This window comes from Legionella wadsworthii DSM 21896 = ATCC 33877 (assembly GCF_000701265.1).
Classification (GTDB): Bacteria; Pseudomonadota; Gammaproteobacteria; order Legionellales; family Legionellaceae; genus Legionella; species Legionella wadsworthii.
In genome coordinates, this window is sequence record NZ_KL370759.1 from 828,645 (window position 1) to 886,315 (window position 57,671).

Here is a 57,671-nt window from a genome sequence, read left to right on the forward strand (position 1 = left end):
CATAGTCTACGAAGAGATTCATCTTTCTCAGGAATAAAATTGTTGCAGAAAATATTGCACAAAATGCTGATTGACTTCATCAATTTGTATTGCAGGAACATAATGGGCTATTTGGGTCATTTCCATTTTTGCAAATCCACAAGGATTTATTCCTGAAAAAGGTTTCAAGTCCATATCAACATTAAGGGCAATTCCATGATAAGTACAACCGTTTTTTACTCTTAAACCGATGGAAGCAATTTTTCTTTCATTCACGTAAACACCTGGCGCACCACAACGAATAGATGATTCTATCTGATATTCTTCTAGAACATACATTAGTACTCGTTCAAGTTTACTCACAAGAGATCTTATTCCTAAATTACGTCTGCGAATGTCCATTAAAACATAAGCTACCAACTGTCCAGGTCCATGATAAGTCACTTGTCCCCCGCGATCGGATTGTACCACGGGTATCGACGAAGGATTTAAGATATGCTCTGGCTTTCCCGCTTGACCTTGAGTATAGACAGGAAAGTGTTCTAAAAGCCACAGCTCATCTTGAGTATTATCCTGACGTTCAAGTGTAAAATCTTTCATTTTAAGCCAAACATCAGTGTAAGTTTGAGTACCTAGCTGCCGAATATTCATTATTATAGAACCATTTTTACTTCAGGATGTTGGGTTATTTCTCTATAAAATGCATCAAGTATGTCTTGGTTTTCAGCAAATACAGTGACAGTAATTGCTAAATAATTGGAGTCTTTACTCAATTTATGTGTCAATGCGTCCTCATTCATATTAGGAAAGTGAGTAATGGTAGTCTGCCTGATTTCTTCAATAAAAACTGAATTATTATTCCCTATTATTTTTATTGGAAAATAACAGGGAAATTCAATAAGGGTTTGTTTTGTCATCTTATGAGCCAAACCAACGTCTAAACGCCAAACGAATTGAATCTTTCGTTCGTGTATAAAAGCCACCCGCCTCAATATCTTGAAGTGTATAAAGCGGTCGCGTTGAAACGACATTATTATCAAATTGTACAACCAAATCGCCTATTTTATCCCCCTTTTTAATAGGCGCTTCTAGATATGAGGGGATTTTTGTGGAAATATTAAGACGTTGATATTGCCCTGTAGGAATTGTGATATATTGATCCTCATTCAAACCTATACTTATTTTATCAGTTTGACCTTTGTAAAGAGGGAGATCTGAAATTGCTTGTCCAGATTTATAAAGTTGGTGCGTTTCAAAAAATCTAAATCCATAATTCAATAGTTTTTCACTATCATCTGCACGAGAAGAATCACTTGGTTCACCAAGAACTACTGCAAGTAAACGCATGTTGTCTCTTTTTGCAGAAGATACCAGGCAAAATCCTGCTTCATTTGTATGGCCAGTCTTTATGCCGTCTACTTGGTTATCACGCCAGAGTAAACGATTTCTATTGGGTTGCCGAATTCCATTATAAGTAAACCATTTTTGTTTATACCAATCGTAATATTGTGGAAAATCGTTGACTAATGCTCTCCCTAAAATGGCCAGATCTTTCGCAGTTGTGTATAAATTTGGGTCAGGTAATCCGGTGCTATCAGTGAAGTGACTGTTTTTCATACCTAGATTCTGAGCTTGTTGATTCATAAGATCAGTGAATGAATTTTCAGTACCGCCCAGATGCTCTGCCATGGCAACACAAGCATCATTTCCGGAATCAACAATAATTCCTTTTAGTAAATCTTCTACAGGAACTTGTTGGCCTTCCTTGATGAACATGCGTGAGCCCCCCGTTTTCCATGCATCGCGGCTCACTCTAACGGTATCAGTCAGATGAATTTGTTCATGATGTAACGCATTTGAAATGACATATAATGTCATCATTTTGGTTAAACTGGCAGGAGGTAGGCGCTCTTCACTGTTTTTTTCCGCTATAATTTTGCCGCTGTTTACATCAATTAATATGTATGCTTTTGCATTAAGGACAGGAGGTGCAGGAGTAACTAATGGTTTGTTATTAATTGTTGGTGAGGGCCTATCAAGTTCTGCTGTGGGTTTTGTAGGTAACGTACCTTCCTCGGCTAAAGAGTTGGTTGATTGTACAAATAAAGTAATTATAAATAATGTTGTTAATAAGATAGACGTTGTTCTTGTCATGTTGTTACCTAGTCCTATTGCAAAAATGTGAATATAGTACCACAGGCTTATGCAGGCAACAAAATAGCAGATGAAAAATAATGAAATTTTTTTCTAAGCAAAAAAATCTTCGAAATTAAAAGATATTTCTGTATATTAACCAGAAAACAATTATTTATTTTGGATACTATGCGAAAGATACTTATTGTTGTGACTATTCTATTAACAGGGTGCCAAACGACAAATCAGTCTCTTGATTCTGCATCATCAGGAACTAAAAAAACGATGCGGCAAGTAACTCAGAATAAGAAAGATACAATATACAATCGGTATAAATATAAAAAGAATCGATATACTCAAGCTCAAGATGGCGCGCCTTCCAAATTGAAGTCAATTAGTTTTAAAGAACCTGTACCTTCTAAAGAACCATTAAGCAGATATGGAAATCCCAGTGAGTATTCTGTTGACGGACGTTCCTATCAAGTGATGAGAAGCTCTAAAAGTTATAAAGCACGAGGCATCGCTTCATGGTATGGAACAAAATTCCACAAACAAAGGACATCCAGTGGGGAACCTTATAATATGTATGTGATGTCTGCAGCTCATAAAACTTTACCTTTACCTACTTATGTAAAAATCAAAAATTTAAATAATGGAAAAGAAGCTATTGTTAAAGTAAATGATCGGGGTCCTTTTCATTCAAACCGAATTATTGATGTGTCCTATGCAGCAGCCTTAAAACTTGGAATTTTTCCAAAAGGGACAGCTCCGGTTGAAATAGAAACCCTGGTCGGACCTGAAGCGAAAGGACAATACTATCTCCAAGCGGGTGCGTTCAATACTGAAGCCATGGCAAAAATTTTAAAAACAAAATTATCAAAAATAACCCAATCTCCTGTATTCATTGAGCATTATAAACAACATTATATTGTAAGACTGGGGCCATTTGGTTCAAAAAATATTGCGGACAGTTTGAAGCGTAAATTGGCACTTAATGGTGTAAAGGGATCTTTTTCTGTTTTAATTTAGCTTTGAAAAGAATAATTAATAGCTAATTAATGGATTAATAGTTAAAATTGCTGGACTAAATATTCAGAATAAATGAATACAATGGCAAAAAACCGTAGCCTTGTATAGTGCATCATAGATCCATTTTGTAATACTTAATTTCATTCTTGCGCTATATCAAAGCTAATTTTCATGATGAAAGTTGATTAATTAATTCGAGGTGCTCAATCAATGCATGATGGCTCTGTATTTTATACCATATTTTTAATTTTCGCAGGCGCTGCATTTTTATCAACTTTGGTTTTATATACCAAGCAATCCTTACTGGTTGCTTATATCCTTCTTGGTGCAGTATTTGGACCTTTTGGTTTAAAATTAGTTTCCGATGTGACTATCGTGAAACAAATTGGTGATGTAGGAATTGTTTTCCTACTTTTTTTGCTGGGCTTGCACTTACAACCGCAAAATCTGGTTCATATGTTGAGGAAAGTGACTTGGGTTGCTTTAATTAGTTCTGCTCTTTTTGCTGCAATAGCATATTGGATTGGTAGATTATTTGGATTGAGCGTCGTTGAGTCATTGATTCTGGGCGGTTCAATGATGTTTTCCAGTACCATCATTGGTTTAAAATTATTGCCCACTACAATTTTACATCACCAGCATACTGGAGAAGTCATGATAAGCGTCTTACTCATGCAAGACGTGATTGCAATTATTGTATTAATCCTAATTAATGGCGCCCAACAAACTGGTGGATTTTCAATTGATGACATTATTCTAATTGGCATTGATTTACCTGCCTTATGTCTATTTGCCTTTGCTGTAGAGAAATATGTTTTAATCAAGTTATTGGCACGATTTGATAGAACTCAGGAATATGTTTTTTTATTATCTATAGGATGGTGTTTGGGATTATCGGTTCTTGCACAAAAAATTGGTCTTTCAGAAGACATTGGTGCATTTATTGCAGGTGTTGCTCTGGCTGCAAGCCCCATTTCTCTTTTTATAGCCGAGAGTCTAAAGCCCTTGAGAGATTTTTTTCTTGTCATGTTCTTCTTTTCAATAGGAGCTACTTTTAATTTTGGTTTAGCACAACAAATTATGATACCCGCGGTGATTCTTTCGGCTTTAGTTTTGCTCTTTAAACCGATTGTGTTTTATTTGCTTCTTGGTAAATCCGGGGAAAAAAAGCATGTTGCAAAAGAGGTAGGTATTCGCCTGGGCCAAGCCAGTGAATTTTCATTACTTGTTGCCAGTATTGCTTTAACTACGGAGCTTATTTCGGATAAAGCATCTAATTTAATTCAAGCTACTACCATTTTGACCTTTATTGTTTCATCATATTTAGTTGTCTTAAAATACCCAACACCCATAGCATTATCTGATAAAATGCGTAAGGATTAAATAATGAAATTATTAGTAATATTATTGAGTTTATTGAGCGAGCGTTTCTTAATTCACTCAATTTCTTATCAACGTTTTTATTGGTTTTCAGATTACTGTCAGAAAATAAGAATCAATGCGACAAAGCACAATTCTTTCTCTAATCCTTGGGTACTTCTGGCCTTGATCATACTGCCTATTTTGCTTCTAATATCCTTAATTTATATCTTGTTATATCCATTCCTATTTGGGTTCATGGGATTTTTATTAAGTTTATTTATATTCTTTTATTGCCTTGGCCCCCAAAATCTTTTTTATCCAATAATACAGTCCGATGTGAAGACTAATGAGGATCTCGTGGGCGACTACTTTATATTGGTAAATACCCAGCTATTTTCTTTAGTATTTTGGTTTGTAATTGCCGGGCCTATAGGCGCGCTGCTTTACCGTTTGATAACATTAAGTCGCGATATTAATTTTGTCAGTGAACAGGCAAAGGAAGTGACTGATTTACTTGAATGGATTCCTTCTCGTTTAACTGTATTGCTTTTCTTAATAGTAGGAAATTTTCAACGAAGCTTTTCTTTATTTAATGGTTACATTTTTGCAAAACCAGACGTAAATGGGATGATGCTGCGCGAATGTGGCTTATTAGCTCTTAGAACGAGTGATACTCAAGAAGTCAGCATGCGAGAAGCAGAAAGTTTGGTTGAGCATGCAATCATTGTCATGTTGGTATTCATTGCCTTATTTACATTAATAACTTGGCTGTAATTTTGATTGATGCCTTAGATTATATGTATTTAATCTTTCTAAACCTGTTTTTACGGATATTAAGGATATGAATATTTTTTTGCGTTGCTTAGGTTGCGCTATAATATTAAGTCTTTGTGGCTGTCAGATGCTAAAGCCGAACACAATAAAATCTCCAGCGGCTCACTGTAACATGGTATGTGTCCAGCATTTTGAACTATGTCAACAAAGGTGCATTAATAATTGTCCCAATTGCACTTATATTGCCCATAAAATGGCGGAGGTCCATTTTGCCAAATATGTGCATGAGCAAAAAGTAGAAGGTAAAAAAGTGATGCGTGAGTTGAATTCTTACCGCGATCCACTACAATGCCGCAAAGTTACATGTGATTGCTTAGCTGATTTAGCAATTTGTAAGAAAGGTTGCACTGGCGTAATTCCAACAAAATTACAAGCTGTACCTTATTGTGTTTAATGATTTTCGGGGAACACTTTCATGGCAAATGAAACTAATTTAGATTTGGATCCTATAGAAACACGTGAATGGCTGGACGCCCTGCAAGCTGTATTTATTAATGATGGTCCTGAGCGAGGCGCTTTTATTCTTAAACAGCTTCTTAATAAAGCAAATGCGGAAGGGGTGAACTTAACCAGTTCAATTAATACACCCTACAGAAATACAATTAAAACGCATGAAGAAAAACAAATGCCACCTGATGAAGGCCTTGGCAAACGAATTGGCGCGCTGATCCGGTGGAATGCTGTAGCTATGGTGCTTCGTGCGGGAAAATATGCTCCAGAACTAGGCGGTCATATTGCGTCCTATGCATCTTCATCTACTCTATATGAAACTGGATTTAATTACTTTTTTAAAGGGCCTCAAGGGGAAAATGGTGGGGATTTAGTTTATATTCAAGGCCATTCATCACCTGGCATCTATGCGCGTGCATACTTAGAAGGCCGACTCACAGAAGAACAATTAAGCAATTTCAGACAAGAAGTAGAAGTAGATGGTTTATCTTCCTACCCACATCCTTGGCTGATGAGTGAATTCTGGCAATTTCCTACCGTTTCCATGGGATTAGGTCCTTTACAAGCAATCTATCAAGCTCGCTTTTTAAAGTATTTGGAAAATAGGGGTCTTATAAAATCTGATGATAGAAAAGTTTGGGCATTTCTTGGAGATGGTGAAATGGATGAGCCCGAGTCAGTAGGTGCCTTAAGCATTGCTGCTCGTGAAAAGCTTGATAACTTAATTTTTGTTGTGAATTGTAACCTACAAAGACTCGATGGACCGGTTCGTGGTAATGGGAAAATTATACAGGAACTTGAAGGTTTGTTTCGTGGTGCGGGTTGGAATGTAATCAAAGTAATCTGGGGTGGCCGCTGGGATCCTTTACTTGCTCAAGATAAAGAGGGCTGGCTACAAAAACGGATGGAAGAGTGCGTTGATGGAGATTACCAAGCTTATAAAGCCAATAATGGTGCCTATGTAAGACAACATTTCTTTAATGAATATCCTGAATTAAAGAAAATGGTAGAAAATTATTCCGATGAGGATATCTGGAGATTAAATCGGGGTGGCCATGATCCACAAAAAGTTTTTGCTGCTTACGCCAAAGCAGTAGAGCATAAGGGATCTCCAACTGTTATCCTGGCGAAAACAATTAAAGGTTATGGAATGGGTGCAGCTGGTGAAGGACAAAATATTACTCACCAGCAAAAGAAAATGAGCATCGAGCAATTAAAAGCATTTAGAGACCGTTTTAGTATTCCTATTAGTGACGAACAAATTGCTGACATTCCTTTTTATAAACCTGCAGAAGACAGTCCAGAGATTAAATTCATTAAGAAAAACAGAGAAATGCTAGGAGGTTATCTTCCCTCACGCTCTACAGAAGCAGAGCCTCTGAAAGCTCCTGGCCTATCAGAATTTTCTTCGGTCACCAAAGGACTCGGAGATCGGGAGATTTCTACAACAATGGCTTTTGTAAGAATTCTTTCGGCGTTGTTAAAAAATAAAGAAATTAGTTCGAGAATCGTTCCCATTGTTCCTGATGAGTGTAGAACATTTGGAATGGAAGGATTATTTCGCCAAATTGGGATTTATTCCCCCGTTGGTCAGCTTTATACCCCCGTAGATCATGAACAACTAATGTTTTACCGGGAAGCGAAAGATGGACAAATCCTGGAAGAGGGAATTAATGAAGCAGGCGCTTTTTGTTCCTGGATTGCTGCTGCCACTTCCTACAGTTCTAATAAATTAGCCATGATCCCATTTTATATCTATTATTCAATGTTTGGATTCCAAAGAATAGGGGATTTGGCGTGGGCTGCGGGAGACATGCGGGCTAGAGGGTTCCTTTTAGGCGGAACTGCTGGTCGTACGACACTGGCAGGAGAAGGATTGCAACATCAGGATGGACAGAGCCTTATCCATGCTTCCATGATACCGAATTGCATATCTTACGATCCTACCTATGCTTATGAGCTTGCAGTAATCATTCAAAATGGCCTGTATCGCATGTATGAAAAGCAAGAAAACGTTTTTTATTATATTACTGTGATGAATGAAAACTATATGCATCCTGATATGCCAGAAGGTGTTGAAGAGGGCATTATAAAAGGAATGTATTTACTTCAAGAAAGTAATAAAAAATCTAAATCACATGTTCAATTGATGGGTAGTGGAACCATACTTCGAGAAGTAATCAAAGCAGCAGAAATGTTAAAAGAAGATTATTCCGTAACTGCAGACATTTGGAGTGTCACAAGCTTTAACGAGCTGAGAAGAGATGGTTTGGCTGTTGAACGGTACAATCGTATGCATCCTAAAGATAAAGAACAAAAAAGTTATGTGACAACATTATTAGAAAAAATGCCTGGTCCTGTGATTGCTGCTACAGATTATATGCGGATTTATGCGGATCAAATTAGACCATTTGTACCCAATAACTATGTTGCTTTGGGAACTGACGGTTATGGTCGAAGCGATACACGCGAGCGTTTACGCCATTTCTTTGAGGTAGATGCAAAACATATTGTTCTGGCTGCATTAAATGCTTTAGTAGCAGAAGGGACTATGGACAAATCCAAGGTTGTGGATGCAATAAAGCGTTATAACATTAATCCTGATAAATTAAATCCGGCAAACCATTAAAAATAATATTGGAGCTGATTCATTTCAGTAAATAGTTGTGATGAAATCATTGTAAAAATTTTTTCATCACAATGAGCAATTGAATGTACCGGATAATCTTTTGAGGAAAAACATGTCAAATGAAATAGAAGTTAAGATTCCTGATATTGGTGGAGCGACTCAGGTTGATGTGATTGAAATATTGGTCCAAGTAGGCGATCAAATCGAAGTGGATACACCGCTCATTACTTTAGAATCAGATAAAGCAAGTATGGAGATTCCTTCTCCGATGGCTGGGAAAATCACAAAAGTGAAGGTTAAAGTAGGAGATAAAGTATCTGAAGGCGATGTAATCCTTTATGTCTCAGCTGAGTCAAGTGGGAACACTGAGAAAGAAGCGGAACCTCAAAAAACGCAACAAACACCCGCTCCTGAAGAAATAAAAGAGGCTCCTGTTCCACAAGAAAAAAAATCTGAAGTTGAAAAAGAAGTAAAAGTTCCTGATATAGGTGGCGCAACTCAAGTCGATGTTATCGAAGTTTTAGTTAAAGAAGGAGATTATATCGAAGAAAATTCACCTCTTATTACTTTAGAGTCAGATAAAGCCAGCATGGAAATTCCTTCACCCCTATCGGGAAAAGTGACCCAACTGAAGGTTAAGGTAGGTGATAAAGTATCAGAGGGAGATTTAATCCTTTCGGTTATTACCGAACAAAACAAAGAAGAAACTGCAAAAAATGAAACTCTTTCTGTGACAGAGTCCGTGCAGCCTAAAGAATCTAAACCCGTAGAACACACGCAAATAAATGAAGAGCGGTCAACTCAATCCGCTAATTCTGTTGATGAAGAATCATTAAAGGCAATTGCTGCTGGTCCAGCTGTAAGGCGCATGGCTCGAGAGCTTGGAGTCAACTTATCTGAAGTAAATGGTACTGGTCGAAAAGATCGCATTACGAAAGAAGACATTCAATCTTTTGTAAAAGCACGCCTAAATGGACAAGCAAGCCAGGTAACCTTTAGTGTTCCTCAAAACCCAGTCATTGATTTTTCTCAATTTGGGGAAATTGAAACAAAACCGCTTAATAAAATTAAAAAGCTTACTGGTGCCAATGTACATCGTTCATGGATAACTATTCCTCATGTGACCCAATTTGACGCAGCGGATATAACCGAAATCGAGGCATTTAGAAAATCTGAATCTGAACAGGCTAAAGAGAAGGGATACAAACTCACATTACTTGCATTTGTTTGTGCTGTTGTAAGCAAAGCTTTAAAGGTATACCCTCAGTTCAATGCTTCCTTGGATGCTACAGGGGCTCATCTCATCTATAAAAAATATTGCAATATAGGTATTGCGGTAGAAACACCTAACGGTTTGGTGGTTCCTGTAATTAAAAATGTAGATAAATTGAATGTATCCGAAATTGCAGCTGAAATGGCTCGTTTAAGCTCTAAAGCTCGGGACAAGGGCTTAATGCCAGCTGATATGTCTGGAGGGTGTTTTACAATTTCCAGTCTGGGTGGTATAGGCGGTACATCATTTACGCCTATAGTGAACAGTCCGGAGGTAGCAATTCTTGGATTATCACGTTCAGAAATAAAACCTGTCTATGAACAGGGAACATTTCAACCTAGATTAATGCTGCCTTTGTCTCTATCTTATGATCATCGGGTGATAGATGGTGCCGAAGCAGCACGTTTTACTCGTATTATCTGCGATTGCTTAAGTGATATAAGACGAATTTTACTCTAATATTTTTTTATAATTGTTAATGAAAGAGGCTTGTAATGGCTAATAAAATAAAGACGGATGTCGTTGTGTTAGGAAGTGGCCCTGGAGGATACACCGCGGCATTTAGAGCAGCAGACCTGGGAAAAAAAGTAGTCTTGGTGGAGCGTTATGACTCACTCGGAGGAGTTTGCCTTAATGTAGGTTGTATTCCTTCAAAAGCATTATTGCATATTGCTAAAGTTGTTGAAGAAGCTCATGAGGTGTCTGAGCAGGGAGTTAGCTTTGGTCCACCAAAATTAGATAATAAGAAGATCGTAGGTTGGAAAAATTCAGTAGTATCCAAACTTACGGGTGGTTTGAAAGCTTTAGCGAAACAGCGCAAGGTTGAGGTAATTACGGGATTAGGTAAATTTTCTGGTACGCACCAAGTATCCGTAGCCACTCAAGATGGTTCAGTGGAAGTGGAATTTGAGAATGCCATTATTGCAGTAGGATCTGAATCCATAAATTTACCCTTTATTCCCGAAGACAAACGTATATTCAGTTCGACTGGAGCATTGGAACTCGCAGATATTAAGGGAAGTTTATTGGTTTTGGGTGGAGGGATTATCGGTCTTGAAATGGCTACTGTTTATTCCTCATTAGGTGTTGATGTAACTGTTGTGGAATTTATGGATCAGCTCATCCCTGGTGCAGATTTTGATTTGGTCAATGTTTTGCAAAAACGGATGCAGAAAAAAGGTGTCAAGTTCCTTTTAAAAACAAAAGTAACTGCCGTAGAAGCAAAGAAAGAGGGTATCTATGTGTCCATGGAAGGGGAGCATGCAACTGACAAACCGCTTTGCTTTCAACAAGTTCTTGTTTCTGTGGGAAGAAAGCCCAACGGAGGTGCAATTGATGCGGAAAAGGCAGGAATAAAGGTAGATGAAAGAGGCTTTATCAAAGTAGATAACCAGCAAAGAACAAATGTAAATCATATCTTTGCTATAGGTGACGTAGTAGGACAACCGATGCTTGCGCATAAAGCCATTCCAGAAGGTAAAGTTGCCGCAGAAGTTATTGCGGGCAAAAAGCACTACTTTGATCCTAAGTGCATTGCTAGTGTTGCTTATACCGATCCGGAAATTGCATGGACAGGTTTAACTGAAAAAGAAGCAAAAGAAAAAAATATTCGATATGAAAAGGCAACTTTTCCTTGGGCAGCCAGTGGCCGTGCACTCAGTATGGGCCGAGAAGAAGGTGTTACCAAGCTATTATTCTGTCCTGATACGAAGAGAATTTTAGGGGCTGGAATAGTGGGGATTAATGCGGGCGATTTAATTACTGAAGCAGCATTAGCGATTGAAATGTGTTGTGATGTTGAAGATATTGCGCTGACAATACATCCTCATCCCACGCTTTCAGAAACTATCGGTCAAGCAGCAGAAGCCTTTGAAGGCACAATAACTGACTTATATTTGCCAAAGAAGAAAAAAAATACTGAATAATATAGAATGTAATTCTTATGCAACAAAAGCCGGACCTGATAATTTGTAAAAGAAAAATTAGGATTGCGGCTTTTGCCGCTAGTTAAGAGATGCATCATCGAATTGAATCTGAATTGGGTTCGATAAAGAAATCAAATCAGAAGCGTAGGAAAAGATAAAGATGTGATACTTTATCTTCAGAAAGGTTTACAATTTGTTCAGGAGCAACAGGGATGGTACGTAACATTCGAAAGATGACAGAATCCGATATTGATGCTGTTTATGCTATTGAAAAAAGCGTTCATATTGCTCCATGGGATAGAGATATATTAAGGGACTGTGTGCGTGTGGGATATGATTGCCGTGTGTTTGAATCAGGTCCAAAAGAGAATACTTCAATCTGTGGCTATATTATCTCTAGACATGCCGGTAATTGTTGCCATATTTTAAATTTTTGTATTGCCAAGCCTTTTCAATCTCAAGGGAATGGACGTCTCTTTTTACAAGAAGTCTTGTCGTCTTTGGATGAAATTAAAAGTTTAGATTATGTAATACTCGAAGTAAGACCGAGTAATAAAACTGCTTTACATCTTTATACAAGCATGGGATTTGAACAGATTGAAATCAAACCCGCTTATTATGTGGAAGAAAATAATATAGAAGATGCGATAGTGTTAAGAAAATTATGCCAGAAGCGCAACAGTTAAAATTTTCATAAAAAGTTATCTCAATACTGTTTTTATAAATTTTATCTGATATTATATACGACCATTTCAGTTAATCCCCCATCCACTTTCCTGTGGATAACTATTTTTAAAATTAAATCTTTTTCCACCCTTTTATTATTGAAATTCGCTATAACCCATAATACATAAGGGTTTTTGATATTTTCTAAAAATCGAGTACTTTAAATGTTATCCACAAAATCTGTGGATAACATTGTGAATAGGGCGATGAATTACTTGATAAATAAGCTCATTTTACATTTGACTTAATATTATCCAAAAACGCACTCCGTGTTGGATAATATTTTTTCAGAAAAGTTTCATTAGTTAAGAATATAAAACGACGTTTTATTGTATAATAAATGAGTGTTAATTGTGCATCGTGATTTTTGTAATATCAAATTTCCATGACAAAGATAAATTGTCTGTGTTACTCTCTAACATCTTGAAAATTGCAATTTTTCTTCTTAAATGTTGCAAATATTAATACAGATTATATCGATTTATGAGTTGAGAAAGTTTCATGAGAAGAGCAAAGTCAAAATTAGACACCACCCCTCAAAATGCTCAAATTGAAAATTTAAGTCATGATGGGAAAGGTATTGCACGGATTAACGGTAAAGCCACTTTTATTGAAGGGGCATTACCTGGTGAACATGTAGAGTTCCTATATACCAGGAGAAAAAAAGATTTCGACGAAGGCCTTTTAAACACCGTCGTTGAATCATCTGCTTTAAGAGTCGATTCAAAATGCCCTCATTATGTTATGTGTGGTGGGTGTTCTTTACAGCACATGAGTGAAGAACATCAGATTCATTTTAAACAAGATCAACTATTAGACCTATTGTCACGTTATGGACATACTCAACCTCAAACTGTGTTAAATCCTTTAACAGCAGGACATTGGAATTACAGAAATAAAGCACGTTTGAGCGTACGTTATGTTGAGAAAAAAAGTGCCACTATGGTGGGTTTCCGAGAGCGAAGAAATCCTCGTTATATCACTGAAATTACTCAATGTCCTGTCTTAAATACAAAAGTTGATGCCGATATTCTTCCTTTAAGGAAACTAATAGATTCCATGCAAGATAAAGAGTGTATTGCACAAATTGAAGTGGCAGCCGGAGATGAGGAGGTTGCTCTTATTTTCAGAAACTTAAAACCTTTAAGTGTTGTAGATGAATTAAAAATCCAACAATTTGCTGAAGAATATCAATATAAAATTTTCCTGCAGCCTGGCGGGGCTGAAAGCGTGTATTGTTTTTATCCACCAAATTCAAATGAATTTTTATCTTACCAACTACCTGATTTTGCCATCACTTTTTTATTTCATCCGACTGATTTCACTCAAGTAAACTCGTCTTTAAACCGATCTATGGTTGCTCAAGCTTTAGATCTGATGGACTTAAAAAGTACAGATATAGTGCTAGACTTATTTTGTGGATTGGGTAATTTCTCACTTCCTATGGCGAAACAGTGTGCTAAAGTAATCGGTGTTGAAGGCAGTAAAAATATGGTTGAAAGAGCCTATACGAATGCAAAATTGAATCATATTCACAATGTAGATTTCTATGCGGCTAATTTAGATGATTTGAATGAAGTCAAGAGATTGACTCAGCAACACTGTAACAAAATCTTAATTGATCCCCCTCGCTCAGGTGCGCTTGAACTTGTTAAACAAATGGATGCGTTAAATCCGGAGCGGATTGTATACGTATCCTGTAATCCTGTAACATTGGCTCGAGATACAGATATATTGGTCAATCAAAAAGGTTATGCATTGATAAAAGCTGGGGTTATGGATATGTTTCCCCACACTGCCCATGTTGAATCAATTGCTTTGTTTGAAAAAGGATAAACCTGATGGTTAGAGTAAAAGACACTATCCCCCTATGTGAAGATGGAAGCATTGATGTTGATTTATGGCTCCATCAATTAGGCGCAAAAGGTTATTTGGATAATCTTGAACTCATTCGAAGCGCATGTACCTTAAGCCAACTTGCAGGGCAGGAACATGCGACAGAAACGGGGCAATCCTGTTTACAGCAAGGGTTGTCTATGGCTGATTTGCTCGCAGATCTAGAGGTTGATCAAGAAACGCTTGCTGCAGCCATTATTTTTGAAAATGTGCACTATGCCGATTTATCTTTGGATGATGTGACTGAGCAATTAGGCCCGAACATTGCTAAGTTGGTCAGAGGAATTGAGCGCATGAGCGCGATGCATAGTTTTCAGGGGTGGAATAAATACCCCCAAAACAAGCAACAAATCGATAACATTCGAAAAATGTTATTGGCAATGGTGGATGATGTACGGGTTGTTCTCATTAAATTGGCTGAACGTTTATGTGTTTTAAGAACTGCAGCCCATTTACCCGAAGAGTTAAGGAAACAATTAGCTACGGAAGCTATGGAAATTTATGCTCCTTTGGCAAATCGGCTAGGGATAGGGGCAATAAAATGGGAAATGGAAGATCTGGCGTTCCGTCATTTACACCCTGACGATTATAAAGCGATAGCCAAAGGTTTAAAAGCAAAACGTTTGGAGCGGGATAGTTTCGTTGATGCCATAGTTGGTCAGTTGAATGAGCAGATCAAGGCTAGTGGCATTGAACATTTTGCTGTATATGGCCGTGCAAAACATATTCACAGTATTTATAAAAAAATGACACGCAAGAACGTGTCATTAGAAGAAATTTATGATGCTATTGCGGTACGGGTTCTTGTTGATTCCCAGCCCCATTGCTATGAAGTTTTAGGGATGGTGCATACTCTTTGGAAACAAATTCCAGCTGAGTTTGATGATTACATTATCAATCCTAAGGCTAATGGTTATCAATCATTACATACAGCAGTAAGAGGACCAGAAGGAAGGGTTTTCGAGGTACAAATAAGAACCTTTCACATGCATGACTTGGCTGAAATGGGTGTTGCTGCGCATTGGAAATATAAAGAAGGGGGCATCAAACAGAAACAAAGTCATGAACGCAAGATTGAATGGCTTCGTGATGTTTTGGCTTGGCACCGTGAAATGGCCAGTAATAAAGGTGTTCCTGAAAGCTCGACTTCAGAATTTCTCGAAGACAGAGTTTATGTATTTACACCTGATGGAGATGTTCTTGATTTACCACAAGGAGTCACCTCCTTAGACTTTGCTTACCATGTTCATAGTGATTTAGGACATCGATGCCGGGGTGCACGTGTCAACGGACATATTGTCCCATTAACTTATCAGTTGAAAACAGGAGATAGGGTCGAAGTACTAACAGGGAAAGAAAGTAAACCTTCACGAGATTGGATCAACCCCCATCTCAATTACCTCAAAACTTCGAGAGCTAAAGCCAAAGTATTACATTGGTTTAAAATGCAAGACTATGATAGAAACATCCAAGAGGGTCGGGAATTACTCGAAAAAGAATTAAAATCTTTAGGAATAAAATCAGAAAAACTTGCTGAAGCTGCGAGTGCATTGCATTTTAAAAAATTGGATGATTTGTACGCTAATTTGGGACGCGGTGATATCAAAATAGGACAAATTGTTAGTAAACTTGCTCCCCCGGTTACCTCGGAGCTCAATTTAGAACGCTTTGTCAAACCTCAAGCCAAACCGGAAATTACAGGAAGTGATTTACGTATAGAAGGTGTGGGGAATTTGCTAACTTTCATGGCAAGATGCTGTCAACCCGTTCCTGGCGATCCAGTAATAGGTTACATCACAATAGGTCGCGGGGTATCCGTTCATAGACAGGATTGCCCTAATATTATTCATGCCAGCGAAAGACAAAAACAGCGTTTTTTACAAGTCACCTGGGGAAGTGCTACGCGTGAAAATTATGTTGTTGATATTTTAATTAAAGCTTTTGATCGTTCCGAGCTTTTAAAAGATGTGACTTCACTTCTTGCCAATGAAAAAGCACATGTTTATGCCTTGCAAACTCAAAGTAACAAGCAAGAAAATATGGCTTATATTACTTTAACCGTTGATGTGGATGGTCTAAGTAGCCTTTCCAGATTACTCACAAAATTAGAGCAAATTCCTAATGTGCTTGAAGCCAGAAGACAGATTTAAATAGATAAGTATTGCTACCAGTATACTGACCTCAACTCTATTGCCATACAGCCTGAGGATATTGTGTCACTAGAGTAGATTTAAGAGTTGCAACGGATTTAAAATGCAACAATCGTGTAAGTTTACAATTTCTGAAGTAAACGATTACATATGTCGCTTCTATTTTAAAATAAAACCAGCAACTACAGCACGATTCTCACTCAGCAAAACGTTGTATGTACGACTTGCTGCGCCGATGGACATGCTTTCGATACCGATTCGTTGATCTCCTAGCTGCTTCATAATTGACAGAGGCAGGAGTTTTCCAGTATGTTCATGCCCAATGATGATAATCTCTGGTTTAAATTGGGTTAATAAATTCATATAGTGTTCATCAATTTCCTGAATGTCTTGAATTGATAAATCACTAATGATTTCTGTCTCGGAAACGATTAAACTGCGTTCATAAACAATAGAATTAATCTGAATTTTGTTATCACTATAAGATTGCACCGCATGTGGTTCTGCTGATTCTAAATTGATATGCATGATTTAGGGCTAATAAAGAATGATTGTGGCTGCAAGTATACTACAGGGGTCAATATTATGAGTCAATTTCCACGTATAAATCGTCTTCCGCCTTATGTTTTTAATACATTAACCCAATTAAAAACTGAAGCACGAGCACGTGGAGAAGATATTATTGATTTTGGCATGGGAAATCCAGATCAACCCACGCCACCACATATTGTGAATAAACTCATTGAAGCAGCGCAAAGACCTGGTACTCATCGGTATTCGATGTCTAAAGGTATACCAAGACTTAGACGCGCGATGTCTTCCTGGTACCAGCGCAATTATGATGTACATTTAAATAGTGAGTCACAAATATTAGCTACAATTGGTTCAAAAGAGGGACTGGCACATCTTGCATTGGCAATAAGTGGACCTGGGGATACTGTTCTGGTTCCGGATCCAGCTTATCCTATCCATACCTATGGATTTATTATTGCGGGTGCTAACGTGAAACAAATCCCTCTAATTAATGAAATACAATTTTTAAATGCAATTGAAGAAACGATTCAGAGCAGCTTGCCAAAACCTAAAGCGTTAGTGATTAATTTCCCTGCGAATCCAAGCACCCATTGCGTTGATTATTCTTTTTTTGAACAAGTAATTGATTTGGCAAAAAAACATCAAATTTGGGTCATCCATGATTTAGCTTATGCTGATATTGTATTTGACGGGTATAAAGCACCCTCCATACTTCAGGTTCCTGGGGCCACAGAGATTGCAATTGAAACATATTCCATGTCTAAATCTTACAATATGCCCGGTTGGCGTGTTGGTTTTGCTTGTGGCAATGAAGAATTGGTTGCTGCGCTTACGCGTATTAAATCTTATTTGGATTACGGGACATTTACACCAATTCAAATTGCCGCAATTGCTGCATTAGATGGTCCAGATGATTGTGTCAAAGAGATCAGGGATCTTTATGAAAAACGTCGTAATATTCTTTGTGATGGTTTAAATGACATTGGCTGGGAGGTTACTCGTCCTAAGGCGACTATGTTTGTTTGGGCACCAATACCCGCCCATTATCAACCTATGGGTTCTCTTGAATTCAGTAAGTACCTATTAAAAGAAGCTCATGTTGCCGTATCCCCAGGTATCGGTTTTGGCCAACAAGGTGATAATTATGTTCGGTTTGGCTTAATAGAAAATAAAGATCGAATGCGACAAGCATTAAGAAATTTAAAATTACTATTCCGTAAAGATGGTTTGATTAAGGCCGAACAAACATGCACGTTGTAATTGACTCAGATTGCTCCTCTATTCCTGATGGAATTAATCCATTTAATTCAGAAGGCAATGCATTATTAAATTTTTTGCTAAGTGTAGGCTACGATCCTGTCAACCCTCCGCTCGCTGAATTATTAAAACGCCATCACAATTTAGAAGGCCAATGGCTTATAATGACACCCATTCATTGGGAAGCAACACATAATGATGCCATGATTGTAGCCTGGGGTAAGGATTTGCAACTGTCACAACCTGAAGCCAAATCTTGGTTTGATTTATTCTCACAATATTTTGCAGAAGAGAACGCCTTACTTTACTTCCATGATTCGGAAACCTGGTTATTGTGCAGAGACAATCAAGTATCCATAGAGGCAAAGCCTCCCCATCATTTGTTGCATCAGTCATTAATGCCTGAATTAGCCAAATTGGACAAAACAATGTTCTGGCAAAAATTTATTACCGAAGTTCAAATGTTTTTTGCGTCCCAAGCGAATCAATCTGTTGCTAATGGTTTATGGGTATGGGGAGGAGGCAAATTAAAGGATAAAATCCCAATTAATATTTGTGTCGATGAACATTATTATCCGATCGCACAAATTGTTAGCAATCAAGTCACATTGTATCGTCCTGAAATCAAACTTAAAGATCAGCAAATTCTGTTGCTCAAGGATTTTTCTATGCTCAGTGCACGACATCAAGAAGAACTAAGTAGCATTTCGGTTCAGTGGTTTTGGAATAACGTGGCTTACTCTACCGCTCCTCATCGCTGGTACGTTCGATTATGGAGGAAATTAATCCATGCTCATTAAACAACGCCCTCAGTCAGCACATGCACTCAATTTACCTAATATGCCTGATGTATTAAAACGAATATTTGCAAATCGAGGAATCACAGAGTTGTCCCAATTAGATAAACAACTCCAAACTTTGTTACCTTTTAATAGTTTAAAAGGGATTGATAAAGCCTGTATACGACTTGAGAAAGCTCTGAGTGAACAACAAAAAATTCTGGTTATCGGAGATTTTGATGCAGATGGTGCAACCTCAACAGCACTAGCTGTAACCGCTTTGCGCGCAATGGGAGCCCACCAAGTTGAATATTTAGTACCTAATCGCTTCGAATTTGGTTATGGATTAACCCCGCAAATCGTTGAAGTAGCCAACAAATGGAGTCCTGCATTAATCATCACTGTGGATAATGGGATAGCAAGTTTTGAAGGCGTAGAAAGAGCAAATCAGTTAAATATCGATGTAATCATTACAGATCATCATTTGCCTGCAGAAGTTCTCCCTAATGCATGTGCCATTGTGAATCCAAACCAATTGGATTGCAAATTCCCCAGTAAGTCTATAGCTGGGGTTGGCGTTATATTTTATGTCATGTTGGCTTTACGTAGACATTTAATTAATAACCAATGGTTTCAAGAGAGAAACATTGCCGAACCCAATATGGCCAGTTTCCTGGATTTAGTTGCGCTAGGCACCGTAGCTGATGTGGTCGGATTGGATCAAAATAACCGCATTATGGTAAATCAAGGGCTTGCAAGGATACGCCAAGGGCTATGTCGTGTAGGGATTAAAGCTTTGATAGAAATATCCGGACGTGAATGTGCGCGCCTCAGAGAATCGGATTTAGGTTTTGCGATTGCCCCAAGGCTAAACGCTGCTGGACGCTTGGATGATATGGCTTTAGGAATTGAATGTCTCATTACTTCAGATGCGCAAAAAGCCAGAAATTTTTGCCAGCAATTGGATGAGTTAAACGAAGAAAGAAAACAAATAGAAACAGAAATGAAAGAGCAGGCCATGATTGCATTGGAAAAACTAGCAATTAATCCTGATTACAACGGTAATCATTTGCCTATTGCATTGTGTCTTTTCGATAAAACATGGCATCAAGGTGTCATTGGTATTTTGGCCGGTCGAATGAAAGAACGGTATCATCGTCCTGTTATTGCTTTTGCTGAAGTGAGTGAAGATGAGTTGAAAGGCTCGGCGCGTTCTGTCCCCAATTTAAATATTCGCGATGTGTTGGCTGCAATCGATAAGGACAATCCCGGACTGATTATAAAGTTTGGCGGACATGCTATGGCTGCAGGTTTAAGTATTCATCCCAAATCACTCAAAGCGTTTCGCGAGACTTTAATTTCTGAAGTAATGAAGCATATTGATTTATCGCAATGCGAAGGGGAGTTGCTCACGGATGGTCCATTAAGGCCTGAAGAATTTAGCCTGGAAATAGCGCAATTAATTCAGCAAGCTGGACCATGGGGGCAGCAATTTGCTGAACCGGTTTTTGATAACGTTTTTGAGATTTTAGATCAAAGATTAGTAGGCAAAAACCACTTGAAAATGACTTTAGCGACAACCCAAGGCGATCAACAAGTCGATGCAATTGCTTTCAATGTAGACTTAAAATCCTGGCCAAATCACCGAGTGAAATATATCCATGCCGCTTATAAATTAGATATCAATTTTTTCCAAGGCCGAACGCGATTACAACTTCTTATTCAAGCTATGAATGCTACAAATCAAGAGTAAACCCTCTTGTCTACGTGCCGCGGCTTGCCCGCGGCATCCATTTAAAATCTATTTTGGCAGATAGAAAAATTCGCATGAGAATCATTAAAGCGATTATTTTTTAGAGTTATATTTGGATACCGCGGACAAGCCGCGGTACGTAGGAATGGTAAAGTTGGATACCGCGGACAAGCGCGGTACGTAGGAATGGTAAAGTTGGATTCCGCGGACAAGCTGCGGTACGTAGGAATGGTAAAGTTGGATACCGCGGACAAGCGCGGTACGTAGGAATGGTAAAGTTGGATACCGCGGACAAGCACGGTACGTAGGAATGGTAAAGTGGATACCGCGGACAAGCGCGGTACGTAGGAATGGTAAAGTTGGATTCCGCGGACAAGCTGCGGTACGTAGGAATGGTAAAGTTGGATACCGCGGACAAGCGCGGTACGTAGGAATGGTAAAGTTGGATACCGCGGATAAGCTGCGGTACGTAGGGAATGGTAAAGTTGGATACCGCGGACAAGCGCGGTACGTAGGAATAGTAAAGTGGATACCGCGGACAAGCTCGGTACGTAGGGAATAGTAAAGTTGGATACCGCGGACAAGCGCGGTACGCAGGAATAGTAAAGTTGAATACCGCGGACAAGCCATAATAGAAAAAATTTAATGTATTAACAGATGTTTGGTATTTTTATACAAAATTTTGGCGTTCAGGTTATAATACCCAATTTTATTGAATAAATAATCGTGTCAAATATCCTATTTTCATCTTTGTCTATTGCCCCTATGATTGATTGGTCTTACAGTCATTTTCGGGTTTTCATGCGCATTTTAGCGCCTCATGCCTTGGTCTATACAGAAATGCAGACAACCGGAGCCGTTAAAAATAATCCAGTACGTTCTTTAAAATTCAATAAGATAGAACATCCAGTAGCAGTGCAATTAGGCGGTTCTGATCCAGATGCATTAGCGCATTGTGCGCAACGTGCAGCGCTAGAGGGTTATGACGAAGTCAATATCAATCTAGGTTGTCCCAGTGATAAAGTCCAGGCTGGAAGTTTTGGCGCCTGTTTGATGAAAGAACCTGGGAAAGTAGTTGATTGTATTCAAGCCATGAGGGATGCGGTGTCTATTCCTGTTACAGCTAAAGTGAGAATTGGCATCGATCATCAGGACAGTTATGAGTTTTTCAGTGATTTTGTGCATCATTTAATTGAAGCAGGGGCACAAAAGATTATAGTTCATGCGCGTAAAGCTTGGCTGAGTGGTTTAAATCCCAAACAAAATAGAACTATTCCACCTGTTCACTACGAATATGTTTATCGTTTAAAAAATGAAATTTCGAATACTCCAGTAGTCATTAATGGGAATATAAGAAACATTGACGAAATAAATGAGCATTTACAACATGTTGAAGGTGTCATGCTCGGGCGTTTGGCATGCGATAACCCTTTTCAAATCGCAAGTATTCATCAATCGCTTTACCCTAAAACACAAAAGAATACACGCAGCCAGGTCTTTAAATTATATTTAGAATACTTACTCAAAGAATACAGTAAGGGTGTTTCACTCAGTTTGCTTCTAAAACCTTTATTCAACTTTGCTTTTGGTTTATCAGGTGCAAGTCAATGGAAGAAAAAATTAATGCAAATAATGCAGAATAAAGATCTTTCCGTATTTCAGGAACTAAGTGAGTTTTTAGACTCTATAGAAATGAATGAGAGCAATACCGGCATCCTTTGTTATGAAGGAGCAAAATCATAGCGTCTTCATGAGTTATGTAATCCCTGAATATTATTACATGATTGAAGAGTTCCTTTTTTCAAATCAAAATGTTTGGTTTATCATGATAATTTATAAAGCTCATTTACTCTATAGAAACCCGATCTGACTTGAGAAATATCAATTATTTTTTTCTTAATATGTTGTGATTGTTACATCATTCACTATGAAATCAATGTATAATATTAGAAGGGATTGCGGAAATCATATCGGTTATTCTGATTCGTCAGAAACTTTTCTATTACTGAGCTATATCTCAAAGATTCTCTCTAAATTAAAGGTATTCATGGTATTTTTCCCCAAATTTTAGTACATTAGCAAATTTGTTATTTGAAATCTCCAGAGGATTATTTAGGCCATGCTGAATACGTTGATTAAGAAAATGTTTGGAAGCCGAAATGAGCGTACATTACGGCGTATGGAAAAGGCAGTAGTGGCGATTAATGCATTTGAGTCACAGATGCAAGCATTAACTGATGCCGAATTGGCTGCAAAAACTCAGCATTTCAAAGCGCGTTTTGCTGAAGGAGAAACTCTTGATGAAATGCTGGCGGAAGCTTTCGCTACAGTGAGAGAGGTATCCGTACGTACTTTAGGGTTACGCCATTTTGATGTGCAATTAATTGGTGGAATGGTCTTGCATGAAGGGAATATCGCTGAAATGCGTACAGGGGAAGGTAAAACATTGGTAGCAACCTTGCCAGCCTATTTAAATGCAATTTCTGGACGTGGCGTGCATGTGGTTACTGTGAATGATTATCTTGCGAAACGTGATAGTCAATGGATGAGTCCAATATTTGAATTTTTGGAATTGACGGTGGGCGTTATTTTCCCTGATATGTCCCATGCTGCAAAACAAGAAGCGTATCGTTGTGATATCGTTTATGGAACAAATAATGAATATGGCTTTGATTATTTGCGCGATAATATGGCATTTAGTCTTGAAGATAAAGTACAAAGAGAGCTGAACTTTGCCATTGTGGACGAAGTGGATTCAATTTTAATTGATGAGGCGCGGACGCCGTTAATTATATCTGGTGCTGCAGAAGATAGCTCTGAACTTTATATTAAAATAAATAAGTTAATTCCCCATTTAAAAAAACAAGAAGAAGAGGGCGGGGAAGGTGATTACACTGTTGATGAAAAGCAAAAGCAGGCACATCTAACCGATACAGGTCATCAACACATTGAAGAATTATTAGTAGATGCCAAACTCCTGGATCAGGGAGAAAGCTTGTATCATGCCAGTAACATTATGTTAATGCACCATGTTAATGCTGCATTAAAAGCCCATGCCATGTTTCATCGTGATGTAGATTATATTGTCAAGGATGGGCAAGTAGTTATCGTTGATGAGCATACTGGCCGAACAATGCCTGGTCGAAGATGGTCAGAGGGGTTACATCAGGCGGTTGAAGCAAAGGAAGGTGTTGCTATTCAAAATGAAAATCAAACACTGGCTTCGATCACTTTCCAGAATTTTTTCCGTATGTATAACAAATTGTCAGGCATGACAGGAACCGCTGATACAGAAGCATACGAGTTGCAGCAAATTTATAATCTTGATGTGGTTGTAATACCTACTAATAAACCCATGGTTCGCAAAGATGAAGCCGATCTGGTTTATTTAACTCAAAAAGATAAATTCGAAGCAGTTATAGAAGATATCCGTGCTTGTACTGCACGCAAACAACCAGTTCTGGTAGGAACTGTTTCCATTGAGGCATCTGAATTTTTAAGTCAGCTTCTGAAAAAGGAAAACATCAAACACCAGGTTCTTAATGCCAAATTCCATGAAAAAGAGGCCCAAATTATTGCTGAAGCAGGCCGCCCTGGTGCAGTCACTATTGCTACAAACATGGCTGGCCGAGGAACCGACATCGTATTAGGTGGGAGTTTGTCTGCAGATTTGGCGCAATTACCTGAAACTGCAAGTGCAGAAGAGATAGATGCTGTAAAGCAGTTATGGCAAAAAAGACATGCTGAAGTTATTGCCGCCGGCGGATTAAGAATCATTGGTTCCGAACGTCATGAATCACGGCGAATCGACAATCAGTTGCGAGGCCGTTCAGGGCGTCAGGGTGATGTGGGAAGCAGCCGATTTTACTTATCGCTTGAAGACAATTTGATGCGGATATTTGCTTCTGAGCGGGTTGCCTCTATGATGCGGCGTTTAGGTATGAAGCCTGGAGAACCTATAGAACATAGTTTAGTGACCAAAGCAATCGAAAATGCCCAGCGCAAGCTTGAAGGACATCATTTTGATGTCAGAAAACAGTTGTTAGATTATGACAATGTAGCGAATGATCAGCGCCAAGTGATTTATGCGCAACGCGCCTCAATCATGGAAACAACGGATACTGAGGAAATGGTCAAGATGATGAGAGAGGAAGTCCTTTCAAATCTTGTTGATACGTATATACCCCCTCAAAGTTTAGAGGATCAATGGGATGCAAAAACATTAAGTGATGTTTTAGCTGATGAGTTTAAGCTTAAAGTTCCTGTACTTGAATGGATTGAAGAAGATCATCATATTCAGCCAGAACAAATTAAAGAAAAAATTCTAGAACATGCAGCACGTAAATACGATGACAAAGTGAAACAAGCTGGCAGAACCACAATGTCACAGTTCGAAAAGTCAGTAATTTTACAAACGTTAGACAATCAATGGCGTGAACATCTGGCAGTAATGGATCAATTACGTCAAGGGATCCATTTGCGTGGCTATGCACAAAAAGATCCCAAGCAAGAGTACAAAAAAGAAGCGTTTACCTTGTTTACTACCATGCTTGATAATTTAAAGTATGACGTAATTCGTCTGATATCTTCGGTTGAAATACAAACTGAGGAAGATGTTAATGCAGTTGAAGAGCAGCGACGTGCTGAGCAAGTGAGCAAGATGAATCTACAGCATGGAAGTTATGCAGAGGAAAATGAAGAAGCAGCTACAGCACAAACATTTAAAAGACACGAGAAAAAAATCGGCCGAAATGATCCTTGTCCATGTGGCTCTGGTAAAAAGTATAAAGCATGTCATGGAAGTCTTGCGTGAGCATCTCTGTTGCAGTGGCAGTTATAATTGATGACAAAAACCGACTCTTAATAACCCAACGTCCTCTTCATGTTCCGCATGGAGGATATTGGGAATTCCCTGGAGGCAAGCTGGAAAAAAATGAAACTTCCAAATCTGCATTGATTCGAGAGGTTAAAGAAGAAATCGGATTAGAAGTTCATCATTGCCTACTATTGGGAGAAGTAAATCATCAATATTCTGATAAATCGGTAAAGCTGATAATTTTTTTAGTTGATCAGTTTTCTGGAACGCCTTTATGTCTAGAGGGGCAATTGGCATTAAAATGGGTCTACTTTCATGAATTAACCTCGGAACAATTCCCAGAAGCAAACCTTCAAGTTATATCCCTGGTAGAGAAGCATTTAAATACCAATCGAGCTTTAAATTAATTTTTATATTTCCTCTTCTCTTGGAATATGCTCTCGATCAATGTAAACGTGGAAATTTATGTGTTTGATCACAACGATTAATTCAATTTGTCGAACCCTTGTGTAAATACTTTGATTCTTGCAGGTACTTTTCATGAAGATTTTTCACCATATTGGTTAATTCGGAAATGTCCATATCATTTATGATGATGTCATCCGCATTTTCCTGACGAATACTATGCTCAGGCTGTGTAGATAAAATAGACTTGGCCTGTTGTTTACTACAGTGATCGCGTTCCATTAAGCGCGAGATTTTCGTTTCTTCAGAAGAACGAACAAGCAAAACTCTGTTGATATATGGGTAAGCTTTTTTGGTAATGAGCAAGGGTATTTCTATCATACAATAGGGAGCTGTACTTTTATCCACACGACTTTTTATCTCTTGGCGAATAAGGGGATGCAAAATGCCTTCAAGCCATTCTCGCTTTTTTGGATTGGAAAATATAATTTCCCTCAATTTGCTTCGGTTTAATTCCTGATCGGGTTGCAGAATTGCAGGGCCGAAAAAATCTCTTATTTGACGGTAGGCAGGTTTACTTTTTTGAGTGATTTCTTTGGATATTTTATCCGCAAGAATAATATCTACTCCCATTTTGGAAAAGAGTTCCGCAACAGTACTTTTTCCACTTCCTATATCACCTGTTAATCCAATACAATAAACCATTTTTTTATATCTCATTTTTGTTAATGCAGGTTATTAAATTTATGGAACAAGTTGCAGGTACAGGGCTTTTGTGTTTACAAAATGCCAGAGCAGCCAAGGCGGCATCTTCACGATTCGGATAAGTTGTACTTTTCCAAGCCAACGCTTCTCTATCCAAAGCGGTACATCGCCACATTGGTGTGACATTAACACCATGAATAAACCGAACACAGCTGCCTCGGCTTAGTTTGCATGTTGCAGGTGCTTTGCTGCCTTTTTTGCATGCAGCATAGGATAAATTCAATGCAATTTTTCGATACATACTTTGTGATGTCCAATTGGTTTTAGTTACGTCATGCGTGGAACATTGCCAGTAATTACCTTCCATAAGTATCACTGTATCGGCAAAACTTTGGGTTGAAGCACTAAGAACAAGCAAAAAAACACATCCAAAGTACTTATTCATTTTTTTCTCCCTGAAGCAGTTCAATTAGTTGCTCAATAGGTAATGCTTTTGAAAAATACCATCCTTGTAGTATTTGAACTTCATTTTTTAACAAATATTTAAACTGTTCTTTAGTTTCTACACCTTCTGCAATAATAGTTAATTTAATTTTTTTTGCTAAATGGATGATTGCATCATTCAGCGTTTCTGTAATTGCCTTCGTACCTATGGCCTGAATAAAGATCTTATCTATTTTAAGAAAATTAAAAGGATAGTATTGTAAATAACTAATACTAGAATGTCCTGTTCCATAATCGTCAATAGCTAATGAAATACCTGCATTCCTGAGTTCTTGCATCCTCTTTATAAACAACTCATTGTTCATATCCAAAAGATAACGCTCAGTAATTTCCAATAATATTTGATTTGGCGAAATTGCGTATCGCCTTATTAATTTATAAAATTGAGGAAAAAACTGCTTATCTGTAAAATGTAGTGCACAAATATTAAAAGATAAATGGAAAGAAGGTTTTATATTTAAAATAGGTTTCGCTTCTATAAACGTTGTTTCAATAATTTGTAGTGTTATGGGAACGATTAAACCCGTATTTTCAGCCTCATCTATAAAAAGATCAGGCATAATAATTTCATTATAATTGTCTTGCCACCTTAATAAAACTTCCGCACCCGAATAAGTACCTGTATTTGCATCAAAAAGCGGTTGATACACTGGATAAAATTGTCCACCTCTGATGGCTTGCTTCATTGCTCCATGTAATGAATAGTACTTACTGAAATGATTCATAATGATAAAATACAAAAAAATAGAGAGTACCAAAATATCTAAGCTAAGAAGGACCTGGTTATACCAAAGGTTGCTGATTAAAGTATGATCAGGCTCTGCTACTTTAATTAAAATACCATCTAGACTGTTTAATTTTGCTGTCGCATAGACTTTCTTTAATATATTAGTATCAGGAAACAATTTATTTACCCAAGAGTTTCTATTCACTTTCCCGATTTGAATTATTTCCTTTTTTTGGTTTTCATCATATAACGTGACTAGTCTGGGAATAATATTTGAAATATTCAATTCATTTTCAAGCACAGAAGCCATAATAACTATTTCGACCTGATATTCACCTATTTTCTTTTGTATTGCATAAATGGATTGATGAAACATAGGAATTTTTAAGGGGCCAGTGATTGTTTGGGGAGAATTTTGATTTAACAAAAAGGTTTGGTTGTGAGGTAATGTGGAGCATATCACTTGATTTTTATTATCGCGAATGGCTAGGCCCGAAATAAGTGGATGGTTGATAATGATGGACTGTAAATAGGGAAATAAACTGTCTTTGCATACTTGCTTTTCATTTGGGAAGGAGGGAATTCGATAAAGATCCAGAAAAATTTCATTGATAAATTTATCAAGATTAGAAGCAAGTTTATTGCTTTCTTCTGTGACCAAAATATAAGAGTTGTTTACATTGTTATACCAATTAATGTATGAGACAACTGTAAACAAAATAATGGTGAAAAATATCCAGAACAATTTGAATTGCTTATAGAAAAAATATGTTGCGTGTCTAAACGTTTTTCGCATGGTTTAAGGAATTTCATAAGCTCCCTTAATAGAGTTTAGTGTGATTTCTGCCAATTTCCCAATAACTTCAGGATCGGCATTCAGAGGAGGGAGCCAATAAAGAGTATTACCTATAGGTCTGATTAAGGCGCCATAATTTAATGACTGCTGATAAATTTTATTACCAATACGCGAATCGGCATCCTCAAGAGTGGCAGCGATCACAGCACCAATCCCTCTTACATGACTTAGTTTACCAGAAAGGCTCGCGACTTCAGTGAAATGAGTTCTCATACATGTCTCAAGTTGTTGTACCTGATCCATAATTCTTTCTTCGTGCATCACACCAATTGTAGCTAAAGCAGCACTGATAGCCAAAGGGTTTCCACTATAAGTATGCGAATGTAAAAAAGACTTTCCACTGTCATAATCTGCATAAAAAAGATCAAAAATAGAGCTGTCGATCATCACGCAACTTAAAGGAATAGAGCCAGAAGTTAATCCTTTAGATAAGCAGATAAGGTCTGCTTCTACTTCGGCGTGATCTGCGGCAAGCCATTTACCTGTTCGACCCATACCAGTCATTATTTCATCGCTGATGAGATAAATATCGTTGTCTTTAGCCCATAATGATATTCTTTTAAGAAAATCCTTGCTATAGCACAACATTCCTCCAGCTCCCTGAAGGATCGGTTCGACTATAATTGCGCATGTTTGATCCTTGATACTATCTAACTGCTGTTTAACAATGCTCCAGTATGATTCACAATTTTCCCACAAAGGATCTTCTTTGCCTGAAACATAAGGAATATTATCGATATAATGGCAATTTAAACCAAATGAAGTATATGGTGCTTTATAGAGTCCAAGATCACTCACGCTCATTGTTCCCAGGGTTTCACCATGATATGCATTCTTCAGAGAGACAAATTGATTTTTATGAGTGAAACCTTTGATTTGATTCGCATGGATTGTTAATTTCATTGCGATTTCTACTGCACTCGAGCCATCACTCGCAAAGAAAATATGCTGTTTCTTGGTAATATTGGCTAAATTTTCAGCAAGAGCGACAAGCTTTGGATGTGTGGTATTTGCCGTAATGATATGTTCAAAGCTATTTAATTGTTCCTTTATTGCTGAAATGACGGCAGGATGACCATGTCCTAAAGATTTACACCACCAACTGGATATTGCATCGATTAAAGGGCCTTTATTGGTATAAAGATAAGAGCCTTCCGCTTTTTCAATGACTAAGGGAGGACATGTTTCAAAGTCTTTCATCTGGGTACAGGGATGCCAAAAGTGTTTCAAATCACTTTGAATTAATTGATGTATGTTGACCATTTTAAAAATTTTGGTTGACAAGCTTGGGCGGCACTTTATCATGTCCACTACTTAAATTAAATGTGGAATAAAAAAAGTAGCTTGGTTTATTTTGTAACGATAAGCTGTTTTTTTAAATTTTTGATTAGGAGAAACTGTTGTGACCCAAGTTAAGAAACACTGGTCTGTTTCTGAAATTACAGCAATTTATGAACAACCTTTTAATGATTTATTGTATCAAGCTTCTACAGTACATAGAGCGAACCACCAACCTAATTCACTACAATTTGCATCTTTACTCAGCATTAAAACAGGTGCTTGTCCTGAAGATTGTGGTTATTGCTCTCAGAGCGGTCATTATAAGACACATGTTGAAAAAGAAAAATTAATGTCGGTTGATGAGGTTTTAAAAACGGCCAGAGAAGCTAAAGAAAGTGGAGCCCAACGTTTTTGTATGGGAGCTGCATGGCGTTGCCCACCTGAAAAAGTCATGGATGAGCTAAAAGAAATGATAAAAGGGGTTAAGGCTTTAGGTTTGGAGACCTGTATGACATTAGGGATGCTTAATGAAGAACAAGCAGTTTCCTTAAAAGAGGCAGGCCTGGATTTTTATAATCATAATATCGATACATCTCCCTCTTATTATGAAAAAGTAGTCACAACACGTAAGTTCAGCGATCGACTTGATACAATAGAAAATGTAAGAAATGCTGGAATTAGTGTTTGTTGCGGAGGGATTTTAGGCTTGGGAGAAACAAGAAGTGATCGTATCGAATTCTTGTTCACCTTATGCAATATGGAATCTCCCCCAGAAAGCGTGCCGATTAATCGCCTGATACCAGTAGAGGGTACGCCACTTTCTAAATCCGCTGAAGTGGAAGGAATTGAACTCGTGAGAACCATCGCTACTGCAAGAATATTAATGCCACAAAGTATGATTCGGTTGTCTGCAGGTAGAGTGGGTATGACTGATGAGTTACAAGCGCTATGTTTCTTTGCTGGAGCAAATTCAGTTTGGTTAGGAGATAAACTGTTAACTGAAGAGAATCCAAGACGTGTTAAAGATAAAGTTCTTTTTGATAAGCTTGGTTTAACTGAGATGGTTTAAATGCCTCTAAGTCAAAAAATCAGAGAATATACAACTCAGCTAGAAGACAAAGGGCTATTAAGAAAAAGAGTTATTCTCGCTGAGGATTCTCCATTAATCCATTTTGATAGTAATGATTATTTATCTTTAGCAGGAGACAAACAAGTCTCTAAAGCATACCAACTTGGATATGCGCTTTATCCAAGTGGTAGTGGCGCTTCTATGCTACTGAGTGGTTATCACCCCAATCATCGTGCTGTGGAAGAAGCATTCGCTAATTTGCTCTCTGTGGATGAGTGTATTTTATTTTCCACGGGATACGCAGCGAACCTTGCTGTAACCGCATTACTTGGAAAATTAAAAGTTCATTGCTTTATTGATAAGGAAATACATGCATCAATTTATGATGGTTTGGCTTTATCACAAGTAGACTATAGTCGTTATCTGCATAATAACTTTGAAGATTTGGCTCGTAAATTGAGCTTACATTCAGAAAATTCTGCTTTGATTACGGAAGGGATCTTTAGTATGAGTGGACAATTGTCCCCTTTGGCAAAACTTTCTGAAATTTGTCATGATTACAACAGTACGCTCATCGTTGATGAAGCTCACTCTTTTGGTGTTCTGGGTAGTCAGGGAAAAGGGGCAACTGCTGTTTTCAATTTAACTCAAGATGAAGTCCCGTTAAGAGTGATTCCTTTAGGGAAAGCCTATGCAGCCCAAGGGGCAGTCGTTGCGGGCAAAAGAGAATGGATTCATGCGATATTACAAGCCGGACGATCCATTATTTATTCGACTGCGATTAGCCCTGCTTTAAGCTATGGCCTTTTGAAAACATTGGATATCGTGATCAATGCAGAAGACAGACGTATCAAGTTAGTACAGCTTGTGGAATTGTTTCGATCTCATATAAAGGAATCGCCTCTTCGTTGGACGGATTCTTATAGCCCAATTCAACAACTGCAGCTCGGATGTCCTTATTTATCTTTATTGTATGCACAAGAACTGAAAAAAGAAGGAATTAGTTGCTGTGCTATAAGGAAACCAACTGTAAGTTCTAAAGCATCTGGACTGAGAATCATTTTAAATTACAATCATACTCCGGAACAAATTCGTGAGTTATTCGAAAAGTTACACAAAATTTATGAACGTCAACATCCGTAGTTATGGGGAAGGATTTCCAATTGTTTTTTTTCATGGATGGGGGTTTGACAGTACCATCTGGCTGTCATTAATTCCTAAGCTTGCTTTAAATTTCCAGCTCATATTGGTGGACTTGCCTGGGTTTGGACACACTCCTACCATGGACTGGTTCTTATTTAAAGAACTTCTCTTAACTGAATTACCTCCTAAATTTGGTGTAGTGGGCTGGTCTATGGGAGGATTATATGGTCTTCGTTTGGCCACAGAAGAGTCCAGCCGAGTCGATTATCTCGTTAATGTAACCTCCTCGCCATGTTTTTTACATACTGATATATGGCCAGGGGTACCAAAAGAAGTTTTTAAAGGATTTTATAATAAACTATCCAGGGAGCCCCATAATACTTTAAAAGATTTTCTAGAACTTAATGGATTAAATACAAAGGAGGCCCTACGGTTTTTACCTGTTAAACTACCTTCACTAGAAGGACTAGAGTTAGGTCTCAATATTTTGGAAACATGGGATTTGCGCCAAAAATTAGAATATTTTAACAAACCCATCTGTTTTATGTTTGGGCGCCTTGACCCAATCGTCCCCGTAAAAACAATGAAATCGATGCAAATGTACTATCCAAAATTTGATTATGTATTGTTTAAGCGATCGGGACACTTGCCTTTTTTATCTCAAATGGATTTATTTATTGAATGTCTACAAGGTTTTATCAAATGAAACGCTTTTTTATTACAGGTACCGATACTGATTGTGGGAAAACCTATGTTACCTCCCGTTTAGTCAATTATTTTCCAGCATCAATTGCGATAAAGCCTGTGGCCAGCGGATGCTTGGAAATTGATAATGAGTTAGTTAGCGCAGATGCCCAACTGATACAAAAAAATAATATAAGTTTGGATCTAATAAATCCTTGGCGATTCAAATTACCTATATCACCTCATCTTGCGGCAAAGAAGGAAGGCGTTAATTTATCCATGACCGAAATTGCGGAGTATTGTCTCAATTTCCAATTTGGTGAAATGGAAAAATTGTTTATTGAAGGAGCAGGAGGGTTAATGGTACCCATAAATGATAAAGAAACCTGGATTGATTTTCTTCAAATAACTAATATTCCTGTTCTATTAGTTGTTGGGATGAAATTAGGTTGCATTAATCATGCTCTATTAACGGAAGCTGTTCTTCGAGCAAACAATATTCAATGCATCGGATGGATTGCGAATTGCATTGACCCAAACATGCTCGCGTTATCAGAAAATATTGATACCTTAACCAGGAAACTTCGTTCCCCGCTATTGGCAAAAATTCCCTTTGCAAGCGATCTCACCATGATTCATTCCTTAGAGCAAGTTATTTAAAGTGGTCCAGAAAGCTTTTCCATAGAATGAGTCATTCTTTCTTTTAAAAATAGATTTTTTCCCTTGTAAAATTTGAATATTAAAAGACTATTTGATTATAAAATAATCTTTAAAAACAAGGGATAAGATTTTTTACTGTTTTCTTATCTTCTACTTGTTGTTTTATTGACTCTATTGTATGTTAATGAAGAAAATTCATTAACTGGAAGGGAAAACAAAATGATGACACGAGATAAATTAATTCAATCAGTAATGACTGCTTTCTTTGTGCTTGTAGCAACTGGAAGCTCAGCTGCAGATACAAAGGATGCTTCTGGGGCAACTGAAAAATGTTATGGGATTGCGAAGAAAGGAATGAATGATTGTGCCACAGCCACTGCTTCCTGTGCTTCTTCTGCAACAAAAGACAAACAGAAAGATGCTTTTATTTTGTTGCCAAAGGGTCTTTGTGACCGTATTGTTGGCGGTAGCCTTAAAGCAGAATAAAAAATTTATTCTAAAATAGGATATATACTTAATTTAAGGAAAATGGATTATGAAGCAAATTCTAGGAAGCTGCTCCTCATTATTGCTTATGGCTTTGGCCTTTTCTGCCCCCACTTATGCTGCGCCGGTTACTTATACATTAGACAAAAATCATACGTATGTTCTTTGGAGTATTGATCACTTAGGTTTTTCAACCCAATATGGTAAATGGTATGCAACAGGACAACTTGTCCTTGATAAGGACAATCCAAATCAGAGTAAAGTTAATGCAAAAATTGATGTGAGTAATATGATTACCGGTATTCCTGAGTTGGATAAGCACTTACAAAGTACTCTGTTTTTTAATACGGCCAAATTTCCTACTGCGACTTTTGTCAGCGATAAGGTAACCCCTCAAGGAGATAATAAAGCGACAGTTGATGGTACCTTAACTTTACGCGGGGTAAGTAAGCCAGTTCAATTACAAGTTACTTTAAATAAAGAAGGGATGAATCCAATAAGTAATAAGTCGTCTGTTGGTTTCACCGCAACTACTACTTTAAATCGCTCGGATTTTGGGATTAATGCATTTTTACCCTCTGTTAGTGATAAAGTAGATTTGACTATTGGTGGTGAAGCCTACCAGGATCAAAAATAGGGATATCTTATGCAAATCAAGAATAGCGCGACTCATTTTGGTATCGTCACTATTGTATTTCATTGGGTGATTGCTCTATTAATCATTGGATTATTAGCCCTTGGTTTGTATATGGTTAATATGTCCGGTTGGAGTGCACAAAAACTAAAATTCTATGGATGGCATAAAGAATATGGTTTGCTGGTTCTCTTTTTGGCTGTGTTAAGAATCATTTGGCGGTTAGCTAATGATAATCCTGAACTTGCATTGCCATGGTTGGAAAAAATTGCTGCGCGTAGTATGCACTGGGCTTTTTACATATTTATGTTTGCAATGCCAATTACAGGTTGGTTAATCACTTCCGCCGCAGGTTTACCAGCATCCTTTTTTGGATTATTTACCTTGCCTAATCTTGTCGCACCTGATGAAAGCCACCGAATTTTATTTGAATGGATCCATAAATGGTTAGGATATGCTTTAATTGCAGCAATTTGTCTCCATGTCGCTGCTGCTTTAAAGCATCATTTTATTAACAAGGATGATATCTTAAGGAGAATTTTTCCATGAAAATGATTCAGTATTTTTTCGTTCTATTTTTATTCCATAGCGTATATGCTGATACTTTGCCTGAATGGACAATTGTTCCTAATGAAAGCAATATTAGTTTTACCGCAACTCAAAATAATGCGCCAGTAACAGGAACTTTCAAAGAGTTTACAGCAACTATAGCTGCAGATCCCGCACATTATCAAGACAGTAAAGTGGATGTCGTTGTGAACGTTAATTCGTTAAACACTTCATACGCCGAAATCACTACCATCTTACTTGGTCCTGATTGGTTTAATGGTAAGGATTTTCCAAAGGCTGAATTTAAAACAACTAAAATTACTAAAAAAGATGATAAAAATTATGAGGCTACAGGGACTTTAACCATTAAAAATAAATCAGCACCAGTCACACTGACTTTTACTGCTGTAGAATCCCCTAAAGATCATTTAGTAGTGGAAGGGCATACTACTGTTAAAAGACTAGATTTTAATATTGGACAAGGTGATTGGTCTAGTACCAGTGAAATAAAAGATGAGGTAACCATCAATTTTAAAGCAGTTGCTGAACGTAAAAAATAATCGCTCAATTAGCCTGTAGATTATTTCAATCCAGGCTAATTATCTGCTTTTATATTCCCTCTAGTTATTTCAACTCATAATGGTCATAGATCATTCCTCATTTAACTACGTTAAGAATTTATCGTTAGAGCAATGATTGCGTGTGATAATCAGCACAAGGACCTATTTAAATTTATTTTTTTATCTTTGGTCAAATTGAATATAATTGCATCATGGCAAAGGATTTCAATATCTTCGACTAATTTTTGAGTGTCTTTATCGAGATAATGTATGCTCGGCAATACTGTTTTAAATTGTAAAATATTAAACTCATTTTTTTGATTAAAGCAGCTAAGAATAAGTTCAAGAGCTTCGGTTTGAGAAGCGGTATGATTTGCATTTTGAATGTTTTGCTCCACATCCTTCTTGATACAAGAAAATATATATGGCAAACGTAAAGCCAGTTCCTTTTGCCGCGCTGTTAGCAGTTTTGTACGGGATGATTGAAGTTTTTTTCCCGAATTTAACCAAGAAGAGTCATTTAATACACCTTCTTCGACACCAAGGAATTTTAGCATTCCCAGAACATTTTCATGAAGGGGTAACGAATTATTGGAACGAAAAGCATATTGTAATCCATAATGATTGAATGAAAGAGGCTGAATTTCCTTGATGAATTTCTCTGCATCCACGACATATCCATCAAATAAAGCATTTGAAATTTGGATAGGCCCAGTGGTGCATACAACAATAGATTTCAGGTAAAGATCGCGTTCTTTTCTCATTAAAAAGCTTAAAAACTTATCATCATTTCGTTCTAATATCTGCTTGATAGAGAAATATTCTTTGTTAAAAAAAAGATATTTTATTAAATTTAATTGCCTCTGAAGATCTTTTCTCAGTCTCTTAGTTACTTCTTCATGGGTCTCATGGGCTGAATTTTTATTAAAATCGAGATACTTATTTCGATCAGTCATGACCTCATTAATATAAGCTCTAATTTTTAAAGAGGAATCGGAGGTGTCAGGAAGGGTGATGTCTTTAGATTTTGCGATATAAAGCGATTCAGATCGATTCTTCATAAATTTCAGTAGATAACGATTGATAAAGCTGTTTGCATTTAGTTCAGTTTCAGTTCTCTCTATAAAATCAGTATCGTAATGAGCTAATCGGGCAATAAATCCGCTTTGTACCCGGTCTATTTCATTTTTAGCTGCAACAGCATCTACAACCGCTACAAAATCATTATTTGCCAGAATAAATTCTTTTTTTCCCATTTTTAAGCTGCCAATATTCAGAAGGATTGGCTTTTCTGTAGTTATCAATTTGGGAAGCTTCGATGTGTCCACTGGAAAATCAAAATCAGTATAAGTGCCTCTTCTAAAAATTGGGGAGAGCCATCTTAAAATATCACTGGCTACTGCCAAATTGCCTCCATTTTTCAAATGGAGTAGTTCTTCTTTGTAATGCTTATATAATATTTTTTCATTATCGGATTGAAGTAACGAGGCAATCCTGTGCGCGTCAATAGGAATAAATTGATGTTCTTTACAAAATTCATGAAGTGAATTCAGTGAATTGGGCGTGAGTAATTGGGAGTCAAATACCAAATGTATCGTGTCACTTGGATTTTGCTCGCGCATTTCTATAAGACGTATTTGATTTTCCAAATTCATGAATACATTTGGAGTGTGGCTTAACCAGATTTTTACATGCAAATTTGGATTATATTGATACATTTCTTCTTTATTGTTAGTTCAATACATTACCCATATAAAAAAATCAGGTGCCTCTCTATCCTTGGGCACGGCTGAACCCAGCCATTATTTAAAATAGTAGCACATTATAAAAAAAATGGTTTGTCTCTAATTATCATTGCTGAATTGCCTCTAATATGGTATAAATACCGCGCTTTAAATACACACACGTTTCGTCACATACGTTAGGGTCCCCAAGGGGGTTTCGTATGGGAGGCGTGGAGGAATAACCCTGGAGATTAAATAAATGAATATAAGCATGCGTGAATTATTAGAAGCAGGTGCCCACTTTGGTCACAGAACCCGTTTTTGGAATCCGGAAATGGGCGATTTTATATTTGGATCACGAAATAAAATCCACATTATTAACCTAGAAAAAACCATGGTAATGCTCAACGACGTGCTTAATTACGTGGGCAAATTGGCATCTAACAAGGCAAAAATATTATTCGTAGGTACTAAAAGAGCAGCACAAGACAGTATTCGTGAACATGCGAAACGTTGTGGCATGCCGTATGTAGACCATCGTTGGTTAGGTGGTATGTTAACTAACTATAAAACTGTTCGCCAGTCTATCTTTCGATTAAAAGAATTGAAAGAAATGAAGGAAAAGGGATTGTTTCAAGGCATGATTAAAAAAGAAGCATTGATGCTGACCCGTGAACTTGAGAAATTAGAAAGAGGTTTAGGCGGAATCGAGCATATGGGTGGCCTGCCTGATGCTCTTTTTGTTGTTGACGTAGGTTTTGAGCACATTGCTGTTGAAGAAGCGAATCGGTTAAGAATTCCGGTTATTGGTGTTGTAGATACAAATAATAGTCCAAGAAACATCGATTACATTATTCCTGGTAATGACGATTCCATGAGAGCAGTTGATATTTATGTACGTTGTATTGCTGATGCCATCCTGGATGCAAAAGGAAGCAATACAGTCGGAGTAGGTTCATCTGATAATGAATTTGTTGAAGTAGTTGAACAAACTAGTGATACAGAAAAATCAGGTGAATAATTAAAATTTTAATTAGAGGGGGCCAGGTGTCTGAACACCGCAATTTGCCCCCTTTTTGCTATGCGGAGAATGAAAAATGTCAATTAGTGCAAGTTTAGTCATGGAGTTACGTGAGCGTACCGGTGCTGGCATGATGGAGTGTAAAAAATTTCTAATAGCAACCAATGGCGATATTGAAGCTGCAATTACTGAAATGCGTAAAGCAGGACAAGCAAAAGCAGATAAGAAAGCAGATCGTGTTGCTGCTGAAGGTGTTATTGTTATTACACGTTCTACTGATGGCCTTCGTGCAATTATGTTGGAAATCAACAGTGAAACAGACTTTGTTGCACGAGATGAAAACTTTACTAGTTTCGCGAATAATGTAGCTGAAGCTGCGCTAAACAGTTCAGTTACAACAATAGCGGAATTGTCTGAGATAAAGCTTTCATCCGGAAATTCTGTAGAGCAAGCACGTCAAGAACTCGTAGCGAAAATAGGTGAAAACATCAAATTAAGACGTCTAGAACGTATGCAGTGTGATTCAGGCGTGATAGGTCATTATTTACATGGTTCTCGTATCGGGGTTATGGTAGCCCTTAAGAATGGTGATGAAGAGCTTGCAAAAGATATCGCGATGCATATTGCTGCAAGTAAACCCATTGTCGTAAGTAAAGACCAAGTATCTGCTGATGCTATAGAAAATGAGCGGGAAATCTTTACTGCCCAAGCAAAAGAAAGCGGTAAACCACAAGAAATTATAGATAAAATGATTGAAGGACGAATCAATAAATTTATCGATGAAGTGAGTTTGTTAGGACAACCTTTTGTTAAAAATCCCGATGTTAAAGTTGGCCAACTCTTAAAAGAAAAAAATAATGAGGTTCTGTCTTTCATTCGATACGAAGTAGGTGAAGGAATTGAGAAAAAAGAAGATAACTTTGTTGAAGAAGTGATGGCTCAGGTTCGTACATGATGAATGAAAGTCAACCAAAAATAAAATACAAGCGTATTTTGCTCAAGTATAGTGGTGAAGCCCTGATGGGCAAATCACAATTTGGTATTGATCCCTCGGTTTTAGATGCAATGGCCAGGGATATCGCCGATTTAATTAAAATGGGCGTAGAGGTTGGCCTCGTATTAGGTGGCGGAAACCTATTTCGTGGGAAAGCACTTTCTCAAGCAGGAGTAGGCCGCGTTACGGGTGATCATATGGGTATGCTGGCTACAGTAATGAATGCTTTAGCAGTAAGGGATGCGCTGGAACGTATTGACATGCCAGCGCGTATTATGTCGGCAATACCCATGCTTGGTGTCGTTGATCCTTATCATCGTCGTAAAGCAATTACACACTTACGTACCGGACATGTGGTGATTTTTGCGGCAGGAACAGGAAATCCTTTTTTTACTACGGATACCGCAGCTTGTCTTAGAGCTATTGAAATAGGGGCTGACGTCGTTTTAAAAGCAACAAAAGTAGATGGTGTGTACTCAGAAGATCCCTTTAAAAATCCTAATGCCAAACGTTATGACTATTTAACTTATATTGAGGTATTAACTCAAGGTCTGGAAGTAATGGACTCAACTGCAATTTGTCTTTGTCAGGATCAAAATATGCCACTGCAGGTATTTGATATGACGGCACCTAATGCATTGAGAAGAATTGTATCTGGAGAGCGCGTAGGAACTATAGTTGGAGCTAATCATGATTAATGAGATTAAGCAAGATTCAGAAAAACGAATGAAAAAAACTATTGATTCGTTACAAACTGATCTAACAAAAATTCGCACAGGAAGAGCCAATGTTGGTTTGCTGGATCATGTGCAAGTTGATTATTATGGTACAATGACTCCCTTGAGTCAGGTAGCTAACGTTTCAGCAAGCGATGCACGAACTATTTTGGTTACTCCTTGGGAAAAATCTATGGTATCCGCTATAGAAAAGGCAATTTTAAACTCTGACCTGGGTTTAAATCCTTCTACGGCTGGTACTGCTATTCGAGTTCCAATGCCCCCATTAACAGAGGAACGTCGAAAAGAGTTAATCAAAGTTGTTCGTAATGAAGGCGAGCAGGGAAAAGTTTCAATCCGCAATATCCGCCGTGATGCAAATACTCAACTGAAGGAATTGGTTAAAGACAAATCCATATCAGAAGATGACGAGCGTCGAGCAACAGAAGTCATTCAGAAATTAACTGATAAATACATCGCCGAAATAGATACACTATTGGCTGAAAAAGAAAAAGACTTAATGGAAATCTAATGGATATCAATGCCTGAGCTATTCAGCTTAGGCATTAAGTTCACTGCGCAGTTTCTTCGCTATACAGTTAATTCCCCCATTATTTTTATTCATAAATCAAAAGTTATTAGTTGCCTTTCCACAATTTTCAGAATACTTTATGGAATGGATTTCCAATGGTTAGGAAAATGATTTCGAGGATTTATTATGAGATACAGGGTTGTTCTATTTGGAAAAGCAAAAAGTGGCAAAACTCAACTTGCTCAACGCATAACCTCAGGAAAATTTGAGGTTAAAGAAGATTCAGCAATTATTGCTGTACAATTTTTTAAAAAGGAAATAGATTCTCAAAGAACTATAGATTTATGGGTTGTTACAGGGGATAAACTATTTAATGAGCTCTATCCATTTATCTATAAAGGATCAGATATTGGCGTTTTTTGCATTGATCTATCAGAAAATATTAATGAAGACGAGATCATTCAATCGATAGAAAGTTTCCGTCAATTTGCCCCAAATGCTCCAATTATTTGTGTAGGGACAAAATCTGACTCTAGCAAAGCAAATCAAAATGCTCTAGAAAATATAAAGTCAAAAGAACTTTTTGCCAGTTTCATTTATACTTCAGCAAAAGATGGGGATAATGTACAAGATCTTTATCAACTCATTATTAAGCTTTGCGACAATAAATTAATCTCTCAATGGCATATGGCTGTAACCAATCTAAAAGATAGATTAACAGGATTACCCGAGTACCAAAGTAATTTATTGAACAGTGAATTAAAAGTACTTGAGAAGAGTATATTGTCAGATGATTCTCACCTAAAACCTATACATAAATTTCAATCTATTGAGAAATTTACAAACAATTGCAATAGAATTTTAGAAGGAAAAAACTCCAAAGTGTTTGATGCGATACTTTCTGTTGCTGCAGCTGCTACGGTACTTATTCTTACCGCTGTCATTGGATTTGCAATGGGAGTAGCCTTAGGTTGGTGGACAGGTCCAGGAGCATTTATTATGGGAATTTTAAGTGGCTATACCGCTGCAACTGCTGTTGCCGCATCCAGTACAATACTAGGTGCTGTAGCTGGTGGTGTGACGGCATACCGTTTATTTAAGCCTTCTAAAGAAATAAAAGCGCTCAATGAATTTACTGCTGAAGTATCATCGTGGGATAAAGCCATTGTATTATAATTAAAAATAGATTGTTTTGTCTTTTGTACCGCTTACGCAGGATAATGGAGCAGGAGTTAAATTTATCTAAAATAACTTACTAACTTCTGCCAATTTGTTTGTTTCAAATCGCCCACGTAGCCCCAGGAGTTCACTAAAAACACACGTTTAAATGCATGTGTATTGGTTATTTTCTCTAAGAATAACTCTTTACTTCCAGAGTTAGAAGCAAAAATAACCATATTAGCACTCTTTCTTATAGGAACGACTAAAGTATGCTTAAAAGCTACTTTTACAAGGTTAAAAATTGGTGATTGTTCCTTTATATTTGCCAGATTCAAAGCTAAAAAACCTTCTTCGGATATAATTTTTTTACAAGAAGAAAAAAATTGGGCTGTGGCACATTCAGGTGGGAAATGATTTGCATTATAAAGATCAACAATGAGATGAACGAACTTTGTACCAGTTTTTCGAACAAATTCGCTAGCATCTTGATTGATAACTTTTAAATTTTTAAGATGTTCTATCATAAAAAAACGTTTGGCTATATCAATAATTTCTTCACTGTTATCGACTGCTATCAAGGGCATATTCTTTAGCATTAAAGCGACTCCTGCACCACCTAAACCTAACATGCATGTACTGCCTGGATATTTTCGTGCCATTAAGGTCAATGCAGGCAGATAATACAGACCAGGTCTACTTGGTTTATAACGATTGACTACGGTTTGTAATGCAGTACTTCCCAATGTAAGCCAACGATAGCAGAGATTTTGATAAACTTTATATCCAGAATCTGAAGTATAAATACATCTTCCAAATTTTGTTTTCCACATATCAATGTGTCTTATCTAATTGAAACGGATAAATAGAACCAAGCTGAAGAATTTGTGTCAATTCATCCAAAGCGCAACAGCTTTCTTCAATTAATTGGGGATCTGCCAAGTCTGCTGAGGTTAATTCAGTTCGATAGTGTTTATGCACCCACTTTTCTAAAGTGGACAATAAAGTGTCATGGATTAATACGCCTTGATGCATCGCTCTTAATTCCTCTTCGTTTAAAGGAATTCTCAATCTTAAACAAGCAGGACCGCCGCCATTTTGCATACTCTGCTTCAGGTTAAGAAAATGGACTGAATTAATTGGATTAGAATCATCCGAAAGTATTCTTTCTATACATTGATTTACCCGGTTATTATTTTGACACTCAAAAGGGGCCAGTAGCATCATGGAGTTTTGCTTTGCTAAACTGATAATTTGGGAATTAAAAAGATAGGTTTCTACTGATTCTTGTACCGTAAGTTCATCTTGTAAAATTTGGATGAATTGAATAGGAAAATTTGCTTTATCTTTCAATTCCTGAAACACAAGATCTTGCTGGTAAAACGCTTGCTCATGTACTAAGAAGACAAATTCATTGGCGACTGAAATGACATCATTATGAAAAACGCCTTTATCAATAACATGGGGGTTTTGGCAGGCATATATAACGTGTTGTTCAGATAATTGATGCTGGCGAACAATCGCTTCAGAAGCTTCTCTAGTTTGTCGTGCTGGATATTTTGTAGGACCTATATAAGATTTACTTTTATCAAAAATTTTTTTTCCATAGACGAAAAGATGAATTCCAGGTTGACCGTAACTCTGACAGATGCGGTTGTGGTTTGCGGCTCCTTCATCCCCCGTGACCATGGAGCGCGGCAGTATAGGATGATGTTTAAAATAATTTTCATTCGCAAAAATGGCTTCCAAAATCTTTTTTGAAAAATCTGCTTCTTGATGTCTGTGCAAATTTCCGATGAGATTTGCTGCAGTAAAATGAACTTTATGATCTTGGGTATCAGTACTCGGAGAAACTGTGGCAGCATTAGCTGACCACATGCTCGAGGCCGAGTAGCATGCACTAAGGAGTTGAGGTGCTGTTTGATATGCTTTTTTTATTTGCTGTTGCGGTGTACCGCTAAAACCTAATTGATGAAGTAATTCAAGATTAGGGCGTTGATGGGGTGGCAATAAACCTTGCTTGATACCCATGCTATGTAGCAATCGCATTTTGTCTAAACCTTGTAATGCAGCAGCTTGAGGGTTAGACCTTGCTAATGCATTATGAGTCGATGCGATATTACCATGTGCAAGGCCTGCATAATTATGCGTAGGGCCCACTAAACCATCCATATTCAATTCATAAACATTCATTTTTGATCTTCCGTTTAATGTTCAATCATCTTTGAATTAGTGCATGTCAATGCCGGGTAAAATATGTTCTGGCATTTTCAATAAAGGTTGCTCCATACTGGCAATAGGATAAGCACAGTAATCCGCTGCAAAATAAGCACTGGGTCTATGATTGCCGCTTAAACCGACACCACCAAAGGGTAGATTACTGGCTGCGCCTGTGGTAGGTTTATTCCAATTGATTAATCCAGCACGAACCTGATTATAAAAGTGTTGGTAGTGCTGTTCGTTTTGACTCAATAATCCTGCAACCAAACCATAACGTGTTTGATTTGCTTGATGGATAGCATCCTCAAAGAGACTATATCGATATATTTGAACAAAAGGAGCAAATATCTCCTCATCAGGTACATTGTTACAGTGCGTCATATCCATGATCCCAGGAGAAAGTAATCCTGTATTTTCAGCAAGTAGGGTCATAGACAGCAGTGGATTGCCGCCAAGATCAATTAGTTTATTTTGACTTTGAATATGTTTAAGTGCTTGTTCATGACTTATTACAGGCCCCATAAAGGGCTCAGGATTTTGGTCGAACGGTCCAATTTTAATGGAAGTGCAAGCCTTGATAAAAAGTTTCAAAAACTCATCACCTTGATGAGAGTTAGGAATAAAAACACGCCGAGCACACGTACATCGCTGACCGGCAGTAATTAAAGTAGAAAGCAAAGTAGTATAAACAGCAGCATTGAGTTCAGAAACTTCATCAATAATTAAAGGATTATTTCCCCCCATCTCAAGAGCTAAAATCACTTCAGGTTTATTGCTGAAGTGCTGATGGATTCGTAAACCGGTTGCATAGCTTCCTGTAAAGAAAACACCTTGAATATCTTGTGAAAGTAATGCGACGCCACATGCGGCATCACCTTGTAAACAATTTATGACACCTGGGGGAATGCCACTATCATGCCAGCATTGCATGATAAGCTCTGCAACAGCAGGGGTATGCTCACTTGGTTTGTATAGAACTGTATTTCCTGCCAATAGTGAGGGAACTATATGTCCATTACTTAAATGGGCTGGGAAATTAAATGCACCAAGAACAACAACAACACCATGGGGTTTATAACGAAGACATGCATTTGCTTCAGGAGTTGTAGTAATTTTTGTACTGGTCCTCTCTTGGTAAGCCTGTATGGATAAATTTATTTTCCCTATAACTGCATTGACCTCTGTATTTGCTTCCCATAAAGGCTTCCCTGTCTCTAAGGCAATTAATGTCGCTAATTTATCGCGATTGAGTTCAACTTTTTTAGCAAATTCCTCCAAATAACCCGTTCTTCGTTCCAAGTTTAATGAAGACCATAGTTTTAGCGCCTCGTGAGCTGCCTGGTATGCTGCAGAAACTTCTTGAGATGTCGCATTATAACCTTGCCATAGTAAGGTGCCATAAGCGGGGTTTCTGGATTCCAATACAGCCCCATTGCCTTTTACCCATTGACCATTAATATATTGTCCTTTACCATTTTTAATCGATTTATTCATCCTTCTCTCCATTCACTTCTAAAGGAGCAACACGTAGTTGATCACCGCACTTAACTTGCAAGAGGCCGGCAGATTTCTTACTAATGATACAGGTACCATTTTTTTTATTGACTAATGCACTATTAATTGTTGCACGAAAATCTAAAAGGGTATTTGCTAATAAGTAATTGCTGCTACTTACTTCATCACTGATATTTTTAATGGTTACAACATGGCTTGACTCGATGGTCTTGATTTTTTGTTGCGGTACTTCTAGTGTAGGGCCAGCATCAAAAATATCAATGTATTCATTGTAACGAAATCCTTCCCTTAACAGAATTTTCATCGCTGCTTGAGTTTTAGGGTGAGGTTGACCGATTGCTGCCTGGGCTTCAGGTGATAGCAATTTTATGTAAATCGGGTTACGAGGCATTAAGTCGGCTATAAACTGTTTGTCAGTAGCCAGAGTAAGTCTATCCGCCTTGGCAAAAGACATATGAAAAAAATGTTTCCCCACATTTTCCCAAAAAGGCGATATTCCAGTCTCATCAGAAATCCCACGCATTTCAGCAATGATTGTAGAAGCAAAGCGTTTATTATGTTGTGCAATAAATAAAAAACGGGCTTTAGACAACAATAATCCATTTTTATTTTTTCTATAATTGGGTTCTAAAAATAAAGTACAAATTTCGCTTCGTCCCTGATTATCATTGACCAGGCTTAAAACTTCATAATCACTCCGTATATTTAAAGTGCGGCAAACTCGAGTACGCTTAGAAATTTTATAAGAATAAAAAGGGGTTTCAGAGCCTGTGCATGATTCAATTCCTGAAACGCCCACTATTCTTTTAGTCTTGGTATCTTCAAGCACAAATAAATAATATTCATTTATGGGTTTTTCAATTTCTTTCTTGAAAGAGTCAGTGGCCCAATGAATTCGTTTTGCCAGTATTTTTTTATCCTTTGAAAGCGTTGTTAAACCCACGCCGCTTTCTTCAGCTAAATGATGAATCGCATTTAAATCTGTATCGCGAGCACTACGAAATAGCATCATTTTTTAGATCCTCTAAGCCACCTTGAGCAAAGTCAAGTAAAACCAGGGTACTGAGAGAAGCGCGTTCAGATAAACTATCTAGTAAGATGTATTCCTCTGCACTATGAATATGGCCACCTCTGACACCAAGTGTATCTATAACTGGTAAACCATTTTGGGCTAGGTTATTACCATCACAACAACCGCCACTGTCTTTCCAATCAATAGATATACCAAGTTCATGACCCAAATGTTGGATACGGTGAAATAAACGTTCTGTACCACTGCATACACGCTTTACGGGTCTACCAAAATGACCATATATATTTAAAGAATAATCGTTACGTTTCAATTGACAAATTATTTGATTCAATTCAAATCGTACCCAATTCTCATCTTCAGGAAGGCTAATTCTTATATCCAGCTGAGCTACAGCTCTGTCTGGTACGACATTGAGAGCCTCACCGCCCGCAACTTTTCCTACATTGATGGTAACACCAGGACGTTTTCCATTAAGAGAATGCACAGCACACAATGCTTCAGCGAGATAACAAATTGCATTTCTTCCTTTTGTGAAATCTCTACCGACATGGGCTGATTTACCTGTGGCAATAAGAGTCAGCTTACCACTTCCCCTACGATTTTTAGCTAGAGTTCCCTTCTCATCCATAGCAGGTTCATAGATTAAAGCTGCTTTATAATTCGCCGCCATTTCGTCAAAAAGAAAACTGGATGCCGGCGAACCGATTTCTTCATCTGGATTGATTAAGACATCCCATCCTATTTCTGTTGCACGAGCATCCTGTTCAAAAGCTGATAAAGCATGCAACATAACAATCAATCCTCCCTTCATGTCAGCGACACCAGGACCATTGATACAATTTTCATTTAGGTATTTTAATTTTTGAAAAGGATTATCTGCTGCATAAACAGTATCCATATGACCACAAAGAAGAATTCTTCTTTTTAACTGGGGTCGTTTTCTAATAAAAAGCACGTCTCCGAAGGTCTGTAAAGTTTCATGACCCGATATACTCATGCTTAGGAGTGGGGGTAGATTTTTTCTATAAATTTCGTCTGCCAAGGGGGAAAACATGAGTTGCAATAGATTAGCTGTTGCAGATAATCCATCCAAATTTGTAGTTCCAGAATTAATCTCACAAAGTTGATGAAGTTCGTCCACCATGCTTTTCTGGTTTTTTTTTATTTCATTTATCAGATTCTTATAGTTTTTAATCACAATTTTCGAACTAAGATAAAAGTACAGAATAGCTTAAAATAGAATAGTTCACAATGGATTAACACTGAGCGAAGGGTGGGGAAATATAATGACTACTGGCGCACATTGTAATGATTTTCTTTAAGTCTTCTGCTCAAAGAAAATCATTAATGTTGGATTAAGGACTTTTAACGGAAGAGGAACTTTCATTTTTATGAGCTTGTGCGGCACCAGTTGACGGCCACAAAGGAATAGCCATCAGGCTAAATTTGCTGAGCAAGCCTTCAATTTTTGTCTGCTCCTCACCTTTAGACGGAGTGGTATTTGCTTTAGGGTTTATACTGAGGTCGACACGTCTATCTAGGCCTTGCAAACGTATCAGTTGCTTTTCTTGCAGATCTAACAATTTATTAAAACGTTCTGTACTGGCTTTTAATTCAGCTTTTACATCGGAAAGCTCATTTTCTGCTCTGCAAATACGGTCTGCTACCTGATCAAAACTTGCTGATTTATCGGAGAGAAAGTGATCTAATTTTTCATGAAAAGCTTGTCTTTGGATTGGATCGCTTGTTACTGAGCTTGTTAAAGTTTTAACTGCACCTTCCAATGTAGAAGCTATATGTTTTGCTTTCTCTACCTCAGTCCCCATCTGTAATCTAACTTGAGCAAGCTCTGAAGTCTTTTGATTGAGAAGTGATATACTCCGCTCATGTAATGCACGTACCTTTTCAAGTTCTCTTTGATTTGCTTCAAACTGTTCGCTTTGTTTTTCAAGATCAAGCTTGAGCGATTGGGCAACTTTTTCGAGCTCTTCTTCATTTTTTCGAAGTAATTTTGCAGTTTCTACATACACTTCTACTTGAGCAGTTAATGTCTCAACTTCCTCATTAAGACGAGTAATATTTAAGGCCAATTTTTCATTTTCATCTTTAAATTTTTGTATTTCTTTGGCGAGTTTTTTACGAATTGCATCCAATGCACTAATAGTTAATTCCAGTATTTCAGCAACACCAAAAATTCCTTCTTTAAGCTTTTGTGCAATATTTTTAGTATGATAATGATGATCATCGAGAACAATGCTGCTCGTAGTATATGCAAGCGCACTGACCCCACTTATTGTAACTAAAAAACCAATATGGGCTGCTGCTCCTATTATTAATGTGGGTCCTGAGATTGCTACCCCACCTATTATTCTTTGCCAAAGGGGCAACTCCCCCCAAAAAGCAGCAGCACGTGAGATGAGGCTAGGGTTTTGTTGCAAGCTATCAACTATAGCGCCTAAGCTTTTTTTTACTTGAGCTAAGTGCTCCTGCGTTAATGCTATGCTTTCTAAACTATCGAGTTCGCTTGAAGATGCGTCGGGGTCAAGTAATAATTGCTTTGCTGAATCAGTAAAATTCATTTGCGACAAAGCTTTCTCAACAATCTCTCTATTTGCAGCCGGAGGATTTGTTTCGTTCTTTATAAATTCATCAAGTTCTTGTTCTGTAGTAGACATACACCTGCTCCCTGTGTTTAAGAATCTCCCTGTAAATTCTATTTTTAACCACAATATTCTAATAAGCAAGTAAAAATTTGTTTCTATGAAGTTATTTAAATCAATATAAATTAAAGTACTTTCCTCACAGCCATTTAAATTTTGGTTAATTAAAGTACATTTTCATTTCTGGATTTTTTATGGATATGATCTTAATTCTTCCTCTTTTATTACTTTTTTAAAGGTTTACATTTTATCTTGAAACTAATTGGCTAGAACAACCCAGCAGAGTTTATAATCTAGAGAGGAATTACGAAAGATAAGAACAAAATATGTCACAATGTTCTTGATTTGCGTGAGATGTATTTAAATTATGAAACAAAGAGGAGGCGGGATGGAGGTATCATTAGAATGTATTTTGCCAAGTACAAAAGTGCTGTGTCATTCCTTATTAAATAATTGTCATGCAGATTGGAAGGAAATTCTAATCCAAGCGTTAAGTACAATGAATCAGGACTATATAAGCCAGTTTATTAAAGAACAAAATTGGTTGCCAGGAAACGAGCAGTTATTTGCAGCCTTTAGTTTACCATTAGCGAAAACTCAATATATCTTATTAGGGGAATCCCCTTATCCTAGAAAAGATTCTGCAAATGGATATGCTTTCTGGGACAATGCAGTAAATAATTTATGGTGTGACAGTGGTTTAAGCAAAGAGGTCAACAGGGCAACATCCTTACGCAATCTGATTAAAATGCTACTGGTTGCACGAGGTGATTTGACTTCTAATTTATCCCAAGTCAATATTGCCCTCATCAATAAAGAATGTTTGGTCCAAACAGCGCAACAATTATTTCAGGGTATGATGAATAAAGGTATTTTATTGCTCAATACCACATTAATATATAGCGAGGGGAAAGTTTCTTATCATGCACGCCAATGGAAGCCTTTTATGCAAAGTCTTTTTGAGCAATTAAGGGTAATTAAACCCTCTATTAAACTGATTCTATTAGGTAAGTTTGCTGAGACCCTCCCTCAAAATAAACTACCTATAGGACTTATTGCTGAACATCCTTATAATATCAGTTTTATTTCTAATCAAGATGTGCTGAACTTCTTTAAACCTTTGGATTTATTAAAAAATGAATAATAATACATCAACTGTTAATCGAGATGAAATACATAAATTTGCACAACATGCGCATTTATGGTGGGACACAGAAGGACCATTGAAAACACTTCATGATATCAATGAACTACGATTGGATTTTATTAAGAAACATATTAATTTAACAAACTTAAAAGTTTTGGATGTAGGCTGTGGCGGGGGTATATTATGTGAGTCCATGGCAAAATCTGGGGCTCATGTAACTGGAATTGATGCGGAATGTGAGGCTATTTCTGTTGCTCAAAACCATGCGCAAAGCTTAAACTTGAAAATTGATTATGTTTGTAATTCAATTGAAAACTATGAATCTGAAAGATTTGATGTCATTACTTGCATGGAGATGTTGGAGCATGTAGAGAATCCACAATTTGTTTTTGAGCATTGCCGACGATTACTTAAACCAGAAGGTCTTTTATTTATTTCTACAATTAGTCGAACAATTAAGGCTTATTCAACAGCAATTGTGGCAGCAGAATATATATTGAACTTATTACCCAAACAAACGCACGACTACCAGAAGTTTATTAAGCCGAGTGAATTAATGAGCATGGCGAGACAATGCAACTTTAAACTAATTGATTTAAAAGGAATGGATTATAATCCCTTTTTAAGGAAAGCTTCGCTAGGATCCGATGTACGGGTTAATTATTTAATGGCGTTGAAATAGTACGTGTGATATTTTGTACTTCAATTTTGATTTCAAGTGTCACAACCTGGGTTTACTTTACCTCACCCAGGCTGCTTTTTTCTTTTTTAGTGTTATAGCGTTCCACATAGCGTTGATGTGCATACCTAGCTTGTTCTTGGGTGACTATGTCCACTTCATTTCCGTATATATCAATTCGTGCTACATTTTCTTTTTGGCAATTTAGATAGGCTGGTGAGGCACTGTAATAGCTTAAGGCTTCACGTAATGATTTTTTACTAAAAGGAGGAGAGTCAAGTCGCTCATAAAAATCTATAATGTCATCAAATATTCCAATTTTCAGAGGTTTGATCTGAGTTCCTTTTTTAAAAAAAGCATTTGGGAAATGCTCTATAAGCCAATCGATAACTTGTAGTTTGTCTTTTTTTACTGTATTTACCGGTTGCTTTTCCATCATTATACTCTAAAGCGTAATCTGTATGCTGAATAAACTACCACATCTTGGGACATAATCAAGCATTTGTAGCCAAAGACTGAGATATCTTTTTTTTTTCTAGATTATTCGGAAACACTTGAAGGATTTTCATAAATTTTATTTGCTCGATTTCATGTAAGAAATATCTCAATTCCACTGAAGATATTGGGTGTATTAAGAATGGCAATATCGGTGATATCTACTTAACTTATTGCAAACAAAAGAAATTTAATTTGATTTTCTTTTTTTACTAATCCCAAATACCAGTATAGTCCACCAAAAGCAGCCTTGCGCTCATAATTTTCTATTGCTACATTTTAAACATGACTTGTATGGATATAAGTCACACAAAAGGATTTGTAATCATATGGAATATGGTTTGTCATGGATGATTATAAGAACTGGAAGTTCTTATACGGATGACTGCGAAGCCAGGGTTTACCCTGGCTTTTTTTATGCATTTTTATGCAACTAAGTAACCTGATTTAGACAAAAATCTTTTATCAGGGAAATAAGCAAAAATTACCGATCCATTTTTAATCGTATTAATTACAGGCTTCGCTAAGGTTTGAGCAATAGCAGGGCAACCCCATGAGAGTCCGGCTCGGCCTGCCCGTTTTATGAAATCAGGCTCTACATACCATGCCCCATGAACTACTACGCGTCGACTTAAGGCATTATCATTAAAGCCCTTATCCAAACCTTGTAAATTGAGAGAATAGCCTTTATGTCCAATGTATGTATCTTTGGTAATGTAGGTTCCCAAGCTTGATTGTTTGCTTGATGGGGTGTTTGAGAAATGGTTTGCTTTATTTACTCCAGAGTTTTTGCCGTGTGCCACATAGGTATTGTAAAGAAGACGCTCTCTACGAAGATCAAATACCCACATTCGTTGCTTGTTCGAGGGCAAAGAATAATCAATTACTGTAAGTACGGGCTTTTTAACAGCTCCTTTTTTACTTGCATTATTATATGCGGTGAGAGCAAGTTTTAATACATTTCTATTTAATTGGGGCGCCTTACTACTTAAATGTTGTAATTTAGTGCCCAAATCTGGCTCTGCTCGCGCCGCAAAAGAAGGAGCGCTTGATGTAATGTTGCTAGTTAAAATTACGGTTGAAATTAGAGTTAATAGAGTATTCATACCTCTCCTTTCTACTTGAAAATCGCTATTATCGTTCTTCAAAAAAATGGTGATTATATTAACAATTCAGGTAATTGTAAAATTAGTAGGGCTTTATTTATCCATCAGGAAGAATTATTAAACAATGCTTCAGCTTGAATGATTTATAAAAATAAACACTAAAATCAAAGACCTAAAAGGATATAATTAAAAATTCAAGGGCTTTTATATTATTTTCTCCAAGAATTAAATATATTCAATTAGGTTAATTAAATGGCAGCCAAAGTCTCCAAATTCAGGTATAATAATTAGTATTACAGCGACAATTGCCTTATTCTTTAGTCAAAAAGATGGAGAGTTCTTTCCATTTTATATCTCTCTAAATTATACTTGGCGTTCGTTTTTAACTCTTTTTACCCAGCATTTGACCTTGGTACTCCTTTGTGTTTCAAGAAAGAGGGGAAAAAGATTAGTTATAGATTTGATTTCGGAGAGTACTATGCTGGAAAAGCAGATCCTACAAATACCTGAAGGAATACGAGCTGCCATTAATCATGCCTATCGTGTTGATGAATTGACGATGATCACTGAGCTTTGTAAACAAGCTTCGTTGGGTCAACAGCAATTAACAGATATTAGAAATAATGCGACTAAATTAGTGGAGGCGGTACGTTCTGAACGAAAAAAAAGCACTGGTATTGACTCTTTTTTAACTGAATATGCTTTATCCAGTGATGAAGGTATTGCACTTATGTGCTTGGCTGAGGCACTTTTGCGTGTCCCAGATAGTGCGACAATAGATAATTTAATTAAAGACAAATTATCCGCTGGTGATTGGAAAGCGCACAGAGGACAAAGCGAGTCTTTCTTTGTTAATGCAACCACTTGGGCGCTCATGCTTACTGGTAAGATTCTTACCCCGGAAAAAGCACAAACAACTTTAACTAAATCCTTAATGAAACTGGTTAATCGTAGTAGTGAAGCGGTAGTTAGAAAAGCTGTTGATAAAGCCATGCGGATTATGAGCAAACAATTTGTTATGGGGCGAACAATAAAGGAAGCTTTAAGCCGAGCCAAGAAGAAAGAAGCCCAAGGGTATCGATATTCTTATGATATGTTGGGTGAGGCGGCATTAACTTCTATTGATGCTTCCCGTTATTTTGAAGCGTATAAAGAGGCAATTGAAACAATCGGTAAACAAACTGAAAGAGGTTCGGACGTATACAAACGTGCAGGGATATCGATAAAACTCTCTGCATTACATCCTCGTTACAATGAAACACAGCACGAGCGGGTTATGGAAGAGTTGCCACCGAAATTGTTAGCTCTTGCTCGTTTAGCCAAGAGTTATGACATTGCTTTAACCATTGATGCTGAAGAGTCGGAGCGTTTGGAATTATCGCTTGATGTCATCGAACGTGTTTTTAATGATGAAAGCTTAAATGGATGGAACGGATTTGGATTAGCAGTTCAATCCTATCAAAAAAGAGCTTTTTATGTATTGGATTGGGTTGCAGCTTTGGCGAGAAAAAAGCAACGTCGAATTATGGTTCGTTTGATTAAAGGAGCCTATTGGGATAGTGAAATTAAAAAATCTCAAATGCAAGGTCTCAAAGAATATCCGGTATTTACTCGAAAAGTTTTTACAGATGTCTCTTTCCAGGCTTGTGCGAAAAAAATTCTAACAATGACCGATGCTATTTATCCTCAATTTGCGACCCATAATGCCTATTCTGTTGCTATGATTCTAAATATTACCGGAGACTATCGGGATTTTGAATTTCAATGCTTGCATGGGATGGGTCAAGAGCTATATCAACAGATAGTACCGGTTGACCGTCTGGGCATTCCTTGTCGTATTTATGCTCCAGTAGGTAGCCATGAAGATTTACTCCCTTATCTAGTACGTCGTTTGCTAGAAAACGGGGCAAACTCCTCATTTGTCAATCGAATTGTGGATGATAATGCGCCAATAAGCACTTTGGTTGAAGATCCGATTGAAAAGGCCAAACATTTATTACACAAGATGAATCATAATATTCCCTTGCCAAAAGATATCTTTCAACCAAGTAGGCTCAACTCCAGAGGCTATGATTTTAGCGATCGCGCAGAACTCGCCAGCTTACAGGAAAAGATGACGAAAATTAAAATGCAACAATGGACTTCAGGCCCTGTAATTGCTGGAAATTCCATCACTCATAGAGGGGAAAAGCATAGAGTTGAATCACCCCAACAAATAGAAAATATTGTAGGGACGGTTCAAAATGCTTCCTTGGATGATGTAGAACAAGCATTAATCCAAGCTGAAAAAACTTTCAAAAGCTGGTCAAAAATTTCAGTCAAGGAAAGAGCGGAATGTATTAATCGCTTTGCCGATTTATTACAGGAAAATGATGCCGAATTCATGACTCTTGCTTGCTTGGAAGCAGGTAAAACAATGAGCGACGGTATTGCGGAAGTGCGCGAGGCAGTGGATTTTTGTCGATATTATGCCATGCAAGCACAACAAATATTATCGACACCATTACGGCTTAGCGGTTATACGGGAGAAATAAATGAATTGAGTTTGCATCCGCGGGGTACAGTATTGTGTATTAGCCCCTGGAATTTCCCGCTAGCTATTTTTACTGGCCAAATTGTTGCAGCATTGGTCACAGGCAATTGTGTTATTGCAAAACCTGCGGAACAAACCGCGCTTATTGCAGCTTATGCTGTAAAATTAATGCATCAGGCAGGCATACCTGCAGGCGCTGTACAATTACTTCCCGGTCCGGGGGAAACCATTGGCGCGGCATTGGTCGAAGACAAACGTGTCAAGGCAGTTGTATTTACTGGTTCTACAGATACGGCGAATCACATTAATCGTACTCTGGCAACCCGGGGTGGGGAAATTATTCCGTTGATTGCGGAAACTGGCGGTCAAAATGCGATGATTGTTGACTCGTCAGCATTATTAGAGCAGGTTGTTGTGGATGCAGTAAACTCAGCTTTCGGTAGTGCTGGCCAAAGATGTTCCGCATTGCGGGTTTTATTTATACAAGAAGAAGTATATCCAAGAACTATTGAGCTTCTAAAAGGAGCAATGGCTGAACTGGTTGTTGGTGATCCACGCTGGCTTGTTACGGATGTAGGACCTGTAATCGACGAGGCCGCATTAGCTACCCTAAAAAATCATGTGGAAAGCATGAAGAAGCGCTTCGAAATCATTTATCAATGCCCATTGAACGAAACTCTGCAAGATGGATATTTTATGCCTCCAACTGCAATTGCTATAAATCACATCACTGCTTTAGAAAAAGAGGTCTTTGGCCCGATACTTCATGTCATTCAATTTAAGCGCAAAGATCTGGATAAAGTCATTGAACAAATTAATGGAACTGGTTATGGCCTCACTCTGGGGATTCACAGTCGAATTAATGAAACAGTGGAATATATCCGAAGTAAAATTCATGCCGGAAATTGTTACGTAAACCGTAACATGATAGGGGCCGTAGTTGGTTTACAACCTTTTGGTGGAGAAGGATTATCAGGTACAGGACCAAAAGCTGGAGGACCAAACTATTTAGCCCGACTTTGCCATGAACGTACTTATACGGTTGATACAACAGCTGCAGGTGGAAATGCAAGTTTAATGTCTTTACCGGATTGATAGTTAACTTAAGCTACTTTCTAGGCACATAGCCTATCGTTGATAGGCTATGGTTTGTGATTACCATGCTTGTTTGCTGATTCAATTTCACATTATGTAGAGAAAAAGAAATAGAAGTATTTGATGTAAAAAACTTTATAGGGTTGCACAAAATACAAAATTTTTCAATCAGATGAATAGGGTATGGCTCTTTTACTAAAACGATGTCCAAGATATTTATCCACGACTTAGCACTAATATTTATCTGGGTTTGATTTTAATTTTCAAAGTCCTATGAATCTGGCTTTTATACCGGAACTTTTTGAATCGACACGTATTAAAGAAGGTTGAATAAATTAGTTTCTATAATTCATCAGAAAAAATGCATTTGCTATTCAAAACTGGAACGTTCAAACAGCAGTAGCTTTTAATGCGCTGCCCCATTTTTCGCATGAGAACTCTTATGCGGAAAAGGGGGCATTCCCCTGCATTTGACATCAAACTTTAATGCTTTTTAGACAGCAACCAGGGTACTAATACAAAAATAAATAGCCCGCCAACTAAAAATGATTCAAAAATAAAAACGTTTCCTACAGGAATTTGTGTGGGAGGTACAAAACCAATAATAATTGCAGCAAGACAACATAATGTTCCTATAATGCATAAGAGCCACATCACAATATTACCACCAGGAACAGTATACCCCCGAGGATGGTGGGGTTTGCTGTATCGTAATTTTATGGCAGCAGCAAACATAAATACATATACCAATAACGCCATTTGGGCGCATAAATCACTTAGTAACCAATATGCTGCATTGATGGAATCAAATAAAATAAAGGCAGAGCTTAAAACAGTAAAAATTACAGCTTGAGCAAAAAGAATGGTTGTTGGAGCACCGTGTTTATTTGTTCTTGCAAATTTTGCCGGTAAAGAACCATCACGAGCTGAGACCATTAATCCTTTAGTAGGACCAATAATCCACGCTGACACGCCACTTAAGCCACCTAAGATTATCAGTACTGCAATAATTGAAGTCATCCAGGACATATGATAAGCATTAAAAAAAACAGCATAGGCATCGATAAGCCCGGAAACTACGCTTAAGCTATCGTTCGGAACCACAACTACAATGGCTAATGAGCCTAGAGAAAGAGTAGAAATGACTAAAAGAGTTGAGTACAAGAGTGCCTTAGGGTAATCCCGTTTAGGGTTTTTAACTTCTTCGGCATGGACGGCAGACATTTCCATACCCAGTAAACCAAATAGTACTGCA

Annotated in this window: 50 protein-coding genes (2 of these 50 cut by a window edge); 31 read left to right on the top strand and 19 right to left on the bottom strand. The window is 37.6% G+C overall.

Annotation, left to right across the window (positions count from 1 at the left end; genetic code table 11):
• The 4 genes in view from BU07_RS0109850 to BU07_RS0109865 are tightly spaced (at most 5 nt apart) and all read right to left on the bottom strand, a layout consistent with a single transcriptional unit that may run on beyond the window.
• Positions 1 to 22, bottom strand: partial view of a bifunctional DedA family/phosphatase PAP2 family protein gene (locus tag BU07_RS0109850; protein ID WP_031565618.1) — the beginning only. It extends 2,012 nt beyond the left edge of the window; 22 of the gene's 2,034 nt are visible here — the first part of the coding sequence; it begins with the start codon at positions 20 to 22; its stop codon lies beyond the left edge, outside the window.
• A 5-nt stretch (positions 23 to 27) separates the two neighbouring features.
• Positions 28 to 630, bottom strand: a complete 603-nt coding sequence (gene lipB / locus BU07_RS0109855; RefSeq protein ID WP_031565620.1) for a lipoyl(octanoyl) transferase LipB — start codon at positions 628 to 630, stop codon at positions 28 to 30.
• Positions 631 to 632: 2 nt separating this feature from the next.
• Positions 633 to 896 (bottom strand): YbeD family protein, encoded by a 264-nt coding sequence (locus BU07_RS0109860; protein WP_031565622.1) that lies wholly within the window; start codon positions 894 to 896, stop codon positions 633 to 635.
• Between the two features lies 1 nt (position 897).
• The gene (locus BU07_RS0109865) at positions 898 to 2,133 is read right to left on the bottom strand and encodes a D-alanyl-D-alanine carboxypeptidase family protein (RefSeq protein ID WP_031565624.1); all 1,236 of its coding nucleotides are present in this window, start codon (positions 2,131 to 2,133) and stop codon (positions 898 to 900) included.
• Positions 2,134 to 2,301: 168 nt separating this feature from the next.
• Here BU07_RS0109865 and BU07_RS0109870 point away from each other — a divergent pair, with 168 nt between their 5' ends.
• The 9 genes from BU07_RS0109870 (at position 2,302) to relA (ending at position 16,386) form a co-directional block, all read left to right on the top strand.
• Complete coding sequence (locus tag BU07_RS0109870) at positions 2,302 to 3,141, top strand: septal ring lytic transglycosylase RlpA family protein (RefSeq protein WP_031565626.1); 840 nt, start codon at positions 2,302 to 2,304, stop codon at positions 3,139 to 3,141.
• 210 nt (positions 3,142 to 3,351) lie between these two features.
• Positions 3,352 to 4,524, top strand: a complete 1,173-nt coding sequence (locus BU07_RS0109875; protein ID WP_031565627.1) for a cation:proton antiporter — start codon at positions 3,352 to 3,354, stop codon at positions 4,522 to 4,524.
• Between the two features lie 3 nt (positions 4,525 to 4,527).
• The gene (locus tag BU07_RS0109880) at positions 4,528 to 5,277 is read left to right on the top strand and encodes a membrane protein (protein ID WP_031565629.1); all 750 of its coding nucleotides are present in this window, start codon (positions 4,528 to 4,530) and stop codon (positions 5,275 to 5,277) included.
• Positions 5,278 to 5,752: 475 nt separating this feature from the next.
• Positions 5,753 to 8,416, top strand: coding sequence for a pyruvate dehydrogenase (acetyl-transferring), homodimeric type (gene aceE / locus BU07_RS0109890; protein ID WP_031565633.1), 2,664 nt, complete (start codon positions 5,753 to 5,755; stop codon positions 8,414 to 8,416).
• A gap of 112 nt (positions 8,417 to 8,528) precedes the next feature.
• Positions 8,529 to 10,148 carry a dihydrolipoyllysine-residue acetyltransferase gene (gene aceF, locus BU07_RS0109895; protein ID WP_031565635.1) on the top strand — a complete coding sequence of 540 codons (1,620 nt, stop codon included), beginning with the start codon at positions 8,529 to 8,531 and terminating at the stop codon, positions 10,146 to 10,148.
• A gap of 35 nt (positions 10,149 to 10,183) precedes the next feature.
• The gene (lpdA, locus tag BU07_RS0109900) at positions 10,184 to 11,614 is read left to right on the top strand and encodes a dihydrolipoyl dehydrogenase (RefSeq protein WP_031565636.1); all 1,431 of its coding nucleotides are present in this window, start codon (positions 10,184 to 10,186) and stop codon (positions 11,612 to 11,614) included.
• Positions 11,615 to 11,826: 212 nt separating this feature from the next.
• Complete coding sequence (rimI, locus tag BU07_RS0109905) at positions 11,827 to 12,300, top strand: ribosomal protein S18-alanine N-acetyltransferase (RefSeq protein ID WP_031565638.1); 474 nt, start codon at positions 11,827 to 11,829, stop codon at positions 12,298 to 12,300.
• Between the two features lie 541 nt (positions 12,301 to 12,841).
• Positions 12,842 to 14,176, top strand: coding sequence for a 23S rRNA (uracil(1939)-C(5))-methyltransferase RlmD (rlmD, locus tag BU07_RS0109910; RefSeq protein ID WP_031565640.1), 1,335 nt, complete (start codon positions 12,842 to 12,844; stop codon positions 14,174 to 14,176).
• Positions 14,177 to 14,181: 5 nt separating this feature from the next.
• Positions 14,182 to 16,386, top strand: a complete 2,205-nt coding sequence (relA, locus tag BU07_RS0109915; RefSeq protein WP_031565642.1) for a GTP diphosphokinase — start codon at positions 14,182 to 14,184, stop codon at positions 16,384 to 16,386.
• Positions 16,387 to 16,545: 159 nt separating this feature from the next.
• On the opposite strand, the gene BU07_RS0109920 is transcribed toward relA, so the two are convergent.
• On the bottom strand, positions 16,546 to 16,914 hold the full coding sequence (locus BU07_RS0109920; protein ID WP_031565644.1) for an Mth938-like domain-containing protein: 369 nt from the start codon (positions 16,912 to 16,914) through the stop codon (positions 16,546 to 16,548).
• Between the two features lie 57 nt (positions 16,915 to 16,971).
• On the opposite strand from BU07_RS0109920, the gene alaC reads away from it, so the two are divergent.
• From alaC to mutT, 6 genes are all read left to right on the top strand, one after another.
• Positions 16,972 to 18,180, top strand: a complete 1,209-nt coding sequence (alaC, locus tag BU07_RS0109925) for an alanine transaminase (RefSeq protein WP_031565647.1) — start codon at positions 16,972 to 16,974, stop codon at positions 18,178 to 18,180.
• Complete coding sequence (locus tag BU07_RS0109930; protein ID WP_031565648.1) at positions 18,168 to 18,977, top strand: hypothetical protein; 810 nt, start codon at positions 18,168 to 18,170, stop codon at positions 18,975 to 18,977. Before alaC ends, BU07_RS0109930 begins: the two co-directional genes overlap by 13 nt.
• Entirely contained in the window at positions 18,967 to 20,709 is a 1,743-nt protein-coding gene (gene recJ / locus BU07_RS0109935) for a single-stranded-DNA-specific exonuclease RecJ (RefSeq protein WP_031565650.1), read from the top strand. The genes BU07_RS0109930 and recJ overlap by 11 nt, the downstream gene beginning before the upstream one ends.
• A gap of 726 nt (positions 20,710 to 21,435) precedes the next feature.
• Entirely contained in the window at positions 21,436 to 22,452 is a 1,017-nt protein-coding gene (dusA, locus tag BU07_RS0109945) for a tRNA dihydrouridine(20/20a) synthase DusA (RefSeq protein ID WP_084157835.1), read from the top strand.
• A 376-nt stretch (positions 22,453 to 22,828) separates the two neighbouring features.
• On the top strand, positions 22,829 to 25,522 hold the full coding sequence (gene secA, locus BU07_RS0109950; protein WP_031565656.1) for a preprotein translocase subunit SecA: 2,694 nt from the start codon (positions 22,829 to 22,831) through the stop codon (positions 25,520 to 25,522).
• Positions 25,519 to 25,932 (top strand): 8-oxo-dGTP diphosphatase MutT, encoded by a 414-nt coding sequence (mutT, locus tag BU07_RS0109955; protein ID WP_035899043.1) that lies wholly within the window; start codon positions 25,519 to 25,521, stop codon positions 25,930 to 25,932. The genes secA and mutT overlap by 4 nt, the downstream gene beginning before the upstream one ends.
• Positions 25,933 to 26,014: 82 nt before the next feature.
• On the opposite strand, the gene coaE is transcribed toward mutT, so the two are convergent.
• The 4 genes from coaE to bioA all read right to left on the bottom strand — a co-directional run bounded on the left by coaE (position 26,015) and on the right by bioA (position 29,985).
• A complete protein-coding gene (gene coaE / locus BU07_RS0109960) occupies positions 26,015 to 26,635 on the bottom strand; it encodes a dephospho-CoA kinase (protein WP_031565660.1) in 621 nt (206 codons plus the stop codon).
• 4 nt (positions 26,636 to 26,639) lie between these two features.
• The gene (locus tag BU07_RS0109965) at positions 26,640 to 27,080 is read right to left on the bottom strand and encodes a hypothetical protein (RefSeq protein WP_031565662.1); all 441 of its coding nucleotides are present in this window, start codon (positions 27,078 to 27,080) and stop codon (positions 26,640 to 26,642) included.
• The gene (locus tag BU07_RS0109970) at positions 27,073 to 28,293 is read right to left on the bottom strand and encodes an EAL domain-containing protein (protein WP_242601867.1); all 1,221 of its coding nucleotides are present in this window, start codon (positions 28,291 to 28,293) and stop codon (positions 27,073 to 27,075) included. The genes BU07_RS0109965 and BU07_RS0109970 overlap by 8 nt, the downstream gene beginning before the upstream one ends.
• A gap of 372 nt (positions 28,294 to 28,665) precedes the next feature.
• On the bottom strand, positions 28,666 to 29,985 hold the full coding sequence (bioA, locus tag BU07_RS0109975) for an adenosylmethionine--8-amino-7-oxononanoate transaminase (RefSeq protein WP_031565666.1): 1,320 nt from the start codon (positions 29,983 to 29,985) through the stop codon (positions 28,666 to 28,668).
• A gap of 139 nt (positions 29,986 to 30,124) precedes the next feature.
• Here bioA and bioB point away from each other — a divergent pair, with 139 nt between their 5' ends.
• From bioB to BU07_RS0110015, 8 genes are all read left to right on the top strand, one after another.
• On the top strand, positions 30,125 to 31,072 hold the full coding sequence (bioB, locus tag BU07_RS0109980; protein WP_031565668.1) for a biotin synthase BioB: 948 nt from the start codon (positions 30,125 to 30,127) through the stop codon (positions 31,070 to 31,072).
• The gene (locus BU07_RS0109985) at positions 31,073 to 32,215 is read left to right on the top strand and encodes an aminotransferase class I/II-fold pyridoxal phosphate-dependent enzyme (RefSeq protein ID WP_031565669.1); all 1,143 of its coding nucleotides are present in this window, start codon (positions 31,073 to 31,075) and stop codon (positions 32,213 to 32,215) included.
• On the top strand, positions 32,196 to 32,921 hold the full coding sequence (locus BU07_RS0109990) for an alpha/beta fold hydrolase (protein WP_031565670.1): 726 nt from the start codon (positions 32,196 to 32,198) through the stop codon (positions 32,919 to 32,921). The genes BU07_RS0109985 and BU07_RS0109990 overlap by 20 nt, the downstream gene beginning before the upstream one ends.
• Positions 32,918 to 33,559 (top strand): dethiobiotin synthase, encoded by a 642-nt coding sequence (gene bioD / locus BU07_RS0109995; RefSeq protein ID WP_031565672.1) that lies wholly within the window; start codon positions 32,918 to 32,920, stop codon positions 33,557 to 33,559. Before BU07_RS0109990 ends, bioD begins: the two co-directional genes overlap by 4 nt.
• Before the next feature lie 219 nt (positions 33,560 to 33,778).
• The gene (locus tag BU07_RS0110000) at positions 33,779 to 34,045 is read left to right on the top strand and encodes a BufA1 family periplasmic bufferin-type metallophore (RefSeq protein ID WP_031565674.1); all 267 of its coding nucleotides are present in this window, start codon (positions 33,779 to 33,781) and stop codon (positions 34,043 to 34,045) included.
• A gap of 49 nt (positions 34,046 to 34,094) precedes the next feature.
• Positions 34,095 to 34,682, top strand: coding sequence for a YceI family protein (locus BU07_RS0110005; RefSeq protein ID WP_031565676.1), 588 nt, complete (start codon positions 34,095 to 34,097; stop codon positions 34,680 to 34,682).
• A gap of 9 nt (positions 34,683 to 34,691) precedes the next feature.
• Positions 34,692 to 35,228, top strand: coding sequence for a cytochrome b (locus BU07_RS0110010; RefSeq protein ID WP_031565677.1), 537 nt, complete (start codon positions 34,692 to 34,694; stop codon positions 35,226 to 35,228).
• The gene (locus BU07_RS0110015) at positions 35,225 to 35,788 is read left to right on the top strand and encodes a YceI family protein (protein WP_031565679.1); all 564 of its coding nucleotides are present in this window, start codon (positions 35,225 to 35,227) and stop codon (positions 35,786 to 35,788) included. The genes BU07_RS0110010 and BU07_RS0110015 overlap by 4 nt, the downstream gene beginning before the upstream one ends.
• 149 nt (positions 35,789 to 35,937) lie before the next feature.
• Here the strand turns inward: BU07_RS0110015 and BU07_RS0110020 are convergent, their stop codons facing one another.
• Positions 35,938 to 37,506, bottom strand: coding sequence for a glycosyltransferase family 88 protein (locus tag BU07_RS0110020; protein ID WP_031565681.1), 1,569 nt, complete (start codon positions 37,504 to 37,506; stop codon positions 35,938 to 35,940).
• 265 nt (positions 37,507 to 37,771) lie between these two features.
• Between BU07_RS0110020 and rpsB the strand changes: the two genes are divergently transcribed.
• From rpsB to BU07_RS0110050, 5 genes are all read left to right on the top strand, one after another.
• The gene (gene rpsB / locus BU07_RS0110025; RefSeq protein ID WP_031565683.1) at positions 37,772 to 38,533 is read left to right on the top strand and encodes a 30S ribosomal protein S2; all 762 of its coding nucleotides are present in this window, start codon (positions 37,772 to 37,774) and stop codon (positions 38,531 to 38,533) included.
• 76 nt (positions 38,534 to 38,609) lie between these two features.
• Positions 38,610 to 39,488 (top strand): translation elongation factor Ts, encoded by an 879-nt coding sequence (tsf, locus tag BU07_RS0110030; RefSeq protein WP_031565686.1) that lies wholly within the window; start codon positions 38,610 to 38,612, stop codon positions 39,486 to 39,488.
• Complete coding sequence (gene pyrH, locus BU07_RS0110035) at positions 39,485 to 40,225, top strand: UMP kinase (RefSeq protein ID WP_031565687.1); 741 nt, start codon at positions 39,485 to 39,487, stop codon at positions 40,223 to 40,225. The genes tsf and pyrH overlap by 4 nt, the downstream gene beginning before the upstream one ends.
• Entirely contained in the window at positions 40,218 to 40,775 is a 558-nt protein-coding gene (gene frr / locus BU07_RS0110040) for a ribosome recycling factor (RefSeq protein WP_031565689.1), read from the top strand. Before pyrH ends, frr begins: the two co-directional genes overlap by 8 nt.
• A 186-nt stretch (positions 40,776 to 40,961) precedes the next feature.
• Entirely contained in the window at positions 40,962 to 41,951 is a 990-nt protein-coding gene (locus tag BU07_RS0110050) for a Rab family GTPase (protein WP_031565690.1), read from the top strand.
• A 62-nt stretch (positions 41,952 to 42,013) separates the two neighbouring features.
• Here BU07_RS0110050 and BU07_RS0110055 read toward each other — a convergent pair whose 3' ends face one another.
• From BU07_RS0110055 to BU07_RS0110080, 6 genes are all read right to left on the bottom strand, one after another.
• Positions 42,014 to 42,766, bottom strand: coding sequence for a spermidine synthase (locus BU07_RS0110055; protein ID WP_031565692.1), 753 nt, complete (start codon positions 42,764 to 42,766; stop codon positions 42,014 to 42,016).
• 1 nt (position 42,767) lies between these two features.
• A complete protein-coding gene (gene astB / locus BU07_RS0110060; protein WP_031565695.1) occupies positions 42,768 to 44,126 on the bottom strand; it encodes an N-succinylarginine dihydrolase in 1,359 nt (452 codons plus the stop codon).
• 36 nt (positions 44,127 to 44,162) lie between these two features.
• Positions 44,163 to 45,647: a succinylglutamate-semialdehyde dehydrogenase gene (gene astD, locus BU07_RS0110065; RefSeq protein ID WP_031565697.1), complete on the bottom strand. Its 1,485-nt coding sequence runs from the start codon at positions 45,645 to 45,647 to the stop codon at positions 44,163 to 44,165.
• Positions 45,640 to 46,680: an arginine N-succinyltransferase gene (gene astA, locus BU07_RS0110070; RefSeq protein WP_031565698.1), complete on the bottom strand. Its 1,041-nt coding sequence runs from the start codon at positions 46,678 to 46,680 to the stop codon at positions 45,640 to 45,642. Before astA ends, astD begins: the two co-directional genes overlap by 8 nt.
• Complete coding sequence (locus tag BU07_RS0110075) at positions 46,664 to 47,899, bottom strand: hydrolase (protein ID WP_031565701.1); 1,236 nt, start codon at positions 47,897 to 47,899, stop codon at positions 46,664 to 46,666. Before BU07_RS0110075 ends, astA begins: the two co-directional genes overlap by 17 nt.
• A 157-nt stretch (positions 47,900 to 48,056) precedes the next feature.
• Positions 48,057 to 49,376: a LegC2/C7 family Dot/Icm T4SS effector gene (locus tag BU07_RS0110080; protein ID WP_031565703.1), complete on the bottom strand. Its 1,320-nt coding sequence runs from the start codon at positions 49,374 to 49,376 to the stop codon at positions 48,057 to 48,059.
• Positions 49,377 to 49,749: 373 nt separating this feature from the next.
• Between BU07_RS0110080 and BU07_RS0110085 the strand changes: the two genes are divergently transcribed.
• Together BU07_RS0110085 and ubiG are read left to right on the top strand one after the other, a co-directional pair.
• Positions 49,750 to 50,505 carry a uracil-DNA glycosylase family protein gene (locus tag BU07_RS0110085; RefSeq protein ID WP_035899045.1) on the top strand — a complete coding sequence of 252 codons (756 nt, stop codon included), beginning with the start codon at positions 49,750 to 49,752 and terminating at the stop codon, positions 50,503 to 50,505.
• Positions 50,498 to 51,190: a bifunctional 2-polyprenyl-6-hydroxyphenol methylase/3-demethylubiquinol 3-O-methyltransferase UbiG gene (ubiG, locus tag BU07_RS0110090; protein WP_031565706.1), complete on the top strand. Its 693-nt coding sequence runs from the start codon at positions 50,498 to 50,500 to the stop codon at positions 51,188 to 51,190. The genes BU07_RS0110085 and ubiG overlap by 8 nt, the downstream gene beginning before the upstream one ends.
• Positions 51,191 to 51,242: 52 nt before the next feature.
• Here the strand turns inward: ubiG and BU07_RS0110095 are convergent, their stop codons facing one another.
• Together BU07_RS0110095 and BU07_RS0110100 are read right to left on the bottom strand one after the other, a co-directional pair.
• Complete coding sequence (locus BU07_RS0110095; protein ID WP_031565708.1) at positions 51,243 to 51,623, bottom strand: ProQ/FINO family protein; 381 nt, start codon at positions 51,621 to 51,623, stop codon at positions 51,243 to 51,245.
• A 484-nt stretch (positions 51,624 to 52,107) separates the two neighbouring features.
• Positions 52,108 to 52,788: a murein L,D-transpeptidase catalytic domain family protein gene (locus BU07_RS0110100; RefSeq protein WP_031565710.1), complete on the bottom strand. Its 681-nt coding sequence runs from the start codon at positions 52,786 to 52,788 to the stop codon at positions 52,108 to 52,110.
• Positions 52,789 to 53,266: 478 nt separating this feature from the next.
• Between BU07_RS0110100 and putA the strand changes: the two genes are divergently transcribed.
• Positions 53,267 to 56,416: a bifunctional proline dehydrogenase/L-glutamate gamma-semialdehyde dehydrogenase PutA gene (gene putA, locus BU07_RS0110105; protein WP_031565712.1), complete on the top strand. Its 3,150-nt coding sequence runs from the start codon at positions 53,267 to 53,269 to the stop codon at positions 56,414 to 56,416.
• 483 nt (positions 56,417 to 56,899) lie between these two features.
• Here putA and BU07_RS0110110 read toward each other — a convergent pair whose 3' ends face one another.
• Positions 56,900 to 57,671, bottom strand: partial view of an APC family permease gene (locus BU07_RS0110110; protein WP_031565713.1) — the 3' portion only. It continues 599 nt past the right edge of the window; only the last 772 of its 1,371 coding nucleotides appear in the window; its start codon lies off the right edge, out of view; it ends in the stop codon at positions 56,900 to 56,902.

Excerpts from the sequence above, each read along its gene's own strand:
- lipB (WP_031565620.1), bottom strand. The coding sequence starts at position 630 with ATGAATATTCGGCAGCTAGGTACTCAAACTTACACTGATGTTTGGCTT.
- BU07_RS0109860 (WP_031565622.1), bottom strand. The coding sequence starts at position 896 with ATGACAAAACAAACCCTTATTGAATTTCCCTGTTATTTTCCAATAAAA.
- BU07_RS0109865 (WP_031565624.1), bottom strand. The coding sequence starts at position 2,133 with ATGACAAGAACAACGTCTATCTTATTAACAACATTATTTATAATTACT.
- BU07_RS0109870 (WP_031565626.1), top strand. The coding sequence starts at position 2,302 with ATGCGAAAGATACTTATTGTTGTGACTATTCTATTAACAGGGTGCCAA.
- BU07_RS0109875 (WP_031565627.1), top strand. The coding sequence starts at position 3,352 with ATGCATGATGGCTCTGTATTTTATACCATATTTTTAATTTTCGCAGGC.
- BU07_RS0109880 (WP_031565629.1), top strand. The coding sequence starts at position 4,528 with ATGAAATTATTAGTAATATTATTGAGTTTATTGAGCGAGCGTTTCTTA.
- aceE (WP_031565633.1), top strand. The coding sequence starts at position 5,753 with ATGGCAAATGAAACTAATTTAGATTTGGATCCTATAGAAACACGTGAA.
- aceF (WP_031565635.1), top strand. The coding sequence starts at position 8,529 with ATGTCAAATGAAATAGAAGTTAAGATTCCTGATATTGGTGGAGCGACT.
- lpdA (WP_031565636.1), top strand. The coding sequence starts at position 10,184 with ATGGCTAATAAAATAAAGACGGATGTCGTTGTGTTAGGAAGTGGCCCT.
- rimI (WP_031565638.1), top strand. The coding sequence starts at position 11,827 with ATGGTACGTAACATTCGAAAGATGACAGAATCCGATATTGATGCTGTT.
- rlmD (WP_031565640.1), top strand. The coding sequence starts at position 12,842 with ATGAGAAGAGCAAAGTCAAAATTAGACACCACCCCTCAAAATGCTCAA.
- relA (WP_031565642.1), top strand. The coding sequence starts at position 14,182 with ATGGTTAGAGTAAAAGACACTATCCCCCTATGTGAAGATGGAAGCATT.
- BU07_RS0109920 (WP_031565644.1), bottom strand. The coding sequence starts at position 16,914 with ATGCATATCAATTTAGAATCAGCAGAACCACATGCGGTGCAATCTTAT.
- alaC (WP_031565647.1), top strand. The coding sequence starts at position 16,972 with ATGAGTCAATTTCCACGTATAAATCGTCTTCCGCCTTATGTTTTTAAT.
- BU07_RS0109930 (WP_031565648.1), top strand. The coding sequence starts at position 18,168 with ATGCACGTTGTAATTGACTCAGATTGCTCCTCTATTCCTGATGGAATT.
- recJ (WP_031565650.1), top strand. The coding sequence starts at position 18,967 with ATGCTCATTAAACAACGCCCTCAGTCAGCACATGCACTCAATTTACCT.
- secA (WP_031565656.1), top strand. The coding sequence starts at position 22,829 with ATGCTGAATACGTTGATTAAGAAAATGTTTGGAAGCCGAAATGAGCGT.
- coaE (WP_031565660.1), bottom strand. The coding sequence starts at position 26,635 with ATGGTTTATTGTATTGGATTAACAGGTGATATAGGAAGTGGAAAAAGT.
- BU07_RS0109965 (WP_031565662.1), bottom strand. The coding sequence starts at position 27,080 with ATGAATAAGTACTTTGGATGTGTTTTTTTGCTTGTTCTTAGTGCTTCA.
- bioA (WP_031565666.1), bottom strand. The coding sequence starts at position 29,985 with ATGGTCAACATACATCAATTAATTCAAAGTGATTTGAAACACTTTTGG.
- BU07_RS0109985 (WP_031565669.1), top strand. The coding sequence starts at position 31,073 with ATGCCTCTAAGTCAAAAAATCAGAGAATATACAACTCAGCTAGAAGAC.
- BU07_RS0109990 (WP_031565670.1), top strand. The coding sequence starts at position 32,196 with ATGAACGTCAACATCCGTAGTTATGGGGAAGGATTTCCAATTGTTTTT.
- bioD (WP_031565672.1), top strand. The coding sequence starts at position 32,918 with ATGAAACGCTTTTTTATTACAGGTACCGATACTGATTGTGGGAAAACC.
- BU07_RS0110000 (WP_031565674.1), top strand. The coding sequence starts at position 33,779 with ATGATGACACGAGATAAATTAATTCAATCAGTAATGACTGCTTTCTTT.
- BU07_RS0110005 (WP_031565676.1), top strand. The coding sequence starts at position 34,095 with ATGAAGCAAATTCTAGGAAGCTGCTCCTCATTATTGCTTATGGCTTTG.
- BU07_RS0110010 (WP_031565677.1), top strand. The coding sequence starts at position 34,692 with ATGCAAATCAAGAATAGCGCGACTCATTTTGGTATCGTCACTATTGTA.
- BU07_RS0110015 (WP_031565679.1), top strand. The coding sequence starts at position 35,225 with ATGAAAATGATTCAGTATTTTTTCGTTCTATTTTTATTCCATAGCGTA.
- BU07_RS0110020 (WP_031565681.1), bottom strand. The coding sequence starts at position 37,506 with ATGTATCAATATAATCCAAATTTGCATGTAAAAATCTGGTTAAGCCAC.
- rpsB (WP_031565683.1), top strand. The coding sequence starts at position 37,772 with ATGAATATAAGCATGCGTGAATTATTAGAAGCAGGTGCCCACTTTGGT.
- tsf (WP_031565686.1), top strand. The coding sequence starts at position 38,610 with ATGTCAATTAGTGCAAGTTTAGTCATGGAGTTACGTGAGCGTACCGGT.
- pyrH (WP_031565687.1), top strand. The coding sequence starts at position 39,485 with ATGATGAATGAAAGTCAACCAAAAATAAAATACAAGCGTATTTTGCTC.
- frr (WP_031565689.1), top strand. The coding sequence starts at position 40,218 with ATGATTAATGAGATTAAGCAAGATTCAGAAAAACGAATGAAAAAAACT.
- BU07_RS0110050 (WP_031565690.1), top strand. The coding sequence starts at position 40,962 with ATGAGATACAGGGTTGTTCTATTTGGAAAAGCAAAAAGTGGCAAAACT.
- BU07_RS0110055 (WP_031565692.1), bottom strand. The coding sequence starts at position 42,766 with ATGTGGAAAACAAAATTTGGAAGATGTATTTATACTTCAGATTCTGGA.
- astB (WP_031565695.1), bottom strand. The coding sequence starts at position 44,126 with ATGAATGTTTATGAATTGAATATGGATGGTTTAGTGGGCCCTACGCAT.
- astD (WP_031565697.1), bottom strand. The coding sequence starts at position 45,647 with ATGAATAAATCGATTAAAAATGGTAAAGGACAATATATTAATGGTCAA.
- astA (WP_031565698.1), bottom strand. The coding sequence starts at position 46,680 with ATGATGCTATTTCGTAGTGCTCGCGATACAGATTTAAATGCGATTCAT.
- BU07_RS0110080 (WP_031565703.1), bottom strand. The coding sequence starts at position 49,376 with ATGTCTACTACAGAACAAGAACTTGATGAATTTATAAAGAACGAAACA.
- BU07_RS0110085 (WP_035899045.1), top strand. The coding sequence starts at position 49,750 with ATGGAGGTATCATTAGAATGTATTTTGCCAAGTACAAAAGTGCTGTGT.
- ubiG (WP_031565706.1), top strand. The coding sequence starts at position 50,498 with ATGAATAATAATACATCAACTGTTAATCGAGATGAAATACATAAATTT.
- BU07_RS0110095 (WP_031565708.1), bottom strand. The coding sequence starts at position 51,623 with ATGGAAAAGCAACCGGTAAATACAGTAAAAAAAGACAAACTACAAGTT.
- BU07_RS0110100 (WP_031565710.1), bottom strand. The coding sequence starts at position 52,788 with ATGAATACTCTATTAACTCTAATTTCAACCGTAATTTTAACTAGCAAC.
- putA (WP_031565712.1), top strand. The coding sequence starts at position 53,267 with ATGCTGGAAAAGCAGATCCTACAAATACCTGAAGGAATACGAGCTGCC.